Genomic DNA, 54511 nt, shown 5'->3' with positions numbered 1-54511 from the left:
GGCTGCGGGCCGCCGTGCGGGAGTCCATCGATACGAGCGCCCTCGCGCGCAGCGTGTACGAGGGGTACGCCACGCGGGGCACGGGCCTGCTGGGCCCCGGTTTCGCCTGGGCCGACGGCAAGCAGCTCCCCGTCACGGGCCGCGCGAAGGCGGCGAAGCCGCGCGGGCAGGCGCTGACCCTCGCCACGTACACCAACCGGGCCGAGCTGCCCGAGGTCGCCGCCGCGCTCCAGCAGCAGCTGCGGCGCGCCGGCTTCGCGGTGCGGCTCGTCGTGAAGGACTACGCGCGCCTGGAGTCGGGCGCGCTGGACGGGGAGTACGACGCGTTCCTGATGTCCCGGTCCACCGCGCTCGACACCGGCGACCCGGTCTCGTACTTCGCCTCCGACTTCACCAGCGACGGGAGCTTCAACATCTCGCAGTTGACGGACGGCGGGGTGGACGGCCTCGTGCGCGAGGCCGCCGGGCTCGAAGGGGCGGCGCGGCACCGGGCCATGCTGCGCGCCGAGGCCGCGATCCTCGGCACCGACGCGGCCGTGCCGATCGTCCACGAACAGCATCTGCAGGGCGTCGGGGCCGGGGTGCGCGGGGTCGTCCTCGACCCCTATGAGCGACAGTTCGTCGGCTTGGAGACGCGCGCCTGATGTTCCGTTTCCGCAAGGGCCTGTCCGTGACGGTGGGCCGCGTGGGCGCCGCCGCCGGGCTGCTCGTGCTCACCGCGCTGCTGCCCTGGCTGACCCGCACCGACCCCGCGCTCACCGTGCTGCACGCGCGCTACGGCGACGCGCCCACGACACCGAAGCAGCTCGCCGAGGTGCGGGACCAACTCGGCCTGGACGAAGGGCCGTTCGCGTTCCTCGGGCGGTGGGTGCGGGGGCTGGCGCACGGGGATCTCGGCACGTCGTGGGTGACCGGCGCCGACGTCGCCTCCGACGTGGGCTCCGCGTTCTGGGTGTCCGTGTCCCTCATGGCGTACGCGATGGTGGTCGCGGTCGTGCTGGCCGTGGCGCTCTGCGTACCGACGCTCCGGCGCGCGCGGCCCGAACCGGCGCACGGGGTGGGCGCGGGGATTCTCGCCGCGCTCCCCGAGTTCCTCCTCGCCTCCGTCCTCGCCACGCTGTTCGCCGTGCACCTGCGCTGGTTCCCGGCGCAGGGCTGGGCCTCGCCCGCCTCCGCCGTGCTGCCCGCGCTCGCCCTCGGCATCCCGGCGGGGGCCGTGCTCGGGCGGCTCGGCCAGGACGCGCTGCCGGCCGCGTTCGCCGAACCGTGGGTGCGTACGGCGCGGGCGAACGGCATGCCGCGCGCGCGGATCGCCCGGCACGCGGTGCGGCGCGCGCTGCCCGCGGTGCTGCCGCAGGCGGGGCTCACGGTGGTCGGGCTCACCGGGGCCGCGGCGGCGGTGGAGGCGGTGTTCGCGATTCCCGGGCTCGGCGGTACGGCCGTCGCGGCCGCGCTCGACCTCGACCTGCCGCTGCTCCAGGGGTGCCTGCTGGTGCTGCTCGCGCTGGGTGTGGTGTCGGCCGTGCTCGTCGCGCTCGTACGCCGTCGGCTGCTCGGCCCCGCGCTCGAAGCGGGCGCGCTGCCGGGGCTCGCGCGGGTGGCCGGGGGCGGGTGCGGGCGGCTGTACGCCGCGGGGGCGCTGGCCGCGGGGCTGCTCGCCGTCATCGTGTGGGGGCTGACCCGCGATCCGCTCCAGGTCGACCTGGCCGCCAGGCTGGCGGGTCCCTCCGGCGCCCACCCCTTCGGTACCGACGCGCTCGGCCGCGACGTCCTCGCCCGGCTCGGCCACGGGGCACTGCGCACGCTCGCCGTGGCGGCGGCCGTCTGCGCCGTGTGCTTCGTGGTGGGCGTCGGCCTGGGGCTGATGCGGTGGACCGCGGGGCTCACCGAGGTCGCCAACGCGCTGCCCGCGATCCTGGCGGGTCTCCTGGTCACCGGACTCTTCGGGGCGGGCGTCGCGGGGGCGGCGGTCGCCGTCGCCGCGGTCGGCTGGGCGCCGCTCGCCGCGCACACGGCGGCCGTCGCCGAGGCGGAGCGGGGGGCCGGGTACGTCGAGGCGGCGGTCGCCTCCGGCGCGGGGCGGTGGCAGGTGTTGCGGCGGCATGTGCTGAGCGCGGTGCTGCCGACGGTGGGGCGTCATGCGGTGCTGCGACTCGCTCCTACGACCTTGGCGCTGGCGTCCCTGGGCTTTCTCGGCCTCGGTACGCAGCCGCCGACGCCGGAGTGGGGGCGGTTGCTGATGGAGAACCTGCCGTATGCGGAGCGGGCGCCGTGGTCCGTGCTTGCACCTGCGGTGGGGCTGGCGGGTGTGGGGGCGATGGTGGTGTTGGCGTCCGGTTCCGCGCGCGGGCGGCGACGGTGATCGGTCGCGGGGCTCCGCCCCGGGCCCCGCTGCTCAATCGCCGCAGGGGCTTGAAAATGCCCACCCGCCGCAGGGGCTTGAAAATGCCCACCCGCCGCAGTGGCTTGATTTTGCCGACCCGGCGCCGGGGCTCGGAGTCGCCGGGGCGGGACTCGCAGTCGCCGGACCGCGGCGGATCCAGCGGGCGGCAGGTGTTGCGGGGGCTTCCGTCGTATCTGCGGATGCTCGCCGGGACTCAGCTTGCCTTCAACATCGGCTTCTATGCGGTGCTGCCGTACCTCGCCACCCACCTCGCCGACACCATCGGGCTCGCGGGGTGGGCCGTGGGGCTCGTGCTCGGGCTGCGGACGTTCAGTCAGCAGGGGCTCTTCGTGGTCGGGGGCGCGCTCACCGACCGGTTCGGGCCGCGGCCGGTCGTGCTGGCCGGGTGTCTGCTGCGGATCGCCGGGTTCGTGTGGCTCGCCTTCGCGGGCAGCACGGTCACCGTCGTCGCCGCGGTCGTGCTCGTCGGGTTCGCCGCCGCGCTGTTCTCGCCCGCCGTCGAGTCGGAGGCGGCCCGCGAGGCCGTCCGCCACGAGCGCGCCACCGGTGTGCCGCGCGCCCAGGTGCTCGGCGTCTTCTCGGCGGCAGGGCAGGCCGGCGCGTTCCTCGGGCCGCTGCTCGGCACCGCGCTGCTGTACGCAGGGTTCCGGGCGGCGTGCCTGGCGGGCGCGCTCGTCTTCGTGGGGGTGTTCGCCGGGCACGCGCGCCTGATGCCGCGCCGGGAGCCCGTGCGGACCCGGCGCACGCGCGGCGCCCGGACCGTCTTCGCGAACCCCCGCTTCCTCGCGCTCTGCCTCGCGTACAGCGGCTACCTCATCGCCTACAACCAGCTCTATCTCGCGCTTCCCGTCGAGCTCACCCGCGCCACCGGTTCGCAGGACGCGGTGGGCCTCCTCTTCGCGCTGTCCTCGCTGCTCGTCGTCGGCGCCCAGCTGCCCGTCACCCGCTGGTCCGCGGCCCGGATCGCGCCGCGGACCGCGCTGACCGGGGGCCTGCTGCTGGTGGCGGCGGGGTTCGCGACGGTCGCGGCCACGGCCCCGTACCTCCCCGGCCGCACCCCGTACGCGCTGCTGCCCGCATGTGCGCTGGTCGTGCTGCTCACGCTCGGTCAGATGCTGCTCGTTCCGGCGGCGCGCGGCCTCGTCCCCGATCTGGTGGACGAGCGGCACCTGGGCCTCGCGACGGGGGCGCTGTCCTCCGTGTCGGGGCTCGCCGTGCTGGCCGGGAGCGCAGGGACGGGCGCGCTGCTCACCCTGCCCGCGCCCGCCCTGTGGTCGGCGCTCGCCGTGGTGCCGCTGGCGGCGGCGGGGCTCGCCCGCTTCGTGACACCTGTGCGAAAAGAGCGCCGAAATACCGGCCCGCCCGGGTGCGTTCACGGAGGATCGGGTACGCGCCAACCGTCCCCCGAGAAGGAGTGAGGCCATGTCAGCCCAGCTGTCCGACGAGCTCAAGGCACTGCTCGACAGCAAGGTGTTCATCGCTGTCGCCACGATCCAGCCCGACGGGAGCCCCCAGGTCTCCCCGGTATGGGCGAAGCGTGACGGCGACGACGTGCTGTTCTCCACGACCGTCGACCGCCGCAAGACGAAGAACCTGCGGGCGGACCCGCGTGTGACGGTGATGGTGCAGCCGGCCGACAACCCGTACGCCTACGCCGAGATCCGCGGCACCGTGGAGATCACCACGGAGGGCGGCCAGGAACTCATCGACGAGCTGTCCCTGAAGTACACGGGCAAGAAGTACGCCGAGTTCAACCCGTCGTCGTCCCAGGACGCGGAGCGGGTGGTCGTCCGGGTGAAGCCCCGCAAGGTCGTCGGCCGGGTCTGATCGCTGCTCGACAGCAAGGCCCGCGGGCGGAGCCCGCTGAAGGATGCAGCATCGCTGTCGCCACGATTCAGCCCGACGGGAGCCCCCAGGTCTCCCGGTGTGGGCGAAGCGTGACGGTGACGACGTGCTGTTCTCCACGACCGTCGGCCGCCGTAAGACGAAGAACCTGCGGGCGGAGCCGCGTGTGACGGTGATGGTGCAGCCGGCCGACAACCCGTACGCCTACGCCGAGATCCGCGGCACCGTGGAGATCACCACGGAAGGCGGCCAGGAACTCATCGACGAACTGTCGCCGAAGTACACGGGCAAGAAGTACGCCGCCCGCGGGCGGAGCCCGCTGACGAGAGCAGCAACCCGGCGTCCGACCAGGACGCCGAACGAGTGGTCGTCCGTGTGCGGGCGCGGAAGGTTGTCGGGCGGGTCTGACCCATTCAAGCCCCTGCGGCGATTGAGCAGCGGGGTCCGGGGCAGTGCCCCGTGACCGCACCCCCGTGGGGGCCCGCAGGGGCGCGGGCCCCGGCCGACGACCCGGTAGACGGCCGGAGGCCATTGCATGCCTCCGGGCCTACTACCCTGGAGGGGTGACTATTCGCCTGTACGACACCAGCGCCCGGCAGATCCGTGACTTCACCCCGCTCATTCCGGGCTGTGTCTCGATCTACCTGTGTGGCGCCACGGTGCAGGCGGCCCCGCACATCGGGCACGTCCGGTCCAACCTCAACTTCGACATCATGCGCCGCTGGCTCACGTACCGCGGCTACGACGTCACGTTCGTGCGCAATGTGACGGACATCGACGACAAGATCATCAAGAAGGCCGGGGAGCAGGACCGGCCCTGGTGGTCGATCGGGTACGAGAACGAGCGGGCGTTCAACGACGCGTACACCGCGCTCGGTTGCCTGCCCCCGACCTACGAGCCGCGTGCCACCGGGCACGTGACCGAGATGGTCGAGATGATGCGCGGGCTCATCGAGCGCGGGCACGCGTACGAGGCCGACGGGAACGTGTACTTCGACGTGCGGTCGTTCCCCGGCTACCTGGAGCTGTCCAACCAGGAGCTGGACAATCTGCTCCAGCCGTCCGGCGAGGGCGAGACCGGCAAGCGGGACCCCCGCGACTTCGCGATGTGGAAGTCCGCCAAGCCCGGCGAGCCCAGCTGGGAGACGCCGTGGGGCCGGGGCCGTCCCGGCTGGCACCTGGAGTGCTCGGCCATGGCCCACAAGTACCTGGGCTCGGCCTTCGACATCCACGGTGGCGGGATCGACCTGATCTTCCCGCACCACGAGAACGAGATCGCGCAGGCCAAGGCCTTCGGCGACGACTTCGCGACGTACTGGGTGCACAACTCGTGGGTCACGATGTCCGGCGAGAAGATGTCGAAGTCGCTGGGGAACTCGGTCCTCGTGTCCGAGATGGTCAAGCAGTGGCGGCCCATCGTGCTCCGCTACTACCTCGGCACCCCGCACTACCGCTCCACCATCGAGTACAGCGAGGACGCGCTGCGCGAGGCCGAGTCGGCGTTCGCCCGGATCGAGGGCTTCGTGCAGCGGGTGACCGAGCTGGCCGGCGGCACGGTCGCGCCGTCGGACGAGGTGCCGCCCGCCTTCGCCGAGGCCATGGACGACGACCTCGGCGTCCCGCAGGCGCTCGCCATCGTGCACACCGCGGTACGGCAGGGGAACTCCGCCCTCGCCGCCGACGACAAGGAAGCCGCCGTCGCCCGCCTCGCCGAGGTGCGCGCCATGCTCGGCGTCCTCGGCCTCGACCCGGTCGATGAGCAGTGGGCCGGGGCGGACAGCGGTTCCGGCGAAGATCTGCACGGCGTCGTCGACCACCTCGTACGGCTCCTGCTGGAGCAGCGCGAGGCGGCCCGCGCCCGCAAGGACTGGGCCACCGCCGACGCCATCCGCGACCGGCTCAAGCAGTCCGGCCTGACCATCGAGGACAGCCCCTCGGGGCCGCGCTGGACGCTCGGCTGACGGCGGCCGAGCAGCCAAATGTGCCGCCCGGCGCTTCGGGCGGCACACTTCATAGACGTACGCACACATCCGTAGACGTAGACGTAAGAGACAGGTAGGTCATGGCCGCCAACAGCAACCGCCGCATGTCCGGCAAGAAGGGCGCGCAGGTAGGCAGCGGTGGCAATCGGCGCCGCGGCCTCGAGGGCAAGGGCCCCACGCCGCCCGCAGAGATGCGCAAGGGACACGCCAAGCAGCGTGCTGCCAACGCCAAGGCCAAGCGTGCCCAGGGCCGCCCGGCCAGCCGCACCGGCGGTCCGCGCGGCAAGTCCACCTCCGAGATGGTCGTCGGCCGTAACCCGGTCGTCGAGGCGCTGCGCGGCGGCGTGCCCGCCACGACGCTGTACGTGCAGCAGTTCATCGACAACGACGAGCGGGTGCGCGAGGCCCTTCAGGTCGCCGGTGAGCGCGGCGGGATCCACCTCATGGAGGCCCCGCGCCCCGAGCTCGACCGCATGACCAACGGGCTCAACCACCAGGGCCTCGTCCTCCAGGTCCCGCCGTACGAGTACGCGTTCCCCGAGGACCTCGCCGCCGCCGCGTACGACGAGGGCCAGGACCCGCTGATCGTCGCGCTCGACGGCGTCACCGACCCGCGCAACCTCGGCGCCGTCGTCCGCTCCGTCTCCGCCTTCGGCGGCCACGGCGTCGTCGTGCCCGAGCGGCGCGCGGCCGGGATGACGGCGGGCGCGTGGAAGACGTCCGCCGGTACCGCGGCGCGTACGCCGGTCGCCCGCGCCACGAACCTGACCCGCACCCTGGAGCAGTACAAGAAGGCGGGCATCGCCGTGGTCGGCCTCGCCGCCGACGGTGAGCACACCGTCGGTGACCTGGAGGCCCTCGGCGGCCCCGTCGTCATCGTCGTCGGCAGCGAGGGCAAGGGCCTGTCCCGCCTCGTCGGCGAGACCTGCGACTACCTCGTCCGCATCCCGATGCCGGGCGGCGCCGAGTCGCTGAACGCCGGCGTCGCCGCGGGCGTCGTCCTGTACGAGGCGGCCCGCCGCCGCGCCTGATCCGCACCCCGCCGTCCGGGCCCCGATTTCCTTGACGGGGCCCGGACATTTCGGTGGGTCGGAGGCAGTGTCCTAAACACACATCACTCGGTTAGATGAGTGTGGACACCAGAACGCCCCGCACACCCTCGGGTGACCGCACGTCGGGATTCGACGAAGGTCCCGCGCTGAGCATGGTGAAGGTTCCGTGCGATCCGGCGCAGGTCATCGTCAACCACGCGAGTTTCCGCGTGCGGCTCCCCACGGCGCAGCAGTCGCAACTCCCGCGCATCTCACGGCACTTGAGCGCCACGGGCGTGGCCGGAGCCGACGCGGCGACCACCCGCATCCCCGTCATCACCGCCGCAGGCACGCCCGGCGCCCGGCGCCGCCGCCCCGTCGTCAGAGCCGGCGGAGGCCTCGACACCAGCGGACTCCTGCAGGGCGCACGCCGCTCCGGCGAACCGGACGAAGGCATCGCCACGCAGGTCATCCCGCGGGTCGACGAGCGCGACTTCGCCGACGACCTGGGCCTCTACCGCGACTCGCCCACCGACGAGGCCACCCAGGAGACGCCCACCGTCGGCCCCTGGCAGGGCGGCGCGGACACGCCCACGCGGATCCTGCCGCGCATGCGCCAGTCCGGCAGCGCCTTCGAGGAGACCGGCGAGCTCGAGCAAGTCCCGTACGAGGACGATGAGTTCGAGGCGCGGATCGGTTCGCCGGACGGCGGCAGGGACGGCGGCTCCGAAGGCGAGAGCACGGCCGCCCGCCGCTACGGACCCGTCCGGCACGCCTACTATCCCGGCCGCCGGATGAACCTCGGCGTCGTGCTGCTCCCGCTGCGCGTCTTCCTCGGCTTCATCTCCATCTACGCCGGCATGGGCAAGCTCTGCGACCCCGTCTACTTCGACGGCGGAGAGCGCGGCTCGATGGTCAAGTGGCTGAACTCGCTGCACCCCTGGGCCCTCGCCGAACCGCTCCGCGACTGGGCGCTCCAGCACCCCGTCGGCGCGGGCCTCGTGATCGCCTTCCTCCAGGTCATCGTCGGCGTGCTCACGGTCCTCGGCCTGTGGCAGCGGCTCGCCGCCGGTGTCGGCGCGCTGCTCTCCGCGGCGCTGCTCGTCACCGTCAGCTGGAAGACCCTCCCCGCCTACGACGCGCCCGACATCATCTACCTCGCCGCCTGGTCCCCGCTGATCATCGCCGGCGCCCCCGTCTACTCCATCGACGGACGACTCGCGGGCGGCGCCTGGCGGCGGCTCGGACCGCGCGCCGCACTGTGGGACCTGCGCGGCTACGTCCTGCGCCGCGGCACCGTCGTCGCGACCCTCGTCATCGGCGGCACGCTGCTCATCGGCTCGGTGCTCGGCGGCGCCGTCCGCGACGCCGACCGGGTCACCGCCCCGGGCCCCGGCGACGCGCCCCGCAACGAGGTGCCCGGCTCCCCGCTCCCCTCCGAGCCCGGCACCAGCGCCTCGCAGCGCCAGCACACCCGGAGCCCTTCGGCCTCGACGTCCTCCAACGCGCCGACGCAGGGCACCACGGCGAGCCCGTCCGGATCCCCCAGCTCCGCCGGCACGACCGCGGGCACGGACACGGGCGCCACGAGCGGCACCACGACGACGCCGACCCAGGGCACCACCGCGGGCCAGGCCCCGCCGCAGCAGTCGGCGCCGCAGCAGCAGCCGCCGTCGAGCACCGGCGGCGCGCCGACCTCGGGCGGCACGTCATCGGACGGCGGCACGTCGTCCGGCGGCCAGGACGGCAAGAAGTCGGGCCTGGTGGGCGGACTGCTCGGCGAGTAACGCGCTCTTCCTCCCCGTACGTCGATGGGGCCCCGCACGATTCATGTGCGGGGCCCCATCGACGTACGGGCAGGGAAAGAGATGGAAGGCTCAACGCCCCTGTGCGGCCAGCTCCTTCGCGGCCTCCGTGAGGTCCTTCGCCGTGTCGATCGCCCGCCAGTACGCGCCCTGCGGGAGCTGGAAGCCGGCCAGCCGCTTGGCGCGGGCCAGGCGCGGGAACGTGGCGCGCTCGTGGTCCCCGAGGTCCGGCAGCAGGGACGCGAACTCGGCGGAGAAGACGTACACGCCCGCGTTGATCAGATACGGGGACGGCGGCGCCTCGATGAAGTCGGTGATGTGGCCGAACGCGTCCGTCTCCACGGCGCCCCACGGGATCCGCGGGCGGGCCAGCGCGAGGGTCGCGGTCGCCTCCCGCTCATGGTGGAAGTCGGCCATCTCCTGCAACGAGAACCGCGTCCAGATGTCGCCGTTCGTGGCGTACCAGGGGCGGTCGGCGTGCGGCAGATGCGCGGCGGCGAACTTCAGGCCGCCGCCGCGGCCGAGCGGCTCCTTCTCGACGACCGTGGTGACCCGCAGCGGCAACTCAGCCTGGTCGAGCCACTCCTGGAGCACCTCGGCGAGATGGCCGCAGGAGACGACGGCGTCGGTGACGCCCTCCTCGGCGAGCCAGGTCAGCTGATGGCCGATGATCGGCGTGCCCGTGCCGGGGATCTCCACCATCGGCTTGGGCCGGTCGTCGGTGTACGGGCGCAGCCGCGAGCCCTGGCCGCCCGCCAGGACCACGGCCTGGGTGGGGCGGTGGGGGTACAGAAGCGGGCCGTGCGCGGACGGTTCAGCGGTCGTCATGACCGGAACTGTACGTGCGCACGACCCGCGGGGGCGCCGGCGACTCGACGGTCGAGCGCGGCTCGGGAGCGGTTCACGGCCCTCGGGGCCGGTCCGCCGCTCAGGCCCGGAAGCCGGCCACACCCGAGGCGAACGAGGTGTCACAGACGGGGCGGGCGAACGACTGCGCGCGCGCAGGGCCATAGGTCTCCACGGCGGCACGGCCGAGGGCCTTGGCGATCGCCATGCAGTGCCGGGCGAGCGACGGGCGGCGGTCGATCTCCTGCTGGAGGTGAGTGAGTGCAACGCCGGGGTTGTCCTCCTGGAGTTCGAGGAGGAGGCGGTCGCGCAGCACGTCCTGGGGAGCGCGCGACTTGGCGCGCTTGGAGACGTCCTGTGAGGAGGCCGTGAGAACCGATTCCGAGGAATTCCCGGACCAGTTGACTCGGGTTACCGCGAGCGTCCCGGAGAGCACCAGCATCACCGGCAGGACGAAGGCGAGCGTACGGGCGGCGCGGCGGGCGGGGCCCCGGCCCCGGGCTCGGCGCGACTTCTGGGTGTAGTTGGCAGAGTGCGTCACGCGAGTGAGCGTAGCGCTCGGTGATGATTTGGCGACATTTGGTCACTCTGATGAGGGACGAGCAAAGAGGTTTTGTTGCATACGTGTTGACGTTGCTGGGCCAAATGCCCGAGTTGCCGGGGTATTTGTCGACAATCGCGAGCGAACGCGCGAGGGCCCCGCACCGAAGTGCGGGGCCCTCGCGGCCGGTTGTGCGGCCGTGCGTCGGTCGTCCGTCAGGCGGCCGTGCGTCAGTCGGAGAGGCGCTCGCCCGTGGAGGACGAGAACACGTGGGTCTCACCGGCGCGCGGCACGACGTGCAGCTGGGCGCCCTTCTCCGGCACCTGGCGGCCGTTCACACGGACGACGAGGTCCTTGTGCTCGCCGCCGACCTCGGCAGCGCCGTAGACGTAGCCGTCGGCGCCGAGCTCCTCGACCACGTTCACGGAGACGGCCAGGCCGGCCGGGGCGTCCGAGACGTCCTTGGCGAGGGACTTGGCGGCCTCGCCATTCGTCTCGACGATGTCGAAGTGCTCGGGGCGGACACCGACGTGGACCGTGCGGTCGCCCTTGTCGGAGGCGGCCTTCAGGGCCTCGCGGTCGATCGGGACGACCGAGTTGCCGAACTTCACGCCGCCGTCGGTGATCGGGACCTCGACCAGGTTCATGGCCGGGGAGCCGATGAAGCCGGCGACGAAGAGGTTGGCCGGTCGGTCGTACATGTTGCGCGGGGTGTCGACCTGCTGGAGCAGACCGTCCTTGAGGACCGCCACACGGTCGCCCATCGTCATGGCCTCGACCTGGTCGTGGGTGACGTAGACGGTGGTGATGCCGAGGCGGCGCTGCAGCGACGCGATCTGCGTACGCGTGGACACACGGAGCTTGGCGTCGAGGTTCGACAGCGGCTCGTCCATGAGGAACACCTGCGGCTCACGCACGATGGCGCGGCCCATGGCTACACGCTGACGCTGACCACCGGAGAGGGCCTTCGGCTTGCGGTCCAGGTACTCGGTGAGGTCGAGGATCTTCGCGGCCTCTTCGACCTTCGTGCGGATCTCCGCCTTGTTCACACCGGCGATCTTGAGCGCGAAGCCCATGTTGTCGGCGACGGACATGTGCGGGTACAGCGCGTAGTTCTGGAACACCATGGCGATGTCCCGGTCCTTCGGCGGCAGGTGCGTGACCTCGCGGTCACCGATGCGGATCGCACCGCCGTTGACGTCCTCGAGACCCGCGAGCATGCGCAGGGAGGTCGACTTTCCGCAGCCGGACGGGCCGACGAGGACGAGGAACTCGCCGTCCTCGATCTCGATGTCCAGGCCGTCGACCGCGGGCTTGGTGGAACCCGGGTAGACGCGGGTCGCCTTGTCGAACGTGACAGAAGCCATGGCTGTGAAGCCCCCTTCACCGGCAGGAACGTGCCGGACGATCCGTTGTAAAGAAGGTGAGCCGCCATGGCGGTGCCACGGCGGTGTAGCACTGGTGTAGTCCACGCGGGTGAACTGCTCGGACCTTAAGCGGCGGCCGGTGGGTTTGTCAGTACCCGGGAGCACATGACCTTCGAGGAAATTTTCGACGGGTGCACGGCCGGTGTTGGTTACACTGCTCGGGCTGCCTCCTTAGCTCAGATGGCCAGAGCAACGCACTTGTAATGCGTAGGTCGTCGGTTCGAATCCGACAGGGGGCTCCATCGAACCCCAGGCCCGGACTTTTCCGGCCTGGGGTTTTCTTTCGTTTCTGGTCGATGCTGGTTAGATTCGCTCGTTCACAGAACATCCATCGCGCGATCTCACCTTCATCACGCCGGGGGGCTGGCTCAATGCAAGGCACGATTGACGGTTTAAGTTATGGCCTGGTCACGCCGGTCGCGGCGTACCTGACGGCTTGCCTCGGCAGCGCGCTCGGGCTGCGTTGCACGGTGCGTTCGCTCGCGCTCGACCGGTCGCGCAAGCCCGGTTGGCTCGCCCTGGGGGCGGTGTCCATCGGGTGCGGTATCTGGTCCATGCACTTCATCGCCATGCTCGGTTTCCAGGTGAGCGGGGCCGCGATCTCGTACGACACCACGCTGACCTTCCTCAGCCTGCTGGTGGCCGTGCTCGTGGTCGGCGTGGGGATCTTCACCGTCGGCTATTTCGGGACGGGTCCGGGGCCGTTGCTCACCGCCGGTGTGTTCACCGGGCTCGGGGTCGCCGGCATGCACTACCTGGGCATGGCCGCCATGCGCATGAACGGTTCGCTCGTCTACGACTCCGCCGTGGTGGCGCTCTCCGTGGCGATCGCCGTCGTCGCGGCGACCGCCGCGCTGTGGGCCGCCATCGCGATCCGGGGGTTCCTCGCCAGTCTCGGGGCGAGTGCGGTCATGGGGGTCGCGGTGACCGGGATGCACTACACCGGGATGGCGGCGGTCGACGTCCACATCACCCATGGCGTGAATGTCGTCGGTTCCTCGGCGGTCGGCGTGATGGCCCTGCTCATCGGGCCGCTCGTCGTGCTCGTCCTCGCCGCGGCCATCGTCATGTTCGACCCGATGCTGATCATGGGTGACGACGAACCGGATCGCCGGCCTGTGCGGCGGAACGCGGGCTGGTCCTGAGGGTTCGAGGGGGCAACTCCCTTACGCGGCCGTCCGTTCGGGCGGCCGCGTAAGGGAGTCGGCGGCTCGTCAGCCCCGCCCCGCCACCTTGTCCGCCCACTTCGCCAGGCGGGACGAGTCGGACGTGTGGGTGGTCAGTTCGCGGCGGTCCGCCGCGTAGTACGTGGCGTACATGCCGTGGACGCCGAGCCAGCGGAAGGGTTCCGGCTCCCACTTGCGGACCTTGTGGTTGGCCCAGGGGAGCGTGGTGAGGTCGGTGGGTCCTGACTGGCCGGAGTCCTGTTGGACGAGGTCGCGGAGGGTGCGGGCGGCCAGGTTCGTCGTGGCGACGCCGGAGCCCACGTAGCCGCCCGCCCAGCCGAGGCCCGTCGAGCGGTCGAGGGTGACGGTGGCGCACCAGTCGCGGGGGACGCCGAGGACGCCGGACCAGGCGTGGTCGACGCGGACGCCCGCGAGCTGGGGGAAGAAGCGGGTCAGGATCTCGTACAGGGCCTCGATGGTCTTGGGCTGGGTGCGGCCGTCGTTGTCCGTGCGGGAGGCGTAGCGGTAGGGGACGCCGCGACCGCCCAGCGCGATGCGGTCGTCCGCTGTGCGCTGGGCGTACATGTAGGCGTGCGCCATGTCGCCGAGGGTTTCGCGGCCCTCCCAGCCGATGGATTCCCATTGCGAAGCCGACAGCGGCTCCGTGGCGATCATGGAGGAGTTCATGGGGAGCCAGGTGCGGCGCTGGCCCTTGAGGGAGGCGGTGAAGCCCTCCGTGCAGCGCAGGATGTAGGGCGCGCGGACGGTGCCGTAGGGCGTGATGGCGTGCTTGGGCTTGATCTCGGTGACGGGTGTCGACTCGTGGATCGTGACGCCGAGGGCTTCGACGGCCTTCGCCAGGCCCTTGAGGAGTTTCACCGGGTGCAGGCGGGCGCCGTGCGGGGTCCAGGTCGAGCCGACGGCGCCTGCGACGCGGATGCGGTCGGCGGTCTCGCGGGCGCCGTGCAGGGTGCGGTCCTTCTCACCGTAGGTGAGTTCCGTTTCGTGGAAGGACTTGAGGCGCGTCAACTGGGCGGGGGTGTAGGCGACTTCGAGTACGCCGCCGTGGTGGATGTCCGCGTCGATGGACTCGGCGCGGGCCACGTCGATGACCTCGGTGACGGTCTCGTTCATGGCCTGCTGGAGGCGGACCGCCGCGTCGTGGCCGTGGAGCTTGGCGTAGCGGTCGCGGCCCGCGATGCCGTTGTAGAGCCAGCCGCCGTTGCGGCCCGAGGCTCCGTAGCCGCAGAACTTCTGCTCCAGGACGGTGATCCGCAGGAACGGGGCGGCCTTCTTCAGGTAGTACGCCGTCCACAGGCCCGTGTAGCCGCCGCCGACGATGACGACGTCGGCGCTCGCGTCGCCGGGCAGGGGGTCGCGGGTGAGCGGGATGCCGTCGTCCGCGTACCAGAACGATATGCCGCCGTTGATGGTGCCGGTGGTGTCGCGAGGGCCACCGGGGCCGCTGATGCCGTTGCTCATGGCGCGGGACGTTACTGGGCGGCGGCGGAATGCGGGAGGGGTGACCAAATTGACGGGTCTTGAGGGCAGGGCGGCGACTAGGGTCGCGGGCGTGATCGACGTACCGGTGGGCCTTGTTGAGTCGCAGCACGCGTACGCGGGGGAGGCGGGCCGCGCGTTCGTCGCGGCGCTGCCCGCGCGCGTGGACGAGTTTTTGGAGCGCTGGGAACTGTCGGTCGACGGGCCGCTGATGCACGGGGTGGCCGCGCTCGTCGTGCCCGTGGTGGGCGGCGGGCGGCAGGCGGCCCTCAAGTTCCAGGTGCTCGACGAGGAGACCGAGGGCGAGCCCGTCGCGCTGCGGGAGTGGGACGGCGACGGCGCCGTGCGGCTCCTCGCGTACGACGACGGGACGGGCACGATGCTGCTCGAACGGCTCGACGCCGCGCGGATGTTGAGCGACGTGGAGGACTCGCGCAAGGCCGTCACGGTGATCGCGGAGCTGCTCGCGCGGCTGACGGCGGGGCCCGCGCCGGAGGGCATGCGGCGGCTCTCCGACATCGCCGCGCGGATGCTCGCGGACGCCCCGGACGCGCTGCGCCGGGTGGCCGACCCGGCCGAGCGCGCGCTGCTCGCCGACTGCGCGGCGGCGGTGCGGGAGGTCGCGGACGAGCCCGGGGACCGGCTGCTGCACTGGGACCTGCACTTCGACAACGTGCTGGCCGCCGAGCGCGAACCGTGGCTGGCGATCGACCCGAAGCCGCTGGTCGGCGACCCGGGCTTCGATCTGTGGCCCGCGCTGAACAACCGCTACGAGCCGCAGGAGACGGAGTGGCGGTTCGACGCGATGAGCGGGGTCCTCGGGCTCGACCGGGAGCGGGCGCGGGCGTGGACGCTGGGCCGGGTGCTGCAGAACGCGTTGTGGGACATCGAGGACGGGCGGGCGCTCGGCGCGGTGGACCTGGATATCGCGCGGCGGCTGCGTACGGGACTCAACAGGTAGTCCAGGGCGGCTGGTCCTGCGCGGCCGGGTGTCGGTGCCGCGCATTAGTCTGCCGCCATGATTCGTACCGCCACCCCGGCCGATGTCCCCGTCATCCACGCCATGATCCGCGAGCTCGCCGACTACGAGAAGGCGCTGCACGAGGCGCGGGCGAGCGAGGAGCAGCTGCGCGAGGCGCTGTTCGGTGAGCGCCCGGCGGCGTACGCGCACATCGCCGAGGACGCGGAGAGCGGTGAGCCGGTCGGTTTCGCGCTGTGGTTCCTGAACTTCTCGACGTGGCGCGGCGTGCACGGCATCTACCTGGAGGACCTGTACGTACGTCCCTCGGCGCGCGGCGGCGGCCACGGCAAGGCGCTGCTCACGGAGCTGGCGCGGCTCTGCGTGGAGCGGGGGTACGAGCGCCTGGAGTGGTCGGTGCTGAACTGGAACACCCCGTCCATCGAGTTCTACGAGGCGATGGGCGCGCGGCCGCAGGACGAGTGGACGGTGTACCGGCTGACGGACGAGGCGCTGAAGGCGGTGGGTGCCGCGTAGGGTGGCGCGAGGACGCGTTCTCTGACTACGGTCAGAGAATGCGTGAGGGTGAGGACGGCGACGTCGATGACATCGGCGACGTCGCGCGGGTACGGCGGTTCAACCGCGTCGTCGGCGAGCGCGTCGGCGTGCTCCAGGAGCGGTTCCACGGCACCGAGCGGCCCTACGGGCAGGCCCGGCTGCTCTGGGAGATCGGCGAGGCCGGGGCGCCGCTCGACGTGCGCAGGCTGCGGGAGCGGCTCGGGCTCGACTCCGGGTACGTCAGCCGGCTGCTGCGCGCCCTGGAGGCGGACGGTCTCGTGGTGGTGGAGCCGCTGGAGCGGGACCGGCGGGTGCGTACCGCGCGGCTCACGGACCGGGGGCGCGACGAGTGGGCCGTGCTCGACCGCCGCAGCGACGAGGCCGCGGGCTCGCTGCTCGCCCCGCTGAGTCCCGCGCAGCGCGGCCGCCTGGTCGCCGCCATGGCCGAGGTGGACCGGCTGCTCACGGCGGGCACGGTCACGCTGGACGACGTCGCGCCGGACCACCCCGACGCGGAGCTGTGCCTGCGCGGCTACTTCGCCGAGCTCCAGGAGCGGTTCGACACGGGCTTCGACCCGGCGCGCAGCCTCCTGCCCGACGCCGGTGAACTCCGGCCTCCGCACGGACAGTTCGTCGTGGCGAGGCTGCACGGGGAGCCGGTCGGCTGCGCCGGGCTGAAACTTCCGCCGGGAGGCGCGGCCGAGGTGAAGCGCATGTGGGTGGCGCCCCGGGTCAGGGGCCTCGGCCTCGCCCGCCGCTTCCTGGCGGAACTGGAGACGCGGGCCGCCCGGAACGGCGCCGGACTGCTGCGCCTGGACACCAACAGGGCGCTCGGCGAGGCCATCGGGCTGTATCGCGCGTACGGCTTCGAGGAGGTCGAGGCCTTCAACGACGAGCCGTACGCGCACCATTGGTTCGAGAAGCGGCTGGGCTGAACGGCGGGGCGGGCGCGGCCTGTTGGCGACTCCGGGTCAGTGCGCCCGGGGTCAGCGCATCAGCCCGTCGAGGACCATCTCCGCCGCGCGGGTGCGGGCCGCCGGGCCACCGCCCGCGCCGTCCGCGTGCTCGGCCGCGCGTGCCGCGCCGACCAGCAGCGCGATGACGTCGTCCGGTCCGACGTCCGCCCGTACCGCGCCTGCCTCCTGGGCCCGCCGCAGCAGCGCCTCCAGGTTCGCGTGGATCCGGGGTCTCGTGGCATCGGCCGTGACGTCCACGCGGACGCCCGCCGCGGCAAGTGCCTCTATGTAGGCGCTCTTTCGGCTCGACTCCGCCACGTTCTCCAGGAACATCTCGCGGAACGCGGCGCCGGGGTCGTCCGCCGCCAACAGGTGCTCCATCCGGTCCGCCGCCGCGTCCATGCGGGCCCGGAAGACCGCCTCCAGCAGCGCTTCCTTCGTGGGGAAGTGGCGGAAGAGCGTGCCGACGCCGACCCCGGCCTCCTTCGCGACCTCCTCGGTCGCCGCGGCCGTGCCGCGCTCCGCGAACACCTTCTCCGCGGCTTCCAGGAGCCGTTCGCGATTCCTCCGGGCGTCCGCGCGCATGGTCAACTTCCTTTCCATGGGCGTCCGTTGACAACCGGAGTGCCCAGTCCGTAACGTCGGGAACGTAAGGGGAGTGAGGACTCCGATTCTAGGTTCCGCCTTACCGAAGGGGTACACCCATGTCCGGTTCTTCCGCTGCCGCACCCCGTTCCACGGCGCCCCGTTCCGTCGCCGATTCGCTCCGTGCGCTCATCGGCATGGTCGAGAGCGGCGACTTCGCCCCGATCCGCGAGATCTACGCCGACGACGTCGTGGTCACCCATGCCTTCGGCGTCGGCGAGCACACGCGCTGGGAGGGGCTCGACGTACTCGCCGAGCACTTCGACCGCGCGCCCCTCGACCGCTTCTCCCGCACCGTGCGCGACCTGAAGGTGTGGAGCACCGACGACCCCGAGGTGGCGATCGCCGAGTACACCCTCGAGGGGCACGTCCACGCCACCGGCCGCACCTTCGTGCACCCCAACGTGATCGTCGCCCGTGGCCGCCGCTCCGACGGCAGGCTCGTCGAGACGCACGACTACCACCACCACGGCATGATGGCGGCGTTCTTCGGGATCCTCCCGGAGTACGTCAAGGAGTTGGAGGCGGCCGCGGCCTGAGGGGGCGCGCGCAGGTCACGGTTCCAGGATCACCTTGCCCGTCGTGCCGCGCGTCTCCAGGGCGTGGTGTGCGGCTGCTGCTTCCTTGAGGGGGAAGCGGTGGACGGCGGGGGTGAGGACACCGCGGGCCGCGTGGTCGAGGGCGGCGAGTTCGAGGGTGCGCATCGGGTTGTCGCCGCCCGCCTTGCGCATCATCGGCGGGCCGAGGACCTGCTCCTGGGTGAGGCCGCGGCGCGCGAGTTCGGCGTCGTCGAGGAGGTAGGGGCCCTCGTCGGAGCCGATGCCCTGGGCGGACCAGCCGAAGATGAGGTGGTGGCCGCCGGGGCCGAGGAGGTCGAGGGCGCGGGCGGTCGTCGGGCCGCCGACTCCGTCGAAGAGGACGGTGGCGGCGGGGAGGCCCCTGCTGGCGAGGAACTCGCGTGCTTTGTCCGGCCAGTCGGGGTCGTTGTAGTCGAGGGCGAGGTCGGCGCCGTTCGCCCGGGCCGCCGCCGTCTTCGCCGGGCCGCCCGCCAGGCCGATCACGGTGCCGCCCGCGTGCTTCACGTACTGCACGAGGAGCGTGCCGATGCCGCCCGCGGCCGCGGGGACGAGGGCGACCGTGTCGGGGGTGACGGTGGTGAAGTTCAGGATGCCGAGCGCCGTGCGGCCCGTGCCGATCATGGCGACGGCGCCTGCCGGGTCCAGGGTCTCCGGGAGTTCGTGGAGGCGGTCCGCGTCCGTGACGGCGAGCTCGGCGTAGCCGCCGGGGACCATGCCGAGGTGAGCGACGACCTTCTTGCCGAGCCAGGCGGGGTCCGTGTCCGGGCCGAGCGACTCGACGGTGCCGGCGACCTCGCGGCCGGGGATCGTGGGCAGTTCGGGGAGGGCGGGCAGCGGTCCCTGTACGCCGGAGCGGATCGCGGTGTCGATCAGGTGCACGCCCGCGGCCTCGACCACGATCCGCACCTGTCCGGGGCCCGGCTCGGGGTCCTCGGTCTTCTCGTACGTGAGGTTCTCCGCGGGGCCGAAGGCGTGCAGGCGGATGGCGTGCATGGCAGCTCCTGGTGGGCAGTGTGCGATGCCGCCCCGACCTGTACGAGCGGCCTGCGCGCCAGTCTTCGACCTCAAGCCCGGTTGAGGTCAAGGCCGCGGGTGAGGGCGGGCCGCCGCAGCGCCAGCGTCGTCGCCTCGATGGCGCTGGTGAAGGAGACCTCGGAGAGCACGCCGGGCGCCGCCACCATGTCGCCCGCCAGGTAGACGCCCTCGCCGCGGTCGATCGCCGGGCGGTCGCGCCACGTCGTGCCGGGGCGGTCGAGCGCTCCCGTGCGCCCCTGGGCGAGCGCGTCACGGCGCCAGGTCGTGCGCTCGCGCCAGCCGGGGAACGCGAGGTCGAGCAGGCCGTCGGCGCGTGCGGAACCGTCCGCCTTGGCCTCGTCGGGCGCGATCGGGACCTGGCCCTGGATCAGGCTCTCGCCCTGCGGGGCGAGGGACTTGTCCTGCGCGGTGAACCGCTCGATCCAGGCGGGGAAGTCGAGGCCCGACACCGCGAAGGCGTCCCCGCGGCGGGTGCGGACGGCCAGGTCGATCAGTGTCGTACGGCCGCTGTCCCAGGCCAGGGAGTCGTCCTTGAGGAGCCTGCGGGCCGCGTCGAGGGAGGTCGCGACGACGACGGGGGTGTCGGTGGGCACGGTGTCGATCCGGCTCAGCGTCTCCATGCGCACGCCGAGGTTCCACGCGCGGGACGCCATCCGGTCGATGACCGAGGACCAGCCGCCGAGGGGGTAGTGCGCCTCGGGCGGGACCTTCGCGGTGCGGCGCAGGCGCTCCTGGACGAAGCGGGCCGAGAGCGATCCGGGGTCGTGGTGGAACAGGGCGACGGCCGTGTAGTTGGCGGCGGCGCGGGCGGCTTCCGGGCCCGCGACGCGGGTGGCCCAGGTGGTGAAGTCCTCGTCCACGGGGGCGCGTTCGGGTCGATGCCGCAGGAGGCGGAGCAGGGCGGCGGGCGGGGTGCGGCGCAGCGCGCCGTCGTGGTGGAAGCGCAGCCGGGCGCCTTCGAGCGGCGGGATCGGGGCGAGCGGTCCGAGCAGCTCGCGCTGCCGCAGCCAGGTCCAGTGCGGGCCGCCGTTGTAGAGGGCGTGCGGGCCCTCGTGGGTGAGGTAGGGGCCCTCGGCGGTGCGGGCCCGGCCGCCGAGGGTGTGGTGCGCTTCGTGCAGGGTGACGCGCGCGCCCGCCTCCGCCGCGGTGATCGCGGCCGTCAGCCCGGCGAGGCCGCCGCCGATGACGGTGAGGGCGGGGGTGGTGTGCTGCATCGGAGCTCCTGAGTGTGACGTCTGGGCGTACGGAAGACCTTCGGGAATACGACGGCAGGAGCGGGCGCGGATGTGACATCGGGCCGATCGCCCCAGGTCAGGGGAGCGCGACGGGGATTGTCAGAGGGGGAGGGCAGCATGGGGGCATGAGCGAGCGGCGTAATGGTGCGGGCCGGGCCTCCGGACGGGCTTCGGCGAAGGTGAAGAAGGCGCGGCGGCCCCAGGTGCGGCTGCCTCCGCTGGAGCCGTGGGCGGGGCGCGGCCTCGAACCCGACGGGGACTACGACGGGGTGGAGTTCCGGGACGTCGACTTCGCCGGGCAGGAGGGCGTCGGGGCGCGGTTCATGGACTGCGCGCTGGCTGTGTGCGCACTCGACGAGGCGGGCCTCGCGCGGGCCAGATTCATCGACTCCGTGCTGAGTGACGTACGGGGCGTGGGCACGGATCTGGCGGAGGCGACGCTGCGGGACGTGGAGGTGGTCGACGCGCGGCTCGGCGGGGTGCAGCTGCACGGGGCGGCGCTGGAGCGGGTGGTGATCAGGGGCGGGAAGATCGACTACCTGAACCTGCGGAAGGCGCGCCTCAAGGACGTCGTGTTCGACGGCTGCGTGCTGGTGGAGCCGGACTTCGGGGGCGCGCGCCTCGAGCGGGTGGAGTTCGCGGGCTGCGTGCTGAAGGGCGCCGACTTCTCGGCGGCGACCCTGACGGACGTCGACCTGCGGGACGCGGCGGAACTGGGGATCGCGCGGGGCGTGGACCGGCTGGGCGGCGCGGTGATCTCACCGTCCCAACTCATGGACCTGGCCGGGGTGTTCGCGGCGGAGCTGGGGGTGCGGGTGGAGTAGTGCCGGCGGGAGGCGGGTCGGCTACGGGAGCCGGGGGAAGCGGGCCTGGAGGTCCCACAGGGCCGGGTTGTCGGCCAGGTCCTCGTGCATGTCCGTGAGGTCGGCGATCAGGTCGTGCAGGAAGTCCCGTGCCTCGCGGCGCAGTTCGGAGTGGGAGAACGTCAGCGGGGGCTCCTCGGTCGGCATCCAGTCGGCCTCGACGTCGACCCAGCCGAAGCGGCGCTCGAAGAGCATGCAGTCGCTGGACTCCGTGAAGTCCAGCTCGGCGTGCTGGGGAGTCGCGGAGCGGCTGCCGCGCGGGTCGCGGTCCAGCTGCTCGACGATGTCGCACAGAGCCCACGCGAAGTCGAGCACCGGCACCCATCCCCAGGCTGTGGACAGCTCCCGGTCGGCCTTGGTGTCGGCCAGGTACACGTCGCCGCTGAACAGGTCGTGGCGCAGCGCGTGGACGTCCGCGCGCCGGTAGTCCGTCTGCGGCGGGTCAGGGAAGCGGCGGGAGAGGGCGTAACCGATGTCGAGCACGTACGTGATGGTGTCACGGGCGGGGGAGCGGGGCCGCACCGGAGCGGCGGCAGGTCACGGCAGCGGGCGCTGTTCCTTTCACGGCAGCAGACGCTGCTCCTTCGCGACCGAGACGGCGCCGGCCCGGGTGTCCACGCCGAGCTTGTCGTAGATCCGGCCCAGGTGGGTCTTGACCGTGGCCTCGCTGATGAACAGGGCCTTGGCGATCTCCCGGTTGCCGAGGCCGTGCGCCAGCTGGGCCAGGATGTCGCGCTCGCGGTCGGTGAGGGTGGGCCGCGGCTTGCGCATATTGGCCATGACGCGGCTGGCCACCGGGGCGGACAGCGCGGTGCGGCCCTCCGCGGCGGCGTGGATCGCGGCGAACAGCTCCTCGGGCCGCTCCGCCTTGAGCAGATAGCCCGTCGCGCCCGCCTCGATGGCGCGGGTGATGTCGGCGTCGGTGTCGTACGTGGTCAGCACGAGGACGTTCGGCGTGGGCTCCGCCCCCGATGTGAGGCGGCGGGTCGTCTCCACGCCGTCCATGCCCTCGCCCAGCTGGAGGTCCATCAGGACGACGTCCGGCCGGAGCTTCGCGGCGAGCGCGATCGCCTCCTCCCCGGTCCCGGCCTCCCCGACGACCTCGATGTCCGCGGTGCTGTCCAGCAGAGCGAGCAGCCCGGCACGAACGACGACGTGATCGTCGCAGAGGAGGATGCGGATGGGCTGGGTCATGGTGAGCTCCGGTTCGGGTCGGTCGGGTCTCTGCGGCGGGGTGAGCAATCAGAGCCCCTGCGGCGATTGAGCAGCGGGGTCCGGGGCGGAGCCCCGTGACGTCGGCCCCGTTGCCCGCGACAGAAGTCCTACGGCCCCCGTGGCGACAACGGAATCGCGGCGGAGACCACCGCTCCCTCCCCCGGCGCGGACTCCAGCGACAACCTTCCACCCAGCTGCCGCACCCGCGCCCGGATTGCCGGCAGGCCATGCCCCCGCACCCCGGAGCCCCCCGCAGGGAGAGAGGCCGGATCGAACCCCCGCCCGTCGTCGGCGACGTCCAGCACGACCTGGTCGTCGAGCAACGTCAGCGTGAGCGCCGCGCTCCGCGCCCCGGAGTGCTCCCGTACGTTGGCCAGCGCGCCCTGCGCGATCCGCAGCAGCGCCGACTGCACCCGGTCGGGCAGCCGGTCCGCGCGCCCGTCGTCCTCGACGCGGACCTGGACGCTGAGCCGTTCGCCGGACTCCCGCTCGGCCACGGCCCGCAACGCCTCCGTCAGACCATGGGCCAGATCGGCGGGCGCCAGATCGTGCACGAAGCGGCGCGCCTCGGTGAGGTTGTGCTCGGCGATCGACGCGGCCGTGCCGACATGGGCGCGGGCCTTGCCGGGGTCGGCCTCCCACACCCGCTGCGCCGCCTGCAACAGCATCCGCTGGCTGGACAGGCCCTGCGCGAGGGTGTCGTGGATCTCCATGGAGAGCCGCTGCCGCTCGGCGAGCGTGCCCTCGCGCCGCTCGGACGCGGCCAGTTCGCGGCGCGTGCGGATCAGGTCGTCGATGAGGTCCCGCTGGCGCGTGGCCTGCCGTTTCATCTGGAGGAACACGGCGGTGGCGATCACCACGACGGCCGGAGGGCCGAGCACCAGGTCCGGGTCCCAGCGGCCTGCGAGCCGCAGTTGGGCGAGGATGACGAGCACCGCCAGGAGCCCCACCAGGACGAGCGCGGGGCGGGTCGGCAGCGTACGCAGACCCGTGTAGAAGAGCGGCACCGCGCACCACGCGAAGCTCGGCGCGAGCACCACGAGCACCACCCACACCACGACCACCAGCGTCAGCCACACCCGCTGCCCCGCCGAGGCCCGCCCCGCGAGACCCCGCACGAGCCCGGCCCCGTACAGCAGCGCCACGACCACGGAGAGCGCGACGATCCACGGGGTGCGCCCGTCGTGCGAGTGGCGCAGCAGGAAGCGGGCCAGGGCCACGGCCAGCAGCAGGAAGAACGAGGCGTGCATGACCGCGGTGAGGCGGCGGATGTCGGTGTCGTAGCCGTCGCTGTGGTGGACGCCGTCGTCGGCGGGCTCCGGTCGGTTCCGGGGGGTCCGGGTCACGGCTGCCTGCACCTCCTCACGGCGTCGACCTGGGCAAACAATCCCATTGTCACCGGGTTGTACGCCCCTGGGGTCAACCGATCGGATGACCCCGATGTCGACCGCCCGGCGCGCCGCCTCCAGCCGGTCCGTCGACGGGTGGGGGCCGGTTCCGGACCCAGGATTGAAGGCAGAGCGGGACGGCAGGAACGGCAAACGGCCTCCCGATCGACCTCTCCTCCCTCTACTCGCACCCTCCCCTTCACCCAGGAGTCGTTCCCATGCAGCACGCCAAGAAGATCTCGAAGCGCACCCGCGTCGTCACCGGCACCACCCTCGCCGCCGCCATCGCCCTCGGCGGGTTCGGCGCGTACTCGGCGAGCGCCGCGGACTCGGAGCCGGCCACGCAGGCCGCCGCCGCCAAGCCCGCCGCCGCGAAGGCCGGCAACACCTTCGAGTCCAAGCACCTCACCGTGGGCGCCGCCACCGACGCCGCCGAGGCCGTCCTGAAGGCCGCGAAGAAGGAGAACCAGAAGGTCTCCGTCGCCGTCGTCGACCGCAACGGCAACACGATCGTCGAGCTGCGTGGTGACGGCGCCGGACCGCAGTCGCCGGAGTCCGCCGTGAAGAAGGCGTACACCGCGGTGTCCTGGAACGCGCCCACGTCCGAGCTGACGAAGCGGCTGGAGCAGACGCCGAACCTGAAGGACATCCCCGGCACGTTGTTCCTCGCGGGTGGGGCGCCGGTTGTCTCCGACGGTGGGCCCATCGCGGGGATCGGGGTCGCCGGTGCGCCTTCGGGGGACCTGGACGAGAAGTTCGCCCAGGCGGGGGTCGCGACGCTTAAGTAGGACGTGGATGCCGTCTCGGGGCCGTGACACCGGCAACGGTGTTGCGGCCTCGGGGCTCTGCCCCGGACCCCGCTGCTCAAATGCCGCAGGGGCTTGAAATGCTCACCCGGATGTGGAGTCGCACCATGCAGCACACCGAGAACAACCGGACGCTCCTCGCCGCCGCCGCGCACGGCGACGTCGACGCCGTCCGGGCCGCGCTCGCGGCGGGCGCCGATGTCGAGGCCCGCGACGCGCACCGCCGTACGCCCCTCCTCCTGGCCTCCCTCAACGATCACGTCGCCGCCGCCGAGGCCCTCGTCGCGGCCGGAGCCGACCCGAACGCCCAGGACGAGCGGGACGACAGCGCGTGGCTCGCCACCGGCGTCACCGGCTCCGTGGAGATGATGCGCGCCCTGCTGCCCGCCCGGCCCGACCTGAAGGTCACCAACCGGTTCGGCGGCATCTCCGTCATCCCGGCCTCCGAACGCGGCCACGTCGACTACGTGCGCGCCGTACTCCGCGAGACCGACATCGACGTCGACCACGTCAACCGGCTCGGCTGGACCGCCCTGTTGGAGGCCGTGATCCTCGGCGACGGCGGCCGCGCGCACCAGGAGATCGTCGAGCTGCTCATCACGGCGGGCGCGAGCCCCGACCTGCCCGACAGCGACGGCATGACGCCCCTCCAGCACGCCGAGCGCCGCGGCTTCACCGAGATCGCCGGCCTGTTGCGGGCCGTACGGTGAGGCGCGCGGTCCTCGCGGCGATCGCCGTCGCGGTCCTCGCGACCGGGTGCGGCGAGACGACGCAGGACGAGGCCAACTCCGCTGCGGGCGAGGCGAGTTCCTCCGCCAAGAAGAAGCCCACCGAGACCCCCAAGTCCGCCAAGACCCCCGCCGGCACCCTCCTCCTCGCCGACTTCGGCTCCGACACCGTCTCCTTCGTCGACCCGGCCCCCGGCAAGGGCGCCTTCGACTCGGTGAAGGTCGGACACGCCCCGTACGGGCTCGTCGTCGGTGACGACGGCCGGGCCTGGGTCGCCACCGCCGAGGGCGTCGCCGTCGTCGACACGGAGAGCCGGGAGCGCGAGGCACTCATCCCGTACGAGACCGAGGACCTCGGCCCGGTCACCGACGGCGAGTACCGCGGCGGCGGCATGGGCATCGCCCTCGCGCCCGACGGCGAGCACGCGTACGTGGGGGTCAACGTCCCTGATGGGAAAGGGACGTTGGAGACCATCGACACCAGGACCGGGAAGGTCACCGACACGACCTCCGTCGGCCGGCGGCCCTTCGACGTCGACGTGTCGCGCGACGGGCGCCAGGTGTACGCCACCGATCACGACTCCTTCGACGTCACGGTCCTCGACACCAGCAGCGGCGACACCCGCCGCATCGAGGTCGCCCCGTACGGCACCGAGGGCGGTCTCGGCTCCTGGCTGAAGCCGCACTACGCCGCCGTCCGCCCCTCCGACGGCAAGCTGCTCCTCCCCTTCGAGGGCGAGAAGCTCGTCGTGGTCGACCCGGACACCGGCCGCTCGACCGTCGAGCGGATGACCGCCAACACGCACCAGCACGGGGTCACGATCACTCCCGACGGAACGCTCCTCGCCGTCGGCACGGGGCCCATCGACCCGTCCACGGACGAGGGGCCCTCGCTCACCGTCCGGGCGCCCGGCGGCAAGGAGAAGGTCGTGCCGCTCGACGGGCCGCACGAGGACGTCGCCGTCTCCGAAGACGGCAGGACCGCGTACGTCACCGGCGGCTTCACCCGCGACGGCTACTGGAACGGCATCACGGTCGTCGACATCGACAGCGGCGACACCCGCCGACTGGCCGCGGGGGAACGGCCGTTGGGGATCGCTGTTCTGTAAGCGCAGTGGCCGTAAGTTGGTGGTGCGCCCGTACCGGGGCAATGGGGTCATAAGATCACCGCGTGCGCCGCCGACCCAGAACCCGACTCCGACTCCCCGTCGCCCTCCTCACCGTCCTCGCCGCCATTGCCGCCGTCACCGCCTGCGACGGCGGCGTCCACGGCACCCCCGGCGCCTCGGGCCTGCGCGACCCGTACTTCCCCAAGCTCGGGAACGGCGGCTACGACGTCGGCCACTACGCCCTCGATCTCGATTACGACCCGGACACCCACCACCTCTCCGGCACCGCCGAGATCACCGCGACCGCGGACCAGGCGCTCAGCGCGTTCAACCTGGACCTGAGGGGGCTCACGGTGCGGAAGGTCACCGTCGACGGCGAGAAGGCCGTGGCCAGCCGCGCCGGGCGCGAGGTGACCGTGCGGCCGCACGACGAGCTCCCCGAGGGGCACACCTTCCGCGCCACCGTCCGCTACGACGGTGAACCCGTCACGATCACCGACCCGGACGGCACGGGCGAGGGCTGGCTGCGCACCGCCGACGGCGCGCTCGGCCTCGGCGAACCCACCGGCTCCATGGCCTGGTTCCCCGGCAACCACCACCCCTCGGACAAGGCGACGTACGACATCCGGATCACGGTCCCCACCGGCGTACAGGCGGTGTCCAACGGGGAGTTGAGGAGCGCGAAGCGGTCGTCCGACGGGCGGCGCACCGCGTACGACTGGCGGGTGCGGCAGCCGATGGCGAGCTATCTGGCGACCGTGGTCATCGGGAAGTTCGAGACGGAGCGGGGCCGCACGCCCGGCGGGATTCCCGTGTACACCGCCGTCGACCCGGCCGAGGCGAAGGCGAGCGCGAAGGTCCTCGCCCGGCTGCCGGAGGTCGTCGACTGGGAGGCGGAGCGGTTCGGCGCGTACCCGTTCTCGTCCACCGGAGCGATCGTCGACCGGGCCGGCGACGTGGGTTACGCCCTGGAGACCCAGACCCGGCCCGTCTTCCCCGGCGCCCCCGATGTCGGCCTGCTCGTCCACGAGTTGGCGCACCAGTGGTACGGCGACTCGGTCACCCCGAAGTCGTGGCGCGACATGTGGCTGAACGAGGGCTTCGCGACGTACGCGGAGTGGCTGTGGGACGAGGAGCACGGCGGGGACACGGCGCGGCAGACCTTCGAGGGGGTCATGAAGCGGCCCGCGAGCGACGGCGTCTGGTCCTTCCCGCCCGCGCAGCCGCCGAACGCCGCGCACCTCTCCGACTCCCCGGTCTACGAGCGCGGCGCGATGGTGCTGCAGAAGGTCCGCGAGGCGATCGGCGACGCCAACTTCTTCGCCCTGCTGAAGAGTTGGCCGACGGACCGCAAGTACAGGAACGCCGACACGGACGACTTCACCGCCTACGTGGAGCGCAAGAACCCCGGCAAGGGCGAGGCCCTTGCCGGGGTCTGGGAGACCTGGCTGTACGGGAACGGCAAGCCGGAGTCGGCTAGTTGACGTTCACGGCCTTCCAGGCGGCGGCGACCGCCGTGGCCTCCGCGCCGCTCGCGCCGTACAGGTCACCGGCCGCCTTGATCGTGGCCGCGCGCGCCGCCGCGTAGTCGGTCGTGGACGTCATGTACGTGGAGAGCGCCTTGTACCAGATCTGCACGGCCTTGTCCCGGCCGATGCCGGTGACGGTGGAGCCGTCGGACGTGGGCGAGTCGTAGTCGACGCCGTTGATCGTCTTCTTCCCGCTGCCCTCGCTGAGCAGGTAGAAGAAGTGGTTGGCGACGCCCGACGAGTAGTGCACGTCGAGGCCGCCCGTGGAGCGCGACCAGGCGTCGGCGGACTTGCCGTCCTTGCTCGGCTTGTCCATGTAGCGCAGCGGGCTGCCGTCGCCGTTGATGTCGATCTTCTCGCCGATGAGGTAGTCGCCGACGTCCGTGGAGTTGTTCGCGTAGAACTCCACCGCGGTGCCGAAGATGTCGGACGTCGCCTCGTTGAGGCCGCCGGACTCCTTGCTGTAGTTGAGGTTCGCCGTGGCGGCGGTCAGGCCGTGGCTCATCTCGTGCGCGGCGACGTCGAGCGAGGTCAGCGGGTTCTTGTTCTCGATCCCGTCGCCGTACGTCATGCAGAAGCAGCTGTCGTCCCAGAACGCGTTGACGTACGCGTTGCCGTAGTGGACGCGGGAGTACGCGGCCTTGCCGTCGCCCGCGATGCCGCTGCGGTTCAGGGCCTCCTTGTAGAAGTCCCAGGTCTCGGCGGCTCCGTAGGCGGCGTCGACGGCGGCGGTCTGCGGGTCGGCGGCGGTGCCGTCGCCCCACTTGTCGTCGGCGTCGTGGAAGAGGGTGCCGGTGCCGGACGTGCCGCCCTTCAGGTCGTACGTCTTGTGGCCGCCGCGCCCGCCGTCGACGAGGTCGTAGCCGCCGGACGCGGCGGTGGAGCCGACGGTGACGGAGCCGCTGTACTCGCCGGTGCCCGTGCCGTTCTCGATGGCCTGGTACTTGTAGAGCACCTTGCCGCTGTCGGCGTCGGTGATGACGTGCAACTCGCTGGGCGTGCCGTCGTGTTGGGTGCCCTTGACGACGGTCTCGTACGCGAGGGCGGGCGCCTTGCTCGCGTCGGCGGCCCAGACGACCTTGTGCGCGGTGCCGGCGGTGGCGCCCTTGACCGAGTCGCCCGCGGCGGATTTCGCGGACTTCTTCGCGGCGGTGGTTCCGGTGGCGGCGTCCGTGGACGCCACGGATATGGAGCCCTTGCGCGCCTTGCTGGTGCCCTTGAGGTCGCCACCCTTCGCGGTGTGCACGACGAGGTCGCCGCCGAGGACGGGCAGCCCGTCGAAGGTGCGCTCGTAGCGGGTGTGGGTGGTGCCGTCGGCGTCCTTGACGACGTCGCGGGCGACCAGCTTCTCGCCGTCGGCGAGCTTCAACTGGCGTTCCATCGTGGGGGTTTCGGCCTGCGCGTCCTTCAGGGCGGTCGCCCGTTGCGAGGCGCTGAGGGGGAGCGCCGTCGCGCCTGCCGCACGATCGGTGGCGGCGTTGGCCGAGGTGCCTGCCTGGACGCCGACGGCCACCATGGCGGCGGACGCGACGAGGGCGGCGAAGCGGGGAGCGGTAGAGCGGATTCTCACTCGGACTCCTTAGGTACCCGTGTGGGGGTGGGTATGTGGGGGGTTCGGAGGGAGAGTGGCACCTGCGATCACCTCCATGGCAGATACCTGACAAAACTTTGCCGGTTCGTGTCCGAATGGCGTGGGTGATTGTCCGTTAATCGATGGGTGGTGGCCGATTCGGACTCTTGCGCTCCAACTGGCTGGGAACAGCACTGAGCCCCGACCCACCCATGGGCCGGGGCTCAGTGGCGGCTACCGCTCAGCGGTTGCTCAGACGTTCACGCCGAAGTCCTGCGCGATGCCGACGAGGCCCGAGGCGTAGCCCTGGCCCACGGCGCGGAACTTCCACTCCGCGCCGTTGCGGTACAGCTCGCCGAAGACCATCGCCGTCTCGGTGGCGGCGTCCTCGGAGAGGTCGTAGCGGGCGATCTCGGTGCCACCGGCCTGGTTCACGATGCGGATGTACGCGTTGCGGACCTGGCCGAAGTTCTGCGTGCGGGTCTCGGCATCGTAGATCGAGACCGGGAAGACGACCTTGTCGACGTCGGCCGGCAGGGCCGCCAGGTTGACGTTGATCGCCTCGTCGTCGCCGGCGCCCTCGCCCGAGCGGTTGTCGCCCGTGTGCACGACCGACTGGTCCGGCGTCTGCTTGTTGTTGAAGAAGACGAAGTGGGCGTCCGAGTAGACCTTGCCCTGGGCGTTCACCACGATCGCCGAGGCGTCGAGGTCGAAGTCGGTACCCGTGGTGGTGCGGACGTCCCAGCCGAGGCCCACGGTGACGGCGGTCAGGCCCGGAGCCTCCTTGGTGAGCGAGACGTTGCCACCCTTGGACAGGCTTACAGCCATGGTTCGGGAGTCCTTCCCTCGTTAAATACGGACGTACATGGTTGTACGTGTGCAGCCGAAGCTACTCGTACCCCTAGCAACGCCGTGAGGGGTGGGGAAGGTTCCAGGTCTCTTTACTTTCTTTACCCGGGCGGCACGGGAGGCCCGCGGGCCCGGGAAATACGGGTGACGCGGACCGCACGGACGCGCGACCATGGACGCATGTCCGGTCCTTATCCCATCCGCGGTTCGGTCGTCCTCCCGGAGGCCGAGCTCCAGTGGCGTTTCTCGCGGTCGTCCGGGCCGGGCGGGCAGCACGTGAACACGTCCGACTCGGCGGCGGAGGTGCGCTTCGACCTCGCCGCCACGGAGGCGCTGCCGCGCGTGTGGAAGGAGCGCGCCCTGGAGCGGCTCGCTCCGCGGCTCGTGGGTGGCGTGATCTCCGTACGGGCCTCGGAGCACCGGTCGCAGTGGCGCAACCGGGAGGTGGCCGTGGTGCGGCTCGCGGCGCTGTTGGCGGAGGCGACCGCGCCGCCGCCGAAGCCGAGGCGGCCCACGCGGGTTTCGCGCGGCGTCAACGAGCGGCGCCTGCGCGCGAAGAAGGCCCGCTCCGACACGAAACGCGGCCGCTCGGGTCGGGATTGGTAGGTACTTGCAGCCCCTGCGGCGTTTGAGCAGCGGAGCCCCGGGGCGCTCGCCGGGTAGGCGGGGTCGGGCTTGGGGCTCTGCCCCATACCCCGCGCCTCAATCGCCGGCGGGGCTGGATTTGCCCAGGCTCCGGTAGCGGCCCCGGAAATACATCAGCGGCCCGCCCTCCGCGCTCGGCAGGGCCGCACCGAGCACCCGCCCAATGACCAGCGTGTGGTCGCCGGCCACCACCGTGTTCTCCGTGCGGCACTCCAGCGTCGCCAACGCCCCACCCACCAGCGGAGCGCCCGTGTGCTCGCCGCGTACGTACGGGATGTCCTGGAACAGGAGGCGGTCGCTGAGCCGCCCCTTCATGGCGAAGCGGCCGGCGATGTGGCTCTGGGACTCGGACAGGACCGAGACCGCCCACAGGGGCTGCTCGTCCAGGAGGTCGTCCATGCGGGAGCTGTTGCGCAGCGACACCATCACCAGGGGCGGGTCGAGGGAGACGGACATGAAGGCCGTCGCCGTCATGCCCGAGTCCTCGCCGGGCGGGCCGTCGGGCGTGAGCGGCGGCTCGTAGGCGGTCAGGAGGACGACGCCCGCGGCCAGGCGGGACAGGGCGGCACGGAATTCGTCGTTGCTCACCCCCTCAGCATGCCCGGAGGGAACCGTGGGGGAGGGGACCGAAGTGGCAGGGGACGTCTTCAACACGCCTTCAACGCTAGCTCCGGCGTCACGCGCCCCGCATCGGGCCGATGGCCGAGGCCGGTCCTAGGACCATGGGCGCGGTTCGTGTTCAGGAAACACACAGAACCCACCCGGCAAGCTGCCCCAATCCTTCATCTCCTGCTGTGACTTGAGTCACAGGAGCCATAATTTGTTGACCCTGTGTACCGGGTGCACAGCTCGCTGTGATTCAGTGGCGTCGACTGCTAATGAACGTGCTGCTGCACGTGCGAAGCGAACCGATCCGAATTCTGGAGTGCTGTCGAGGTCTCGGGGAGAACTGAGCATGGAGACCGAGTCGGAGCCGTACGTCCGTCTTGCGACCCTGCGTCAGCTGCACCAGGTGATGGCGGACATGAACACCGCCCGCAGTCTCGCCGACACCCTGCAGACCGTCGCGGACGGGGTCGTGAACGGGCTGGGCTACGAGCTGGCGTGCGTGAACCTCGTACGTCCCGACGGTGATCTGGTCGTCGCCGCCTTCGCGGGGAACTCCGCGGCCGAGGCCCTGATCACCGGACGCGTGGGTTCCCGCGCCGGCTGGGACCGCCGCCTCTCCATGGGCGAGCAGTGGGGCGAGCTGCGCTTCATACCGCACACCGAGGGCTGGGTCCTCGACGAGGACGACGTGCCGCAGTGGTTCACCGCAGGACCGCCGCCCCGCTTCGAGGACGAGTGGCACCCCGCCGACCGCCTCTTCGCGCCGATGTACGCGACGGGCTCCTCGGGCGGCGAGCTCCTCGGCGTGATCTCCGTCGACCGCCCGCGCGGCGGCCGCATCCCCGGCGCCTGGGGCCGCGAGGCCCTGCAGATGTACGCCTTCCAGGCCGCGATCGCGATCAGCAACGCACGGCTCCGGTCCAACATGCAGCGCGCCCTGGTCCGCCTGGAGCGCGAGCAGCAGGCGCTGCGGGCCAGTGAGGAAAGCTTCCGGCAGGCCTTCGAGTACGCCCCCTCCGGGATGGCGATCGCCGAGATGGGCGGCGACCAGCACGGCCGGATCCTGCGGACCAACGACGCGCTGTGCCGCCTCCTCGGCCGCCCGGCGTCGGCCATGCGCCGCTACTCGTTCTCCGACCTCGTGCACCCCGAGGACATCGGCACCCTGCTGCGCACCTCCGCCGAGGGCGGCCGCGCCGAGCTGCGCCTCGCCCGCCGCGACGGCACGTACGTCTGGGTGTCCCTGCGCAACTCGGTGGTCGCCGACGCCGCCGACGGGCCACGCTTCCTGCTCACGCACGTCGAGGACATCGAGGAGCGCAAGCGCCGCGAACTGCACCTCGCCCACCGCGCCTCGCACGACTCGCTCACCGGCCTGCCGAACTCGGCGGAGCTGCGCGCCCGCCTCTCCGCCCGCCTGTGCCGCCGCCCGTACGAGCCAGGGCCCAGCGCCATCGACTCGCTCGACGCGGCCTACGGCGACCACCGCGGCACGGACGCGGGCGGCATCGGCTTCGACTTCGGGGCGCCCGTCCCGCACCAGTCGAACCTGTACGAGGGGTTCGACGGCTTCGACCACCATGTGCACGTCGCCGCGCCCGAGCCCGACGCCGTCACCGGCGGCGACAACGGTACGAAGGGCCTCGCCGTCCTCTTCTGCGACCTCGACGGCTTCAAGTCGATCAACGACAGGTTCGGCCACAACGCGGGCGACGCCGTCCTCATCGAGGTCGCCCGCCGCCTGACCAGCGTCGTACGGGACGGGGACACGGTCGCCCGGCTCGGCGGCGACGAGTTCGTGGTGCTCGCCGACGGGCTGGGCCGCGAGGACGCCCAGGACCTCGCCGTAAGGTTGCGGAACGCCATCATTCCGCCGATTCGTGTGGACGGCAGGGCGGTGCGGGTAGGGGCCAGTTTCGGTATCGGCTGGGCCCACTGCGGTATGACGGCCGAGGAAGTGCTGCAATCCGCTGACCAGCGCATGTACGTAGAGAAAAGATCACGTAGTAAGCAGCACAGGCGGGCCGGATAGCCCCTACATTGGGCGCGGTTCCGCAATCCCGGTGAGGCCTGCGCCACGCCTTGGGGTCGCTCGCAGCGGGTACCCTCGCCGAGGTAAGCAACGTGTAGGGAGTGATCTGGGATGGCGCCCGGCAACAACAGCGGGAGCACCACGCCCGAGGACGACGATCCGTTCGGCTATCTGTACGCCGACGGGCAGGCGGCCGGGGCGACCCCGCCCGAGGGCGCGGGCGGTGGCTACGGCTACCCGAACCCCCGGTCCTCCTACCGGGCCAATCAGATCCGTACGGTCGGTGAGCGCCAGTACGGGCAGACCCAGCCGACCCAGGCGTACCAGCAGCCGAACGCGCACTACCAGGCCCCCGAGACGATGCCCGGCGGCGGCGTTCCCAGCCAGCCGGGTCCGCCGACGGCGCCGATGCGCGGTGGCGGCGGCCGGGGCCGTGGCCCCAACACGAAGGCGCTGCTGATCGGCGCGGTCGCCGTGGTCGCGGCCGTCGTCATCGGCATCGGCATCGCCATGGTCAGCAACGACTCGGGCGACGAGGGCAGCGAGGCGGGCAACAAGCCGTCCGGCGACTCGCAGTCCGTGCAGCCGAGCGAGAAGCCGTCGAAGTCGGCGTCCGCCAAGCCGGTCGACCTGCCGAAGACCGACGCGAAGACCCTGAAGCTGGCGGGCGGCACGTCCACCGCGTCCGATGTGAAGGGCGCGAAGGCCGACGGCGGGGTGTACGTCGCGGGGTTCAACAAGGTGGGCGCGAGCCTCACTTGGACCGTCAACGACATCCCGAAGGACGGCGCGTACAAGCTGCACGTCGACTACGGGGTGCCCGGCAAGAAGTCCGACGCCACGATCGACGTGAACGGCACGAAGCAGTCGCGTCCGCTGAACATGGGGAACTTCGCCTACGCCAAGGAAGGCGACTGGGAGAAGGGCTGGACGAACACGTGGGCCATCGTCCAGCTCACCAAGGGGACCAACGCGATCACGGTCTCCTGTGAGCAGGGCAACAAGTGCGACGCCAACTTCGACCGGATGTGGCTCACCCAGAACTGAGCCCCGGCACCTACGCCGCGCCGACGTGTTCCGCGACCGTGACGCGGCCCACCAGGTCCTCGTACGTCGCCGCGTCGAACTCGCCCGCCACTGGTGACACCACCGTCGCCGCGGACAGCGCCACCGCGCGGGCCAGGCGCTGGGGCCACGGCAGGTGGTCGACGTGGCCGGAGAGCAGGCCCGCGACCGCCGAGTCGCCGGCGCCCGTGGGGTTGCCGCGGAGGCGGCCCGGTGCCGGGGCGCGCCACTCGCCGTCGGCCGTGAGGGCACACAGGCCGTCCGCCCCGAGCGAGGCGACCACCGCGTGCGCCCCGCGCCGCCGAGCGTCCTTCATGGCCTGCAACGGCTCGTGGGAGCCGGTGAGTTCGGCCAGCTCGTCCGCGTTCGGCTTCACCAGGTCGGGGCGGGCCGCGACGCCCCGGCGCAGCGGTTCGCCGCTGGTGTCGAGGAGGACGGGCACCGAGGCGGCCCGCGCGGCCCGTACGAGCGTCGCGTAGGCGCCGACCGGGACGCCCGGCGGCAGGCTGCCGCACAGGGCCACCGCGGAGGCGGAGCGCAGCAGATCCGCGTACGCCTCCTGGAAGGCCGTCCACTCGGCGGGCGTGATGGTCGGGCCCGGCTCGTTGAGCTGCGTCGTGTCGCCGGTCGACGCGTCGGCGACGGCGATCGTGCGGCGGGTCGAGCCGGAGACGGGCACCAGCGCGTCCGCGACGCCCGGCGTGCCGAGCAGCTGGTCCTGGAGCGTGCGGCCCGTCGCGCCGCCCACGAATCCCGTCACGGCCACCTCGTGACCGAGCGCGGCGAGCACCCGCGCCACGTTCAGACCCTTGCCGCCGGGCCGCTCGGTGACCTCGGTGACGCGGTGCGTGGCGTGCGGGCGCAGGGACCGCACCCGGTACGTGATGTCGAGTGCGGTGTTCAGCGTGACCGTGAGGATCACAGGACCCCACCCCCCTTACGTACTTTCAGTAACGGGGCCCGATCATGCCAAAGTCAAGGCGGTTGGCCCAGACCTCGGGTCAACCGCCTTGTACAAGCCGGGAGTTACGGACGAATCAGCCACTCGCCCTTGCGCAGCACGCCCTTGACCTCGAACTCCGCGTCCAGGACCACCAGGTCGGCGTCCTTGCCGGGCTCCAGCGAGCCCACCTTGTCGTACAGGCCGAGCAGCCTGGCCGGGTTGGCGGAGATGGCGCGGACGACGTCCTCGACGGGCAGCTTGTCGACCGTCACGGCCCGCTTGAACGCCCGGTCGAGGGTGAGCGTCGAGCCGGCGATGGAGCCGCCCTCCACGAGCCGCGCCACGCTGTCCTTCACCTCGACCTCCAACGGGCCGAGCATGTAGCGCCCGTCGCCGAACCCGGCGGCGTCCATCGCGTCGGTGATGAACGCGACCTTCCCCGCGCCCTTGTGATGGAACGCCAGCTCCAGGGCGGCCGGGTGCAGATGCGTGCCGTCGTTGATCAGCTCGACGGTGATCCGGTCGTCCTCCAGGAGCGCCGCGATCGGCCCGGGGTCGCGGTGGCCGAGCGGCGGCATCGCGTTGAACAGGTGCGTGGCGACCGTGGCGCCCGCGTCGATGGCCTCCACCGTCTGCTCGTACGTCGCGTCGGTGTGCCCGATCGCGGCGACCACGCCGTGCTCGGCGAGCAGGCGCACGGAGTCGATGCCACCGGGCAGTTCGGTGGCGAGGGTGACCATCTTCGCCTGGCCGCGGGCGGCGTCGATCAGCTTGCGGACCTCGGCCGGGTCGGGGTCGCGCAGCAGCGTCTCGTCGTGGGCGCCCTTGCGGCACGGGGAGATGAAGGGGCCCTCGAAGTGGATGCCCGCGATCTCGCCGTGCTCGGCCAGCTCGGAGAGCAGCCCCGCGCGCTGCACGAGGAAGTCCATGTCGCCGGTGACGAAGGACGCGACGATCGTGGTCGTGCCGTGCTGCTGGTGCGTGCGGACGCCCTTGAGGATCTCGTCGATCGCGCCGGAGGTGAAGGACGCGCCGCCGCCTCCGTGGTTGTGCATGTCGACGAAGCCGGGCACCACCCAGTGGCCGGTGAGGTCGACGGTCTCGGCGTCGTTCGGGGCGGCCCCGACGATCTTCCTGCCGTCGACGATGACGCGTCCGTCGGTGACGGTCCCGGTGGGCAGCACCACCTTGGCGCCGGCGAGCACCTTTGCTGTGGCCATCAGGCGGTTACCTCCGAGGATCCAGTGGCTGCGGTGTGGTGGGGCTTTTGGCGGTCGAGCAGGTCCCAGGCGAGCAGCCCCGCGCCCAGGCATCCGGCGCTGTCCCCGAGGACGGCCGGGACGATCGTGGGGAGCGCCTGGAAGGTGACGCGCTCCGCGACGGCCGCACGCAGGGGTGTGAACAAGGTTTCCCCGGCCTCGGCGAGCCCGCCACCGATGATGAGCGTGCGGGGGTCCAGCAGAGTGAGCGCGAGCACGAGCCCGTCGGAGAGCGCGTCCACCGCGTCCTGCCAGACCTGGACCGCCTTCGGGTCGCCCGCGTCGACGGCCTTCGCGCAGTCCGCCGCGGTCGCCTTCTCGTCGCCGCTCGCCTCCTGCCAGGCCAGGGTGACCGCGGAGGCGGACGCGTACCGCTCCAGGCAGCCGCGCTGACCGCAGCCGCAGGCCACCCCGCCGGGGCGGACGACCACATGGCCGATCTCGCCGGCGGAGCCGTGCGCGCCGGGCTCGATGCGCCCGTCGATGCCGATGGCGCCCGCGATCCCGGTGCCCAGCGGCATGAAGAGGAACCGGTCGGCGTCCTTGCCCGCCCCGAGTCGCCCCTCGCCGAGCCCGCCGGTGCGCACGTCGTGGCCGAGCGCCACGGGGATGCCGCCGAGCCGCTCGCTGAGCAGGGCCCGCATGGGGACGTCGCGCCAGCCGAGGTTGGCCGCGAAGAGGGCGATGCCGGCTCCCTCGTCCACGACGCCGGGCACCGCGACCCCGGCGGCGCTCGCGGGCTCGCCGAGGTGCCGCTCGCCGTACGCGCGCAGTTCGGCGGCGAAGTCGAGGATCGACTCCACGACCGCGTCGGCGCCGCGCTCGCGCTGGGTCGCCCGGCGCGCCTGGTGCAGCAGATTGCCGTCGGCCCCGACCAGGGCGGCCTTCATACCGGTGCCGCCCACGTCCAGGGCGATGACATGTTTCACGGGGGACAGTCTCGCGCGTCCACCCTTGAGAGGTCTAGTCCAGTGCCCCTCGTTTCCGCTCCGGCACCCACGTGGTGTAGACCTTCCGGGGGACCATGGGACAGGCCTGTGGCGCGAGGGACAAAGTTGGAGTACGGCAGTGCGCAAGGGGAGGACGGCTCTGACCGTGGCGGCCGCGCTCGGGGTGGTGGCCGCGTCGTCGCTGCTCACCGCCTGTGGGAGCGGCGACTCCGACGCCGTCACGCTGAAGCTGGTCGCGGCCGACTACGGCGACTCCAAGGCCAACAGCTCGCAGAAGTACTGGGACGACCTCGCCGCCGGCTTCGAGGCGAAGCACCCCGGCATCAAGGTCGACGTCGACGTCTACTCCTGGGACGTCGTCGACAAGAAGGTCAAGGACATGGTCGCCGCGGGCAAGGCCCCCGACATGGCGCAGATCGGCGCGTACGCCGACTACGCCGCGGCGGACAAGCTCTACCCCGTCGACAAGCTGCTCTCCGTGCCGGTGCAGGCCGATTTCGTCGGCCAGATGAGCCAGGCGGGCGAGATCAAGGGCGCGCAGTACGGCATGCCGTTCGCCGCCTCCACGCGCCGCCTCTTCTACAACAAGAAGCTCTTCGAGCAGGCCGGCATCACGCCGCCGAAGACCTGGTCCGCCCTCGTCTCCGACGCCAAGGCGCTCAAGGCGCAGGGCGTGCGCTACCCCTTCGCGCTGCCGCTCGGCACGGAAGAGGCGCAGGCCGAGACGCTGATCTGGATGCTCAGCAACGGCGGCGGCTACACCGACAACGTCGGCAGCTACGCCCTCGACGACAAGAAGAACGTCGAGGCCCTGTCCTGGCTCAAGAACAGCCTGGTCACCAAGGGCCTCACCGGCCCGACCGAGCCGGGGAAGCTCAACCGCACGCCCGCCTTCCAGGCCTTCGCCAAGGGGCAGGTCGGCATGCTCTCCGGCCACCCCACGCTGATGAACATGGCGAAGGCGAAGGGCGTCGACTACGGCGACGTGGCGATCCCCGGGCCCGACGGCACGCCCAAGTCCACGATGGGCGTCAACGACTGGATGATGGCCTTCAAGCAGGGCGGCCACCTCAAGGAGACCGGGGCGTTCCTCGACTACGCGTACAACAAGAAGAACGTCCTCGACTTCTCCCGCAAGTACACCGTCGCGCCGGTCACGGTCTCCGCGTCGAACGCGATGACGTCCTCGGCCAAGGACAAGGCCCTGCGCCCCTTCATCAACGAGCTGGCGGGGGCCACGTACTACCCGGCCAACAAGACGTCCTGGCCCGAGGTCAGCGCCGCGATCAAGAAGCAGATCGGCTCCACCGTCACGCCGCAGGGCAGCGCGGCGGGCACGCTCGGGGCGATCCAGAACGATGCGGCGGCCGCGGAATCCGCGGAGTAGCGTGACGGACATGGGTCCTCTCGGCGAGCGCGAACGCGCGGTGCTCACGTTCGAGGGGCGGGGCTGGGCCTCGCCGGGCGCCAAGGAGCGGGCGATCCGCGAGGAGCTGGACCTGGCGCCGGTCCGCTACTTCCAGCTCCTGAACGCGCTCCTGGACGACCCCCGGGCGCTGGAATTCGCCCCGGTGACGGTGAACCGCCTGCGCCGCGTCCGGGAGGCACGGCGCCGCGAGCGCTGAACGCCGGTTCGGCAATTTCAGCCCCTGCGGCGATTGAGCAGCGGGGTCTGGGGCAGAGCCCCAGGGCGCTCGCCGGGTAGCCGTGGCTGGGCTTGGGGCTCTGCCCCATACCCCGCGCCTCAATCGCCGACGGGGCTGAAAAGATCGCGGCTATCGTCGACCTCATGGCCAGCCAAGAGCACGCCCCCCGGACGACCGCCGGCCGCGACGGCCTGGACGCCATCCGCGCCCGCCCGCACCGCGCGGTGATTGCGATCGACTTCGACGGCACCCTCGCCCCCATCGTCCCCGACCCCGACCAGGCCCGCGCCCACCCGGACGTGGTCCCGGCGCTCGCCGCCCTCGCCCCGAAGGTCGCCGCGATCGCGGTCGTCACGGGCCGCCCGGCGAGCGTCGCGGTCCGCCACGGCGGCTTCGCGGGCGTCCCCGGCCTCGAACACCTCGTCGTCCTCGGGCACTACGGCGCCGAACGCTGGGACGCCGTCACCGGCACGGTCAGCGCCCCCGCCCCGCACCCCGGCGTGGCCACCGTCCGGGCCGAACTCCCCGGCGTGCTCGGCGAGTTGAACCTGTGGCACGACACGTACATCGAGGAGAAGGGCCGCGCCGTCGCGGTCCACACGCGCCGCGCCCGCGACCCGCAGGCCGCCTTCGACACCCTCCGTGAACCCCTGTCGGAACTCGCCGCCCGGCACGGCCTGATCGTGGAGCCGGGCCGCATGGTCCTGGAGCTGCGCCCGCCGGGCGTCGACAAGGGCGTGGCGCTCACCGAGTACGTACGGGAGGTGGGTGCGGAGTCCGTCCTCTACGCGGGCGACGACCTCGGCGACCTCCCGGCCTTCGCGGCAGTGGAGAAGCTGCGCTCCGACGGGGTGCCGGGGCTCCTGGTGGCGGCGGACACGGTGATCGCCGAACTGGCGGAGCGGGCGGACCTGGTCCTGAACGGCCCGGCCGAAGTGGCCGAACTCTTGCGGCACTTGGCCGACGAGATGGAAGGGAATCGCCCCTGAGCGGCGAGGCCACGGGGCTCTGCCCCGGACCCCGCTGCTCAATCGCCGCAGGGGCTCAAGAGGCGCGCAGCGCCTCTAGCTGGTCCAGGAACCACTGACCCGGCGGCAACGCCGTCGCCGCCTCCGCGAGCCGCTTCGTGCGTTCCTCGCGTTCGTCCTGCGGCATGGCGAGCGCCTCCGCGAGGGCGCGCGAAGTCCCGGTCACGTCATAGGGGTTGACGGTCAGCGCGTCCTCGGCCAGCTCCTCGTACGCCCCCGCCTCCCGCGAGAGCACCAGCACGCACCCGCCGTCGGAGACCACCGGCACCTCCTTGGCGACCAGGTTCATGCCGTCCCTGATCGGGTTCACCAGGGCCACGTCGGCGAGCCGGTACGCGGCGAGCGAGCGCGCGAAGTCGTCCTTCACGTGGAGCACGACCGGCGTCCAACCCTCCGTACCGAATCGGGAGTTGATGGCCTCGGCGACCCGCGCCACCTCGGCCGTGTAGTCCCGGTACACGGCCAGGTCCTGCCGCGACGGATAGGCGAACGCGACGTGCACGACCCGCTCCCGCCACTCGGGCCGTTCCTGGAGGAGCAGCTCGTACGCCTGAAGCCCCCGCACGATGTTCTTCGACAGCTCCGTGCGGTCCACCCGCACGATCACCTTGCGGTCCTCGCCGATCTGCGCGCGCAGCGCCGTGAGCCGCTCCTCCACATCGTCCCGGTGGGCCCGCTCGCGCAGGAAGTCCGCGTCCGCGCCCAGCCCGTGCACCCCGATCCGGGTCCCGGACGTGCCGCCGACGAGATGCGTACAGCAGTCGGTGAAGGCGTCCGCCCAGCGCCGGGTCAGGAACGCACAGCGGTCGGCGCCGAGCATGCCCCGCAGCACCTGCTCGGCGATGTCGTCGGGCAGCATCCGGAAGTAGTCGACGGGCGCCCAGGGCGTGTGCGAGAAGTGCCCGATCCGCAGGTCGCCGCGGAGCTCGCGGAGCATCCCCGGCACCAGCGTCAGGTGGTAGTCCTGCACGACCACGGTCGCGCCCGGCGCCGCCTCCTCGGCGAGCGCCTCGGCGAAGGCCCGGTTGTACGCCTCGTAGGACGCCCACTGCCTGCGGAACTCCGGTCCGAAGGCGGGCTCCAGAGGCGTCTGGTACAGCATGTGGTGCACGAACCACAGCACCGAGTTCGCGATCCCGTTGTACGCGTCCGTGTGCACGTCGGCGGCGATGTCCAGCATCCGCACGCCGGGCTCGGACACGCCACGGCGCACCGCCTCCCTGTCGCCCTCGCTCAGCGCCGAGCACACCCACAGCTTGTCCTTGACGACGCTCAGCGCCGACACCAGACCGCCCCCGCCGCGCTTCTCCTCGATCCCCCCTGCGTCGTCGAGGACGTACGAGACCGGGCCGCGGTTGGACGCGACGAGAACCTCAGCAGCACCATGCGTCGTGGAACTCATACGGGCACGCTAGCCCGGCCCGGAAACGTTCAAACGTAAGGCCGGGCCCCGTCGGGGGCCCGGCCGTATACGACACCTGCGAACGGGTCAGTCCTTGCGGCCGCGGACCGCCGCGAGGATCAGCGCGCCGAGCCCGCACAGCGTGACGGCGAGCCCGCCGTACAGCGGCAGATTCGAGTCGGTGCCGGTCTCGGCCATCTCGCCGCCGCTCGGCGGATTCGGCGGGGTGGGCCGGGCCTGCGGGCTCTGGCTGCTCGCCGACGGGGTCGGCGAGGGCTCGGGCGTCTGCTCGCCCGGCTGCTCGGACGGCGTCGGCGTCGGCGAGGGGCTGGTCGGCGTCGGAGCCGGCGCCTCCTGCTGGATGACGGGCGCGATGCCGCACCGCGCGTCCGTGGAGCCCTCCTCGCAGTTGGTGCGCGGAGTGTCGGCCGTGACGCTGTTCGTGAGCTTGCCGTCACCGCTCACCGGGTCGTTGACCTTCACGGAGTACGTGACGGTCGCGGTCTCGCCGGCCGGGATGTCACCGGTGAAGTTGATCTTCGGCTCGGTGTAGTCGACGTCCCCGAGGCTCGCCTCGGCGTCGTCGTTGTACGTCGCGTCGTCGAGGTTCTCGGTGAGGTCATCGGTGAACTTGGCGTTCGGGTACGGCAGTCGGCTGACGTTCTTCGCCTTCACCGTGTACGTGACCGTGTCACCGGGCTCCACCTTCGCCGGGCTCGCCGTCTTGGTGATCTCCAGGTCGGGCACCGGGACGGACAGGGCGAGCGCCGAGGGGACGTAGGTGTCGCCCTTGGTGGAGAAGTCGAGCGTGGTGGACGTCGAGCCGACCGGGATCGGCTCGTCCCCTGCGGCCCGCGTGGAGCCGCTGCCCGAGACGTCGAACTCCTTCGCGTCGATGCTCAGGTTGTTGACCATCTTCGGGTCGAGAGCCCCGTCGTCCTCGGAGACGAAGAAGTTGTTGGTGTTGCCGGTGTGCGCCTCGGGGATGTTCTGGCCGCCCACGGCGAACTTGTCGCCCGGCGTGTTCCAGTCGCCCTCGTACGCGGTGACGCTCGCGTGCGGTGTGCCCGAGGTCCGGTAGAAGCCGTCCACGGTGACCCGGGTGGCGGGGGAGGTGGAGCGCTGGAGGACATGGCCGCCGTAGATGTAGACGTTGCGGCGGTCCGGCGCGTAGGTGTCGTTCGGGGCGTCGTACTTGTAGACGACGGTCATCGACCAGCCGGCCACGCAGCCCTTGCCGGTGGGCGCCCAGATGTCGCCGACCGAGACCGGCACCGGGGTGCCCGTGCCGGTGACGCCGCTGAACAGGCTGGTGACGTCGGCCTCGCCCGTGTAGTAGTGCGGGCCGCTGGTGGCGGCGGGGTCCTGGACCAGGTTCTCGGGGGAGACCTTGGTCGGGGCCGCGCCGTTCACGCCGACCACGGGGGCCGCGTCCAGCGGGGTGCCGGGCGAGGGGTCCACATCGGCGCCCGAGATGTCGCAGCGCTTCAGCTGCGCGCCGCTCGGGCCCTTGTACGTGCCGTCGTTGCCGCCGTAGAAGAGGCGGGCGTAGGCGACCTCGGCGCCGGGCGGGATGGTGACCCGGCCGGTGCTGGAGCCGTAGCCGTCGGTCGTCCCGGCGGTGTTGATCCGCTGCATGACGAACGTGTTGTTGTTGTCCCTGCCCTCGCCGTTCGCGGCGACGGCGCAGCGCCCGGCCATCGTGGCGTCGTCGGTCGGGCAGCCCATGACCGTGTTGCCGATGGTCTTGAAGTCGCCGTAGATCGATTCGTCGTAGCGCTTGGCGAAGGGGGAGACCACGTCCGCGGAGGCGGGACTCGGTGCCAGGCCCGCCAGGCAGGCGGCGAGGGTGGCGGTGACGGCGCACGCCGCCCTGCCCTTGAATTGTCTGAGCCACATAAAGGGCAAGCTAGACAAAACATATGATTATGCGGCGCTTATGCGACGCGACGCTCCGCATACTCACCGATTTCGATCATCGGCGGCCGCTCCTCCGTGTCGACCTCGTGGACACGCGGCTCGAAGCCGCCCTCCCCGCGCTCGAACTGCGTGAGCACCGGCCTGATGAGGTGCCCGCGCGCGAGCCGGAGCTGGGCGGTGCGGTAGATCGCCGCCGCCATCCGCCCCAGCGCCTGCCCGTCCTGGTGCCGGTGCCTGCGCACGCCGACGTCGACCTGGGCGAGCGCGTCGAGGCCCACGGTGTGCAGCGCGTCCACGAGCAGCCCGAGCTCCACGCCGTATCCGACGGGGAACGGGAGCCGCTCGAGCAGCGAGCGCCGGGCCGCGTACTCGCCGCCCAACGGCTGGACGAACCCGGCCAGTTGGGGCCAGTGAAGGTTGAGTATCGGGCGCGCCATCAGCTCGGTGACCCGGCCGCCCTGCCCCGCGGCCCCGGCCAGCGGACGGTCGTACATCGCCTTCACGAAGTCCACGCCCGGCTCGGTGAGCAGCGGACCGACGATCCCGGAGACGAAGTCCGCGGAGAACTCCTTCAGATCGGCGTCGACGAAGCACACGATGTCACCGGAAGTGACGAACAGGGAGCGCCACAGCACCTCGCCCTTGCCGGGCCTTGCCGGGATCCGCGGCAGGATCGTGTCCCGGTGCTCGACGCGCGCCCCGGCGGCCGCCGCGACCTCGGATGTGCGGTCCGTGGAACCGGAGTCGATCACGACGAGCTCGTCGACGAGCGGCACCGCGTCCGTCATCAGCGACCGCCGGATCTCCGAGACGATCTCGCCGACCGTCTCCTCCTCGTTCAGCGCCGGCAGTACGACACTCACCGTCTGACCCGAGGCCTGCTTGGCGGCGACCAACCGGTGCAGCGGATGGTCGGCCACGGACCAGGAGCGCCTGTTCAGCCAGCGCTCGACCTCTTCCAGCACGGTCTGCGTTCCTTCCCTAAGGATCAACATGTGATCCATCTCGCGCATCGGACGACTATCTCAAGGGTCCGGGCCTTCGGTTACAGTCTTGAACAAGGCCGGTGACCATCGCATGTCGGGGGTCGCCCGCAGTAGACAACTGAATCCACACAATCGAATACCGCTCATCCAGAGGGGCAGAGGGATACGGCCCGTTGAAGCCCCGGCAACCCTCCAGCCGGTCTCGTTCCGCACACCGCAGTGCGCCCGCGAGGCTCCCGGCTAGTGAAGGTGCCAAATCCGTCTCGTGGCGAGATGCGTCGCGAGGAAGATGAGGAGAAAGGGCCTCGCCTCTCATGGCTGTACAGACTGTCGCCACCGAAACCGCCGCCACGACGGACTCCGTCGATCTGGGCCCGGCCTCCGGACTTTCCTGCCGCGAGTGCGGCGCCGTCGTCCCGCTCGGCCCCGTCTTCGCCTGCGCCGAGTGTTTCGGGCCTCTGGAAGTCGCGTACGACCTGCCCGTCGGCGACCCCGAGGCGCTCCGCAAGCAGATCGAGGCAGGACCCGCCAACATCTGGCGCTACGCCCCGCTGCTGCCCGTCCCGGCCGACGTCGCCGAGAAGCCGAACCTGAACCCCGGCTGGACCAAGCTCGTCAAGGCCGACAACCTCGGCCGTGAACTGGGCGTCGCCGAGGGCAAGTTGTTCGTCAAGGACGACTCCGGCAATCCCACGCACTCCTTCAAGGACCGCGTCGTCGCGCAGGCCATCGAGGCCGCCCGCGCCTTCGGCTTCACCACGCTGTCCTGCTCCTCCACCGGCAACCTGGCGGGTGCCGTCGGCGCCGCCGCCGCCCGTGCCGGCTTCCGCTCCTGCGTGTTCATCCCGCACGACCTGGAGCAGGGCAAGGTCGTCATGGCCGGTGTCTACGGCGGTGACCTCGTCGCCATCGAGGGCAACTACGACGACGTGAACCGCTTCTGCTCCGAGCTCATCGGCGACCCGCTGGGCGAGGGCTGGGGCTTCGTGAACGTGAACCTCCGCCCGTACTACGGCGAGGGCTCCAAGACGCTCGCGTACGAGATCTGCGAGCAGCTCGGCTGGCAGCTCCCGGACCAGCTGGTCATCCCGATCGCGTCCGGCTCGCAGTTCACGAAGATCGACAAGGGCCTCAAGGAGCTGATCAAGCTCGGCCTCGTCGAGGACAAGCCGTACAAGCTCTTTGGCGCCCAGGCCGAGGGCTGCTCCCCGGTCTCCGTCGCCTACAAGGGCGGCCACGACGTGGTCCGCCCGCAGAAGCCGACCACCATCGCCAAGTCCCTCGCGATCGGCAACCCGGCCGACGGCCCCTACGTCCTCGACATCGCGCGCCGCACCGGTGGCGCCGTGGAGGACGTCAACGACGAGCAGGTCGTCGACGCGATCAAGCTGCTCGCGCAGACGGAGGGCATCTTCGCCGAGACGGCGGGCGGCGTCACGCTGGGTGTCACCAAGAAGCTCATCGAGGCGGGCCTCATCGACCCGTCGCTGACCACGGTGGTCCTGAACACCGGCGACGGTCTCAAGACGCTGGACGCGGTCGCCGAGTCCTCGCAGGCCACCGCCACGATCCGGCCCAACCTGGACGCGTTCCGCGAGGCCGGCCTCGCCACCGACCACTGAGCCCGACCGAACTTGTAGCAACGGGAGTTACCAGCATGAGCGTCAACGTTCGCATCCCCACCATCCTGCGCACCTACACCGGCGGGCAGTCCGAGGTCGCCGCCGAGGGCGCCACCCTCGCCGACGTCATCGCCGACCTGGAGAAGAACCACACCGGCATCGCCGCCCGCGTCCTCGACGACCAGGGCAAGCTGCGCCGCTTCGTGAACGTGTACGTGAACGACGACGACGTCCGCTTCGAGCAGGGCCTCGAGACGGCGACGCCGGACGGCGCGGGCGTCTCGATCATTCCGGCCGTCGCCGGCGGCTGATCTTTTCTACGTCTACGTAGAGTTACCCGAATTGCCCCCTCCGCGAGAGAAGCGGAGGGGGCAATTCTGCATGGTTGAGCGCGGTACAGTTGGGGAAGCTGCTGCGTTTCCCCGCGCGGTGCATGACGGGCGCATATGAGTTCTCGCCCGAAGCCCGGCAAGAAGTAGCCAAAGTGTGCAGCCCTTTCGGGCCTTTTACGGCATTTACGCGGCCCGACTTGCCCAAGGATCCGGTGAGTTGGCCCGGTTTCCCCGATCTGGCGTGCCCAGAATTCTCGTCCGATTGACCTGTTGCAGACGGCAGTTGGGCAGATACATTCAGCCGCGGTCGACGCGTTCCGGCGCACACCCCCATATCCCATGGGGCGTGAGGTCTGACCCGGGTCCGCGAAGTGCGGTCCTGCGCAAGGGCCAGTAATAGGGGAGTTAGGCATGGCTCAGGGCACCGTCAAGTGGTTCAACGCGGAGAAGGGGTACGGCTTCATCGCGGTCGACGGTGGTGCGGATGTTTTCGTCCACTACAGCGCGATTCAGATGGACGGCTACCGCACCCTCGAAGAGGGTCAGCGGGTCGAGTTCGAGATCTCGCAGGGCCAGAAGGGGCCGCAGGCCGACATGGTCCGCGTGGCCGCCGGCTGAACGCGCGCGTCAGACTGCAAGCTTGTACGTCGCACGTTGTGGAGGGCCCGTCTCCCGGGTAACCGGGAGACGGGCCCTTCGCGCTGCGTGCGCTCACCTGCGGATCCGTGACAGGCGCTTGCACTCGCATGGGTCGAGTGCTAATCATTGGGCTTAGCACTCTCCGAGTGAGAGTGACAAAACTTGGATCGGGTCGGTGAGGTCCGGGGGCCGGGTGGTGCAAGGAGCCACAAGGCCCGCAGGCCGTCCGTCGCGGGCACCAGCACGGTCCTTTTGCGTTAGCCACCCCGTCCGGGAGGACCACTTCACATGGCCAAGATCATCGCGTTCGACGAGGAGGCACGGCGCGGCCTCGAGCGCGGCATGAACCAGCTCGCCGACGCCGTCAAGGTGACCCTGGGCCCCAAGGGTCGCAACGTCGTCCTCGAGAAGAAGTGGGGCGCCCCCACGATCACCAACGATGGTGTGTCCATCGCCAAGGAGATCGAGCTCGAGGACCCGTACGAGAAGATCGGCGCCGAGCTGGTCAAGGAGGTCGCGAAGAAGACGGACGACGTCGCCGGTGACGGCACGACGACCGCGACCGTCCTGGCCCAGGCGCTCGTTCGCGAAGGCCTTCGCAACGTAGCCGCCGGCGCCAACCCGATGGCCCTCAAGCGCGGCATCGAGCGCGCCACCGAGGCCGTCTCCGCCGCCCTGCTCGAGCAGGCCAAGGAGGTGGAGACCAAGGAGCAGATCGCCTCCACCGCCTCCATCTCGGCCGCCGACACCCAGATCGGCGAGCTCATCGCCGAGGCCATGGACAAGGTCGGCAAGGAAGGCGTCATCACCGTCGAGGAGTCCCAGACCTTCGGTCTGGAGCTCGAGCTCACCGAGGGTATGCGCTTCGACAAGGGCTACATCTCGGCGTACTTCGCCACCGACATGGAGCGTATGGAGGCCTCGCTCGAGGACCCGTACATCCTGATCGTCAACTCGAAGATCGGCAACGTGAAGGACCTCCTTCCGCTGCTCGAGAAGGTCATGCAGTCCGGCAAGCCGCTGCTGATCATCGCCGAGGACGTCGAGGGCGAGGCCCTGTCGACCCTGGTCGTCAACAAGATCCGTGGCACCTTCAAGTCCGTCGCCGTCAAGGCCCCGGGCTTCGGTGACCGCCGCAAGGCCATGCTCGGCGACATCGCCATCCTCACGGGCGGCACCGTCATCTCCGAGGAGGTCGGCCTCAAGCTGGAGAACGCCGGTCTCGACCTGCTCGGCCGTGCCCGCAAGGTCGTCATCACCAAGGACGAGACGACGATCGTCGACGGCTCCGGTGAGAGCGACCAGGTCCAGGGCCGCGTCAACCAGATCCGCGCCGAGATCGAGAACAGCGACTCGGACTACGACCGCGAGAAGCTCCAGGAGCGCCTCGCCAAGCTCGCCGGCGGCGTGGCCGTCATCAAGGCGGGCGCGGCCACCGAGGTCGAGCTCAAGGAGCGCAAGCACCGCATCGAGGACGCCGTTCGCAACGCGAAGGCGGCCGTCGAAGAGGGCATCGTCGCCGGTGGTGGCGTGGCCCTCCTCCAGGCCTCCGCGGTGTTCGAGAAGCTGGAGCTCGAGGGTGACGAGGCGACCGGCGCCAACGCCGTGAAGCTCGCGCTCGAGGCCCCGCTCAAGCAGATCGCCGTCAACGGTGGTCTCGAGGGTGGCGTCGTCGTGGAGAAGGTGCGCAACCTGACCGTCGGTCACGGTCTGAACGCCGCCACGGGCGACTACGTCGACATGATCGCCGAGGGCATCATCGACCCGGCGAAGGTCACGCGCTCTGCCCTGCAGAACGCCGCGTCCATCGCCGCGCTGTTCCTCACCACCGAGGCCGTCATCGCCGACAAGCCGGAGAAGGCTGGCGCTGCGCCGGCCGGCGGCGGCATGCCGGGCGGTGACATGGACTTCTGAGCCGCTCGCGGTTCAGCCCGTCCGTAACCCGAGGGCGGCCCCGTCTCCACGTGAGACGGGGCCGCCCTCGGGCGTTTCTGTGCGCCCACCCGTGCTCGACGCCTCGGGGCTCCGCCCCGGACCCCGCGCCTCAATCGCCGGCGGGGCTTGATCTGCCCACCCGCCGCCTGGGGCTTGGTTGGCTTACGCGTAGTCCTTGAGGCGCTCTGTTTCGAGGGTGATGGTGACCGGGGCGGGGAGGCGGACCGTTGCTCCGTAGTGGTACGGGCGGCGGTTCTGGTAGACGCCGTTCTCGGGGGAGCTGTGGACGACGACCGTGTCGTTGTCGCGGTCGACGAGGAGGTAGACGGGGATGTCCGCGTACGCGTAGGCGCGGGGCTTCTCCTGGCGGTCGCGGCGGTCGGCGTCGCGGTCCTTGGAGGTGACTTCGACAGCCATGAGGACGCCGTCGGGGGAGGCCCACTCGTCCTGTCCGGCGAAGTAGTCGATGGGCGTCAGGGCGCCGTCCGGCTTGATGCAGCCCTTTCGGTACGTGTCGATCCGCAGGCCCTGCTCGGGATGCAGTGCCAGTTCGGGGCGCTGCATCATGCACTGGCGGATCAGCCACATGATGATCGAACCGTGGTCGCCGTCCGGCACGGGCTTGACCTCTAGCTTTCCGTTGAGGAGTTCCAAGGTCACCGTCTCGGGGGCGACGCGGGCCAGTTCCTCGAAGTCCTCGACGTCGATGGGGCCGTGCTTCACGAGCAGCCGTCCGTTCAGGAATTCGAGCTTGTTGCGCAGGGTCTCCGGAGCCCTTCGGTCGAGTTCCTCGAAGTCCTCGATGCTCATCTGAGGGCGGTCGGCGGTGCCAGGGGTCATGGGTGTGCCTCCTCGCCTCCATCGTGCCCCGGATGTACGGGTCCGGATCGTCGGCGCGGTCATGCGCGTGCCCTTTCGGAGCGGGGGAGCATTGCCGCGCGGATCTCCGCGACGCGGGTGCGGACGGCTTCCGGGGTGAGGATGCCTGGGGGTGGGGAGGCGGGGCGGGGGTTGTTGCATGGGGTGCAGAAGCCGCCTGGTAGGGCCTCGGGGCGGCCGGGAGCGCCGCAGTTCGCGCATTCGATGAGGCGTAGGAGCGGGCGGTTCGCCGGTGGTGGGGGTGGCGGGGGAAGTTTGTCGGTCAGGCGGCGGAGCAGCAGTGCGGCCGGGCTGTGTACGGGTGTGGGGAGGCCGGCCGTCAGGGCGTGCAGCAGGGTTTCCTCGGTGGCGTTCCGCTCGAACCAGCGCTCCACCTCCGGTGCGAGCCGGTTGCATTCGGCGGCGGACAGGGCCAGCGACGGCGCCGTGCGGCCGAGGGCGGTGAGGAGGAGCAGCGCGCGGCTGCGGGTGGGGCGTGGAGGTGGTTCTTCGGGCGGCGCGTCCCGGCCCGTCTCCGGTACGTCGCCCCTCACGAATGCCGTCCACCACGCGTCGCCCCGCGCCGTGCGGGAGAACCAGGTGCGGGTGACCCAGCGTGCGCTCCCGGAGCCCTGTACGTGTTCGCGGCCGCGTCTCAAGTGACCGGCCCGGTGCAGGTTGTTGAGGGCGGTTCGCATCGCCGCCTGGCCGTACGGGAGGTGATTGGCGAGTGTCTTCACCGAGATGTCCGAGCCGTCGGGCAGCCGGTCGATGTATCCGGCGATGTACGCCTCGCGGGCGGGAAGGTCCGCGAAGTCGGCCCTGGTTCGGGGGAGTTGGTCCGGCGCGGAGCGCTTGCCGTAGCCCGGGTTCGCCTCGGGGTGGAGCGGGGTGGGCGGTGCTGCGTGCGTCGGGGCGGGGGCGGCACTAGAGTTGGCGTCAGCCACGAGATCTCCCTGGATGGGATCTTGATGGACAGGCCCTCGCAGGTGTTGGCGCACCGGCGGGGGCCGTTCGTATATCGGGCACGCTAGAGCGTGATTACCCTCCGTGGCAAGCCGGTGCCAGAAAGTGTCGGGTATTAGCGGACGTGCTCGTCGGCTTCGCCAACTCGCAGGGAGGGAGGGTGGGTTGAGACCGCCTCCCAATCCTTGAAAGCAGGGCTCGTCGCTCGGGGCTTGAGCCTCGGGGCGTTGGCTACGGGGTGCGGCGCAGGTCGGCGATGAACGCGGACCAGGCCTCCGCCCGGAGCGTGAGCTTCGGGCCGGTGGGGTTCTTGGAGTCCCGGACGGGGACGATGCCGGTCACCGGCGTGCGGGCGTCGGCGACTTCGAGGCAGTCGCCGCCGTCGCCGCCGCTGTAGCTGGACTTGCGCCAGCTCCAGGCGGCGGCGTCGTTCAGATCGTCCTCAAGGGTGTGGTTCCTCATGGGCGTAATCCTGCGCCACTGAGTCGAGCAGGGCCAGAGAGTCGCGGGGCGAGAGGGCCGCTGCCTGGAGGAGGTTGAACGTGAAGGTGTGGCGGGCGACCGTGGCCGGGTCGTCGGTGAGCCTTCCCGTCTCGGGCCCGTCGACGAACGAGAGCGGCGGGGCGTTCTCGAACTCCATCAGCTTGACGGGGCCCTGCATCGAAGCGTGCGCGCCCGCGGCGAACGGCAGGACCTGTACGAGCGCGCGGTGTCGTCGGGCCAGGTCCGCCACGTGATGCAGTGCCTCCGCCATGACCCGCGGCCCGCCGACCGTGCGGCGCAGGGCCGCCTCGTCGAGGACCGTCCACAACAACGGCGTTGTTGGATCGTCGAGCAGGCGCGCCCGCGCCAGCCGGTCGGCGACGAGACCGTCGATCCGCTCGTCCGGCGCGGTGGGTTGGTAGGCGTGGAAGACCGCCTCCGCGTAGGCCCGCGTCTGGAGCAAGCCGGGGATGAGCAGCGCGGCGTACTGTCGGATGGCTGTCGCTATGGCCTCCGCCTCTGCCGCCTCCGCGAAATGGTCCGGGAACCTGGACCTGTTCGCCCTCTCGCAGTTGCGGGCGAAGAAGCCGCCCGTGTTCAGCTCCTCGTCCAGGCGCACGGCCATGTCCGGCAGGATGCGCCGCGTGCCCGCCTCCATCTGGCCGACGTAGGAACCGCTGACGAACAGCAGCTCACCCAGGGCCTGTTGCGTGAGGTTCGCTCTCTCGCGGGCGTGGCGGAGTTCTTCGCCGATCATTACGCGGCGCGACGACGGGTCGAGGTCCTTCGGTCCGGTCACGTGCATCAACTCCCGGTCCAGCAGAGGCATCTGTTGGGCCGCTGCCCCTGGCCAGCGTAGGGCCGGGCCGGTCACTCTGTGTGGCGAAAGTGGAACTCGGAGTGGAGGAGTGCGTGATGGTCGTGCGGGACGCGGAGCGGTTGCGGGTGGTCGAGGACGTGGTCGCTCAACTGCGGGCGGAGACCGGGGTACTGGGCATCGTGCTGCCGTCACTGAGGGTCGACCCGGTCTCGGCCGCGGGGGAGGTCGGGTATCCGCTCGTCGACCTGGGGTGCGTGAACTTCGATACGGCGATGCGGATCGTCGCCGTACTGCACGAGGGGCGGCGCGGGGCCTGAGCGGTCAGGCCGAGGACTGTTCGGAGAAGCTCTGCCAGGTGTCGCGGCCCGCGCGGGTGGCGCTGGTGGCGGCGGCCTGGGCCTGGTGGAGGGTGCGGGCGGCCAGTTCGGACGGGGGGACGTCCCAGGTGCCGGTCCAGCTGCGGCCCGCGCGGGCCAGTTCGTAGACGAGGACGCCGACGCCCGCCATCGCCGTGAGGGTGCCGACGCCGGTGAGGACCGCCCCGGCGGTCAGGAGGCGCCGGTCCGGGCGGAACTGGGTCCAGGAGATCTTCGAAAGGGTGCTGTCAGCCATGCGCCCAGGATGCGGGAGGGCCGGGCGGGGCGCATGCGGAGTGGGTCCGGGCGAGCGGCCGGGGCACGGCGACGCGCTCTCCTCAGCCCAAGAAGGGGCCGGCCAACTCGAGCACCTGGGCGTACGGCACCGGTACGTTCACCTCGACAGGGCTGCCGTGCCGGGACAGGTTCAGGGTGACGGTGGTCCGGGGGCCGCCCAGGTTCAGGTCCGTCCGGGTGCGTACGAGGTGTCCCTTGTCGTCGATCCAGGCTTCGGCGATCACCACAACTTCCGCACCGAGGCTGTCGCGGGTGCGGTCCATCTTGTCGCGGAGGTCGGGGGACATGCGGCGGGTCAGGGCGGCGTGGTCGAGCATGCCCCGGTAACGCGTGGTCCGGACGCCCCCGATGGTCTCCTTGCCCTCCTCGGTGACCATGCGCATCGCGGCGATCTGCTGGAGCAGATACTCGGGGTCGTTGACCGGGGCGCGGAGTACGGCGTGGGAGACGGCATTGTGGCGCGGCATCGTGGCCCAGACGCCTTCGTCGACGTCGGGGAGGTCGCTCACGTAGACCTGGCCGTTGGCGAAGACCTCCTGAAGGGTGTTCTTTCCGGGTTTCTTCGGCATGCGCACCTGCAGTGTGCCCCGGTCGTCGTCCAGGTCGAAGCGGCCCGTGACGTCGAGTACGTACGTCTGGCCCTCGCCGTCGGATGTCTCGATCTTCTGCCGGGTGTCGACCGACGTCGCGCGGGTGGCTTTGACGGCAGCGCGGACGGTGGCGGCGGGAGAGGGCGCCCGAGTGGAGGGTTTGTCGGCCGCGTCCGCGGTGGCCCGCTCGTTCGGCGAGCAGGCGGTGCAGAGCAGGGCGACAGCGCTGAGGGCAGCGGTCACGGTCAGGGCGGCGCGCATGAGGCTGGGTCTCCGGAGTCGGCGGGGCGTCCGTGAGGCCGAGGAGTTGTGCGCGGCCTGTGGAGTTTGTGTGACCGGAACGATAGCGTGCGGCCGGTGTCTGCCCGCCTCGGGCTCCCGCAGGACGTGGCGAAGGGCGGCACCCAACGACGCGGAGTGCCGCCCTTTCGTGGTGAGCGGGGTCAGACCTTTGCCGGTTCCTTTGGTTCCGGGGACGGGGTCGCCGGGTTGGCCTCGGCGTGGGCCTCCGGGGATTCGCCCGCGTCCACGTCCTGGTTGAACTCGACCAGCATGTCCT

54 protein-coding genes, 1 tRNA gene, 1 pseudogene and 1 riboswitch (2 of these 57 running past the window's edge) are annotated in these 54511 nt (G+C 71.4%); of the genes and pseudogenes, 30 read left to right on the top strand and 26 right to left on the bottom strand.

The features are described from left to right. From ACOKM3_RS20365 to ACOKM3_RS20330, 8 genes and pseudogenes are all read left to right on the top strand, one after another. Positions 1-644, top strand: the final stretch of a protein-coding gene (locus ACOKM3_RS20365; protein ID WP_426902384.1) for an ABC transporter substrate-binding protein. 829 nt of this gene lie to the left of the window's left edge; only the last 644 of its 1473 coding nucleotides appear in the window; the start codon falls outside the window, past its left edge; it ends in the stop codon at positions 642-644. Continuing rightward, complete coding sequence (locus ACOKM3_RS20360) at positions 644-2362, top strand: ABC transporter permease subunit (RefSeq protein ID WP_426902382.1); 1719 nt, start codon at positions 644-646, stop codon at positions 2360-2362. Before ACOKM3_RS20365 ends, ACOKM3_RS20360 begins: the two co-directional genes overlap by 1 nt. 221 nt (positions 2363-2583) lie before the next feature. Beyond that, positions 2584-3822, top strand: coding sequence for an MFS transporter (locus ACOKM3_RS20355; RefSeq protein WP_426902380.1), 1239 nt, complete (start codon positions 2584-2586; stop codon positions 3820-3822). A 4-nt stretch (positions 3823-3826) separates the two neighbouring features. After that, a complete protein-coding gene (locus ACOKM3_RS20350; protein ID WP_426902378.1) occupies positions 3827-4231 on the top strand; it encodes a PPOX class F420-dependent oxidoreductase in 405 nt (134 codons plus the stop codon). Further along, positions 4228-4657: pseudogene (locus ACOKM3_RS20345) on the top strand (PPOX class F420-dependent oxidoreductase). Before ACOKM3_RS20350 ends, ACOKM3_RS20345 begins: the two are co-directional and overlap by 4 nt. Before the next feature lie 155 nt (positions 4658-4812). Further along, complete coding sequence (gene cysS, locus ACOKM3_RS20340; protein WP_426902376.1) at positions 4813-6210, top strand: cysteine--tRNA ligase; 1398 nt, start codon at positions 4813-4815, stop codon at positions 6208-6210. Between the two features lie 101 nt (positions 6211-6311). Next, positions 6312-7262 carry a 23S rRNA (guanosine(2251)-2'-O)-methyltransferase RlmB gene (rlmB, locus tag ACOKM3_RS20335; RefSeq protein WP_426902374.1) on the top strand — a complete coding sequence of 317 codons (951 nt, stop codon included), beginning with the start codon at positions 6312-6314 and terminating at the stop codon, positions 7260-7262. A gap of 101 nt (positions 7263-7363) precedes the next feature. After that, on the top strand, positions 7364-9049 hold the full coding sequence (locus ACOKM3_RS20330) for a DoxX family protein (protein WP_426906851.1): 1686 nt from the start codon (positions 7364-7366) through the stop codon (positions 9047-9049). Positions 9050-9139: 90 nt separating this feature from the next. Here ACOKM3_RS20330 and ACOKM3_RS20325 read toward each other — a convergent pair whose 3' ends face one another. The 3 genes from ACOKM3_RS20325 to ACOKM3_RS20315 all read right to left on the bottom strand — a co-directional run bounded on the left by ACOKM3_RS20325 (position 9140) and on the right by ACOKM3_RS20315 (position 11821). Then, entirely contained in the window at positions 9140-9895 is a 756-nt protein-coding gene (locus tag ACOKM3_RS20325; protein ID WP_426902372.1) for a nucleotidyltransferase family protein, read from the bottom strand. 100 nt (positions 9896-9995) lie between these two features. Continuing rightward, positions 9996-10454: a hypothetical protein gene (locus tag ACOKM3_RS20320; RefSeq protein WP_426902371.1), complete on the bottom strand. Its 459-nt coding sequence runs from the start codon at positions 10452-10454 to the stop codon at positions 9996-9998. A gap of 230 nt (positions 10455-10684) precedes the next feature. Beyond that, a complete protein-coding gene (locus ACOKM3_RS20315; RefSeq protein WP_426902369.1) occupies positions 10685-11821 on the bottom strand; it encodes an ABC transporter ATP-binding protein in 1137 nt (378 codons plus the stop codon). Positions 11822-12046: 225 nt separating this feature from the next. On the opposite strand from ACOKM3_RS20315, the gene ACOKM3_RS20310 reads away from it, so the two are divergent. Both ACOKM3_RS20310 and ACOKM3_RS20305 read left to right on the top strand, forming a co-directional pair. Continuing rightward, positions 12047-12123, top strand: a tRNA-Thr gene (locus ACOKM3_RS20310). 129 nt (positions 12124-12252) lie between these two features. Next, complete coding sequence (locus ACOKM3_RS20305) at positions 12253-13026, top strand: MHYT domain-containing protein (protein WP_426902367.1); 774 nt, start codon at positions 12253-12255, stop codon at positions 13024-13026. 69 nt (positions 13027-13095) lie between these two features. Here the strand turns inward: ACOKM3_RS20305 and ACOKM3_RS20300 are convergent, their stop codons facing one another. Further along, positions 13096-14529: an NAD(P)/FAD-dependent oxidoreductase gene (locus tag ACOKM3_RS20300; protein ID WP_426902365.1), complete on the bottom strand. Its 1434-nt coding sequence runs from the start codon at positions 14527-14529 to the stop codon at positions 13096-13098. A gap of 91 nt (positions 14530-14620) precedes the next feature. Here ACOKM3_RS20300 and ACOKM3_RS20295 point away from each other — a divergent pair, with 91 nt between their 5' ends. The 3 genes from ACOKM3_RS20295 to ACOKM3_RS20285 are packed head-to-tail and all read left to right on the top strand — an operon-like array spanning position 14621 to position 16998. Next, the gene (locus ACOKM3_RS20295; RefSeq protein ID WP_426902363.1) at positions 14621-15508 is read left to right on the top strand and encodes an aminoglycoside phosphotransferase family protein; all 888 of its coding nucleotides are present in this window, start codon (positions 14621-14623) and stop codon (positions 15506-15508) included. Between the two features lie 57 nt (positions 15509-15565). Further along, the gene (locus ACOKM3_RS20290; protein ID WP_426902361.1) at positions 15566-16042 is read left to right on the top strand and encodes a GNAT family N-acetyltransferase; all 477 of its coding nucleotides are present in this window, start codon (positions 15566-15568) and stop codon (positions 16040-16042) included. Between the two features lie 38 nt (positions 16043-16080). Further along, positions 16081-16998: a bifunctional helix-turn-helix transcriptional regulator/GNAT family N-acetyltransferase gene (locus ACOKM3_RS20285; RefSeq protein ID WP_426902359.1), complete on the top strand. Its 918-nt coding sequence runs from the start codon at positions 16081-16083 to the stop codon at positions 16996-16998. A 51-nt stretch (positions 16999-17049) separates the two neighbouring features. Here the strand turns inward: ACOKM3_RS20285 and ACOKM3_RS20280 are convergent, their stop codons facing one another. After that, entirely contained in the window at positions 17050-17604 is a 555-nt protein-coding gene (locus tag ACOKM3_RS20280; RefSeq protein WP_426902357.1) for an SbtR family transcriptional regulator, read from the bottom strand. Between the two features lie 119 nt (positions 17605-17723). Here ACOKM3_RS20280 and ACOKM3_RS20275 point away from each other — a divergent pair, with 119 nt between their 5' ends. After that, positions 17724-18203 carry a nuclear transport factor 2 family protein gene (locus ACOKM3_RS20275; protein ID WP_426902355.1) on the top strand — a complete coding sequence of 160 codons (480 nt, stop codon included), beginning with the start codon at positions 17724-17726 and terminating at the stop codon, positions 18201-18203. A gap of 15 nt (positions 18204-18218) precedes the next feature. Here the strand turns inward: ACOKM3_RS20275 and ACOKM3_RS20270 are convergent, their stop codons facing one another. Together ACOKM3_RS20270 and ACOKM3_RS20265 are read right to left on the bottom strand one after the other, a co-directional pair. Continuing rightward, on the bottom strand, positions 18219-19235 hold the full coding sequence (locus ACOKM3_RS20270) for a zinc-binding dehydrogenase (RefSeq protein WP_426902354.1): 1017 nt from the start codon (positions 19233-19235) through the stop codon (positions 18219-18221). 71 nt (positions 19236-19306) lie between these two features. Continuing rightward, positions 19307-20491 carry an NAD(P)-binding protein gene (locus tag ACOKM3_RS20265; protein WP_426902352.1) on the bottom strand — a complete coding sequence of 395 codons (1185 nt, stop codon included), beginning with the start codon at positions 20489-20491 and terminating at the stop codon, positions 19307-19309. Positions 20492-20637: 146 nt separating this feature from the next. Here ACOKM3_RS20265 and ACOKM3_RS20260 point away from each other — a divergent pair, with 146 nt between their 5' ends. Continuing rightward, positions 20638-21336 carry a pentapeptide repeat-containing protein gene (locus tag ACOKM3_RS20260; protein WP_426902350.1) on the top strand — a complete coding sequence of 233 codons (699 nt, stop codon included), beginning with the start codon at positions 20638-20640 and terminating at the stop codon, positions 21334-21336. A 21-nt stretch (positions 21337-21357) separates the two neighbouring features. On the opposite strand, the gene ACOKM3_RS20255 is transcribed toward ACOKM3_RS20260, so the two are convergent. The 3 genes from ACOKM3_RS20255 to ACOKM3_RS20245 all read right to left on the bottom strand — a co-directional run bounded on the left by ACOKM3_RS20255 (position 21358) and on the right by ACOKM3_RS20245 (position 23840). Then, complete coding sequence (locus ACOKM3_RS20255) at positions 21358-21858, bottom strand: hypothetical protein (protein ID WP_426902348.1); 501 nt, start codon at positions 21856-21858, stop codon at positions 21358-21360. A 78-nt stretch (positions 21859-21936) separates the two neighbouring features. Then, positions 21937-22569 carry a response regulator gene (locus tag ACOKM3_RS20250; protein WP_426902346.1) on the bottom strand — a complete coding sequence of 211 codons (633 nt, stop codon included), beginning with the start codon at positions 22567-22569 and terminating at the stop codon, positions 21937-21939. Between the two features lie 128 nt (positions 22570-22697). Beyond that, positions 22698-23840, bottom strand: a complete 1143-nt coding sequence (locus tag ACOKM3_RS20245; protein WP_426906850.1) for a sensor histidine kinase — start codon at positions 23838-23840, stop codon at positions 22698-22700. A 356-nt stretch (positions 23841-24196) separates the two neighbouring features. On the opposite strand from ACOKM3_RS20245, the gene ACOKM3_RS20240 reads away from it, so the two are divergent. The 4 genes from ACOKM3_RS20240 (at position 24197) to ACOKM3_RS20225 (ending at position 28105) form a co-directional block, all read left to right on the top strand. Next, positions 24197-24766, top strand: coding sequence for a GlcG/HbpS family heme-binding protein (locus ACOKM3_RS20240; protein ID WP_426902344.1), 570 nt, complete (start codon positions 24197-24199; stop codon positions 24764-24766). Between the two features lie 125 nt (positions 24767-24891). After that, entirely contained in the window at positions 24892-25494 is a 603-nt protein-coding gene (locus tag ACOKM3_RS20235) for an ankyrin repeat domain-containing protein (protein ID WP_426902342.1), read from the top strand. Further along, positions 25491-26621: a YncE family protein gene (locus tag ACOKM3_RS20230; protein WP_426902340.1), complete on the top strand. Its 1131-nt coding sequence runs from the start codon at positions 25491-25493 to the stop codon at positions 26619-26621. Before ACOKM3_RS20235 ends, ACOKM3_RS20230 begins: the two co-directional genes overlap by 4 nt. A gap of 62 nt (positions 26622-26683) precedes the next feature. Then, positions 26684-28105, top strand: a complete 1422-nt coding sequence (locus ACOKM3_RS20225) for a M1 family metallopeptidase (RefSeq protein WP_426902338.1) — start codon at positions 26684-26686, stop codon at positions 28103-28105. Here the strand turns inward: ACOKM3_RS20225 and ACOKM3_RS20220 are convergent. Further along, on the bottom strand, positions 28098-29666 hold the full coding sequence (locus ACOKM3_RS20220) for a M4 family metallopeptidase (RefSeq protein WP_426906849.1): 1569 nt from the start codon (positions 29664-29666) through the stop codon (positions 28098-28100). The genes ACOKM3_RS20225 and ACOKM3_RS20220 overlap by 8 nt on opposite strands. 306 nt (positions 29667-29972) lie before the next feature. Continuing rightward, entirely contained in the window at positions 29973-30548 is a 576-nt protein-coding gene (locus ACOKM3_RS20215) for a TerD family protein (protein ID WP_426902336.1), read from the bottom strand. A gap of 201 nt (positions 30549-30749) precedes the next feature. On the opposite strand from ACOKM3_RS20215, the gene arfB reads away from it, so the two are divergent. Then, positions 30750-31175 (top strand): alternative ribosome rescue aminoacyl-tRNA hydrolase ArfB, encoded by a 426-nt coding sequence (gene arfB / locus ACOKM3_RS20210; RefSeq protein WP_426902334.1) that lies wholly within the window; start codon positions 30750-30752, stop codon positions 31173-31175. Between the two features lie 96 nt (positions 31176-31271). On the opposite strand, the gene ACOKM3_RS20205 is transcribed toward arfB, so the two are convergent. Next, positions 31272-31868: a flavin reductase family protein gene (locus ACOKM3_RS20205; protein ID WP_426902332.1), complete on the bottom strand. Its 597-nt coding sequence runs from the start codon at positions 31866-31868 to the stop codon at positions 31272-31274. Between the two features lie 301 nt (positions 31869-32169). Here ACOKM3_RS20205 and cdgB point away from each other — a divergent pair, with 301 nt between their 5' ends. Together cdgB and ACOKM3_RS20195 are read left to right on the top strand one after the other, a co-directional pair. Continuing rightward, positions 32170-33855 (top strand): diguanylate cyclase CdgB, encoded by a 1686-nt coding sequence (gene cdgB, locus ACOKM3_RS20200; protein ID WP_426902330.1) that lies wholly within the window; start codon positions 32170-32172, stop codon positions 33853-33855. Positions 33856-33966: 111 nt separating this feature from the next. Beyond that, positions 33967-34902 carry a carbohydrate-binding protein gene (locus ACOKM3_RS20195; protein WP_426902328.1) on the top strand — a complete coding sequence of 312 codons (936 nt, stop codon included), beginning with the start codon at positions 33967-33969 and terminating at the stop codon, positions 34900-34902. A 10-nt stretch (positions 34903-34912) separates the two neighbouring features. Here the strand turns inward: ACOKM3_RS20195 and ACOKM3_RS20190 are convergent, their stop codons facing one another. From ACOKM3_RS20190 to ACOKM3_RS20180, 3 genes are all read right to left on the bottom strand, one after another. Continuing rightward, positions 34913-35842, bottom strand: coding sequence for a 1-phosphofructokinase family hexose kinase (locus tag ACOKM3_RS20190; RefSeq protein ID WP_426902326.1), 930 nt, complete (start codon positions 35840-35842; stop codon positions 34913-34915). A 104-nt stretch (positions 35843-35946) separates the two neighbouring features. Then, a complete protein-coding gene (nagA, locus tag ACOKM3_RS20185; protein ID WP_426902325.1) occupies positions 35947-37083 on the bottom strand; it encodes an N-acetylglucosamine-6-phosphate deacetylase in 1137 nt (378 codons plus the stop codon). After that, positions 37083-38051, bottom strand: a complete 969-nt coding sequence (locus ACOKM3_RS20180; protein WP_426902323.1) for an ROK family protein — start codon at positions 38049-38051, stop codon at positions 37083-37085. The genes nagA and ACOKM3_RS20180 overlap by 1 nt, the downstream gene beginning before the upstream one ends. A gap of 139 nt (positions 38052-38190) precedes the next feature. On the opposite strand from ACOKM3_RS20180, the gene ACOKM3_RS20175 reads away from it, so the two are divergent. From ACOKM3_RS20175 to otsB, 3 genes are all read left to right on the top strand, one after another. Continuing rightward, a complete protein-coding gene (locus tag ACOKM3_RS20175) occupies positions 38191-39459 on the top strand; it encodes an ABC transporter substrate-binding protein (protein WP_426902321.1) in 1269 nt (422 codons plus the stop codon). A 10-nt stretch (positions 39460-39469) separates the two neighbouring features. Then, positions 39470-39697, top strand: a complete 228-nt coding sequence (locus ACOKM3_RS20170) for a DUF3263 domain-containing protein (protein WP_404267708.1) — start codon at positions 39470-39472, stop codon at positions 39695-39697. Positions 39698-39861: 164 nt separating this feature from the next. Further along, complete coding sequence (gene otsB / locus ACOKM3_RS20165; RefSeq protein WP_426902319.1) at positions 39862-40707, top strand: trehalose-phosphatase; 846 nt, start codon at positions 39862-39864, stop codon at positions 40705-40707. A gap of 55 nt (positions 40708-40762) precedes the next feature. On the opposite strand, the gene ACOKM3_RS20160 is transcribed toward otsB, so the two are convergent. The 3 genes from ACOKM3_RS20160 to ACOKM3_RS20150 all read right to left on the bottom strand — a co-directional run bounded on the left by ACOKM3_RS20160 (position 40763) and on the right by ACOKM3_RS20150 (position 45033). After that, the gene (locus ACOKM3_RS20160; protein ID WP_426902317.1) at positions 40763-42148 is read right to left on the bottom strand and encodes an alpha,alpha-trehalose-phosphate synthase (UDP-forming); all 1386 of its coding nucleotides are present in this window, start codon (positions 42146-42148) and stop codon (positions 40763-40765) included. A gap of 87 nt (positions 42149-42235) precedes the next feature. Continuing rightward, entirely contained in the window at positions 42236-44047 is a 1812-nt protein-coding gene (locus tag ACOKM3_RS20155) for an isopeptide-forming domain-containing fimbrial protein (protein WP_426902315.1), read from the bottom strand. 38 nt (positions 44048-44085) lie between these two features. After that, positions 44086-45033, bottom strand: coding sequence for a glucosyl-3-phosphoglycerate synthase (locus ACOKM3_RS20150; protein WP_426906848.1), 948 nt, complete (start codon positions 45031-45033; stop codon positions 44086-44088). Between the two features lie 161 nt (positions 45034-45194). Then, positions 45195-45350, top strand: a riboswitch (SAM riboswitch). 18 nt (positions 45351-45368) lie between these two features. On the opposite strand from ACOKM3_RS20150, the gene thrC reads away from it, so the two are divergent. From thrC to groL, 4 genes are all read left to right on the top strand, one after another. Continuing rightward, entirely contained in the window at positions 45369-46676 is a 1308-nt protein-coding gene (gene thrC, locus ACOKM3_RS20145) for a threonine synthase (protein ID WP_426902314.1), read from the top strand. Positions 46677-46711: 35 nt separating this feature from the next. Further along, positions 46712-46987, top strand: coding sequence for a ubiquitin-like small modifier protein 1 (locus ACOKM3_RS20140; protein WP_326018284.1), 276 nt, complete (start codon positions 46712-46714; stop codon positions 46985-46987). A 432-nt stretch (positions 46988-47419) separates the two neighbouring features. Beyond that, positions 47420-47626 carry a cold-shock protein gene (locus ACOKM3_RS20135; protein ID WP_030576453.1) on the top strand — a complete coding sequence of 69 codons (207 nt, stop codon included), beginning with the start codon at positions 47420-47422 and terminating at the stop codon, positions 47624-47626. A 309-nt stretch (positions 47627-47935) separates the two neighbouring features. Beyond that, positions 47936-49561: a chaperonin GroEL gene (gene groL / locus ACOKM3_RS20130; RefSeq protein ID WP_266712587.1), complete on the top strand. Its 1626-nt coding sequence runs from the start codon at positions 47936-47938 to the stop codon at positions 49559-49561. 183 nt (positions 49562-49744) lie between these two features. Here the strand turns inward: groL and ACOKM3_RS20125 are convergent, their stop codons facing one another. The 4 genes from ACOKM3_RS20125 to ACOKM3_RS20110 form a co-directional block, all read right to left on the bottom strand. Then, positions 49745-50422 (bottom strand): Uma2 family endonuclease, encoded by a 678-nt coding sequence (locus tag ACOKM3_RS20125; protein WP_426902313.1) that lies wholly within the window; start codon positions 50420-50422, stop codon positions 49745-49747. Positions 50423-50481: 59 nt separating this feature from the next. Continuing rightward, a complete protein-coding gene (locus ACOKM3_RS20120; RefSeq protein ID WP_426902311.1) occupies positions 50482-51387 on the bottom strand; it encodes a hypothetical protein in 906 nt (301 codons plus the stop codon). A 250-nt stretch (positions 51388-51637) separates the two neighbouring features. Further along, the gene (locus ACOKM3_RS20115; RefSeq protein WP_426902309.1) at positions 51638-51868 is read right to left on the bottom strand and encodes a DUF397 domain-containing protein; all 231 of its coding nucleotides are present in this window, start codon (positions 51866-51868) and stop codon (positions 51638-51640) included. Next, positions 51849-52688, bottom strand: coding sequence for a helix-turn-helix domain-containing protein (locus ACOKM3_RS20110; protein ID WP_426902307.1), 840 nt, complete (start codon positions 52686-52688; stop codon positions 51849-51851). The genes ACOKM3_RS20115 and ACOKM3_RS20110 overlap by 20 nt, the downstream gene beginning before the upstream one ends. Before the next feature lie 89 nt (positions 52689-52777). On the opposite strand from ACOKM3_RS20110, the gene ACOKM3_RS20105 reads away from it, so the two are divergent. Next, positions 52778-53026, top strand: a complete 249-nt coding sequence (locus ACOKM3_RS20105; RefSeq protein WP_426902305.1) for a hypothetical protein — start codon at positions 52778-52780, stop codon at positions 53024-53026. 4 nt (positions 53027-53030) lie between these two features. On the opposite strand, the gene ACOKM3_RS20100 is transcribed toward ACOKM3_RS20105, so the two are convergent. From ACOKM3_RS20100 to ACOKM3_RS20090, 3 genes are all read right to left on the bottom strand, one after another. Then, on the bottom strand, positions 53031-53321 hold the full coding sequence (locus ACOKM3_RS20100; protein ID WP_426902304.1) for a hypothetical protein: 291 nt from the start codon (positions 53319-53321) through the stop codon (positions 53031-53033). Positions 53322-53403: 82 nt separating this feature from the next. Continuing rightward, the gene (locus ACOKM3_RS20095) at positions 53404-54213 is read right to left on the bottom strand and encodes an SCO4651 family lipoprotein (RefSeq protein ID WP_426902302.1); all 810 of its coding nucleotides are present in this window, start codon (positions 54211-54213) and stop codon (positions 53404-53406) included. Between the two features lie 182 nt (positions 54214-54395). Next, positions 54396-54511, bottom strand: partial view of a PTS transporter subunit EIIC gene (locus ACOKM3_RS20090; protein ID WP_426902300.1) — the final stretch only. The gene runs 1423 nt beyond the window's last position; 116 of the gene's 1539 nt are visible here — the last part of the coding sequence; the start codon falls outside the window, past its right edge; its stop codon occupies positions 54396-54398.

It is taken from the genome of Streptomyces nidicola, assembly GCF_050106155.1.
Taxonomy (GTDB): Bacteria; Actinomycetota; Actinomycetes; order Streptomycetales; family Streptomycetaceae; genus Streptomyces.
The sequence above is the reverse complement of the archived record's forward strand: the minus strand, read 5'-3'. Positions and strand labels throughout refer to the sequence as shown.

What these genes read in the sequence shown, in the direction of transcription:
- rlmB (WP_426902374.1), top strand. Translation starts at nt 6,312, where the DNA reads ATGGCCGCCAACAGCAACCGCCGCATGTCCGGCAAGAAGGGCGCGCAG.
- ACOKM3_RS20240 (WP_426902344.1), top strand. Translation starts at nt 24,197, where the DNA reads ATGCAGCACGCCAAGAAGATCTCGAAGCGCACCCGCGTCGTCACCGGC.
- thrC (WP_426902314.1), top strand. Translation starts at nt 45,369, where the DNA reads ATGGCTGTACAGACTGTCGCCACCGAAACCGCCGCCACGACGGACTCC.
- ACOKM3_RS20275 (WP_426902355.1), top strand. Translation starts at nt 17,724, where the DNA reads ATGTCCGGTTCTTCCGCTGCCGCACCCCGTTCCACGGCGCCCCGTTCC.
- ACOKM3_RS20360 (WP_426902382.1), top strand. Translation starts at nt 644, where the DNA reads ATGTTCCGTTTCCGCAAGGGCCTGTCCGTGACGGTGGGCCGCGTGGGC.
- ACOKM3_RS20215 (WP_426902336.1), bottom strand. Translation starts at nt 30,548, where the DNA reads ATGGCTGTAAGCCTGTCCAAGGGTGGCAACGTCTCGCTCACCAAGGAG.
- otsB (WP_426902319.1), top strand. Translation starts at nt 39,862, where the DNA reads ATGGCCAGCCAAGAGCACGCCCCCCGGACGACCGCCGGCCGCGACGGC.
- nagA (WP_426902325.1), bottom strand. Translation starts at nt 37,083, where the DNA reads ATGGCCACAGCAAAGGTGCTCGCCGGCGCCAAGGTGGTGCTGCCCACC.
- groL (WP_266712587.1), top strand. Translation starts at nt 47,936, where the DNA reads ATGGCCAAGATCATCGCGTTCGACGAGGAGGCACGGCGCGGCCTCGAG.
- ACOKM3_RS20115 (WP_426902309.1), bottom strand. Translation starts at nt 51,868, where the DNA reads ATGAGGAACCACACCCTTGAGGACGATCTGAACGACGCCGCCGCCTGG.
- ACOKM3_RS20220 (WP_426906849.1), bottom strand. Translation starts at nt 29,666, where the DNA reads ATGGTGGCCGTCGGCGTCCAGGCAGGCACCTCGGCCAACGCCGCCACC.
- ACOKM3_RS20125 (WP_426902313.1), bottom strand. Translation starts at nt 50,422, where the DNA reads ATGACCCCTGGCACCGCCGACCGCCCTCAGATGAGCATCGAGGACTTC.
- ACOKM3_RS20155 (WP_426902315.1), bottom strand. Translation starts at nt 44,047, where the DNA reads ATGTGGCTCAGACAATTCAAGGGCAGGGCGGCGTGCGCCGTCACCGCC.
- ACOKM3_RS20170 (WP_404267708.1), top strand. Translation starts at nt 39,470, where the DNA reads ATGGGTCCTCTCGGCGAGCGCGAACGCGCGGTGCTCACGTTCGAGGGG.
- ACOKM3_RS20350 (WP_426902378.1), top strand. Translation starts at nt 3,827, where the DNA reads ATGTCAGCCCAGCTGTCCGACGAGCTCAAGGCACTGCTCGACAGCAAG.
- cdgB (WP_426902330.1), top strand. Translation starts at nt 32,170, where the DNA reads ATGGAGACCGAGTCGGAGCCGTACGTCCGTCTTGCGACCCTGCGTCAG.
- ACOKM3_RS20100 (WP_426902304.1), bottom strand. Translation starts at nt 53,321, where the DNA reads ATGGCTGACAGCACCCTTTCGAAGATCTCCTGGACCCAGTTCCGCCCG.
- ACOKM3_RS20250 (WP_426902346.1), bottom strand. Translation starts at nt 22,569, where the DNA reads ATGACCCAGCCCATCCGCATCCTCCTCTGCGACGATCACGTCGTCGTT.
- ACOKM3_RS20305 (WP_426902367.1), top strand. Translation starts at nt 12,253, where the DNA reads ATGCAAGGCACGATTGACGGTTTAAGTTATGGCCTGGTCACGCCGGTC.
- ACOKM3_RS20355 (WP_426902380.1), top strand. Translation starts at nt 2,584, where the DNA reads ATGCTCGCCGGGACTCAGCTTGCCTTCAACATCGGCTTCTATGCGGTG.
- ACOKM3_RS20260 (WP_426902350.1), top strand. Translation starts at nt 20,638, where the DNA reads ATGAGCGAGCGGCGTAATGGTGCGGGCCGGGCCTCCGGACGGGCTTCG.
- ACOKM3_RS20135 (WP_030576453.1), top strand. Translation starts at nt 47,420, where the DNA reads ATGGCTCAGGGCACCGTCAAGTGGTTCAACGCGGAGAAGGGGTACGGC.
- ACOKM3_RS20195 (WP_426902328.1), top strand. Translation starts at nt 33,967, where the DNA reads ATGGCGCCCGGCAACAACAGCGGGAGCACCACGCCCGAGGACGACGAT.
- ACOKM3_RS20315 (WP_426902369.1), bottom strand. Translation starts at nt 11,821, where the DNA reads ATGGCTTCTGTCACGTTCGACAAGGCGACCCGCGTCTACCCGGGTTCC.
- ACOKM3_RS20140 (WP_326018284.1), top strand. Translation starts at nt 46,712, where the DNA reads ATGAGCGTCAACGTTCGCATCCCCACCATCCTGCGCACCTACACCGGC.
- ACOKM3_RS20300 (WP_426902365.1), bottom strand. Translation starts at nt 14,529, where the DNA reads ATGAGCAACGGCATCAGCGGCCCCGGTGGCCCTCGCGACACCACCGGC.
- ACOKM3_RS20265 (WP_426902352.1), bottom strand. Translation starts at nt 20,491, where the DNA reads ATGCAGCACACCACCCCCGCCCTCACCGTCATCGGCGGCGGCCTCGCC.
- ACOKM3_RS20325 (WP_426902372.1), bottom strand. Translation starts at nt 9,895, where the DNA reads ATGACGACCGCTGAACCGTCCGCGCACGGCCCGCTTCTGTACCCCCAC.
- ACOKM3_RS20160 (WP_426902317.1), bottom strand. Translation starts at nt 42,148, where the DNA reads ATGAGTTCCACGACGCATGGTGCTGCTGAGGTTCTCGTCGCGTCCAAC.
- ACOKM3_RS20235 (WP_426902342.1), top strand. Translation starts at nt 24,892, where the DNA reads ATGCAGCACACCGAGAACAACCGGACGCTCCTCGCCGCCGCCGCGCAC.
- ACOKM3_RS20095 (WP_426902302.1), bottom strand. Translation starts at nt 54,213, where the DNA reads ATGCGCGCCGCCCTGACCGTGACCGCTGCCCTCAGCGCTGTCGCCCTG.
- ACOKM3_RS20270 (WP_426902354.1), bottom strand. Translation starts at nt 19,235, where the DNA reads ATGCACGCCATCCGCCTGCACGCCTTCGGCCCCGCGGAGAACCTCACG.
- ACOKM3_RS20290 (WP_426902361.1), top strand. Translation starts at nt 15,566, where the DNA reads ATGATTCGTACCGCCACCCCGGCCGATGTCCCCGTCATCCACGCCATG.
- ACOKM3_RS20285 (WP_426902359.1), top strand. Translation starts at nt 16,081, where the DNA reads ATGCGTGAGGGTGAGGACGGCGACGTCGATGACATCGGCGACGTCGCG.
- ACOKM3_RS20245 (WP_426906850.1), bottom strand. Translation starts at nt 23,840, where the DNA reads ATGCACGCCTCGTTCTTCCTGCTGCTGGCCGTGGCCCTGGCCCGCTTC.
- ACOKM3_RS20280 (WP_426902357.1), bottom strand. Translation starts at nt 17,604, where the DNA reads ATGCGCGCGGACGCCCGGAGGAATCGCGAACGGCTCCTGGAAGCCGCG.
- arfB (WP_426902334.1), top strand. Translation starts at nt 30,750, where the DNA reads ATGTCCGGTCCTTATCCCATCCGCGGTTCGGTCGTCCTCCCGGAGGCC.